General features: G+C 32.7%; 48 protein-coding genes and 2 tRNA genes (1 of these 50 running past the window's edge). 31 read left to right on the top strand and 19 right to left on the bottom strand.

The features are described 5' to 3' along the window. Positions 1 to 247 carry the 5' portion of a peptide-methionine (S)-S-oxide reductase MsrA gene (msrA, locus tag LL966_RS16805; RefSeq protein WP_229354850.1) on the bottom strand. It extends 362 nt beyond the left edge of the window, so the window shows 247 of its 609 coding nt (coding positions 1-247); the start codon lies at positions 245 to 247; the stop codon falls past the left edge of the window. A gap of 6 nt (positions 248 to 253) precedes the next feature. After that, positions 254 to 805: a peptide-methionine (R)-S-oxide reductase MsrB gene (gene msrB, locus LL966_RS16800; RefSeq protein WP_229354849.1), complete on the bottom strand. Its 552-nt coding sequence runs from the start codon at positions 803 to 805 to the stop codon at positions 254 to 256. Between the two features lie 333 nt (positions 806 to 1,138). Here msrB and idi point away from each other — a divergent pair, with 333 nt between their 5' ends. The 8 genes from idi to LL966_RS16760 all read left to right on the top strand — a co-directional run bounded on the left by idi (position 1,139) and on the right by LL966_RS16760 (position 4,883). Continuing rightward, positions 1,139 to 1,666 carry an isopentenyl-diphosphate Delta-isomerase gene (idi, locus tag LL966_RS16795; protein WP_229354848.1) on the top strand — a complete coding sequence of 176 codons (528 nt, stop codon included), beginning with the start codon at positions 1,139 to 1,141 and terminating at the stop codon, positions 1,664 to 1,666. A gap of 22 nt (positions 1,667 to 1,688) precedes the next feature. Further along, a complete protein-coding gene (locus tag LL966_RS16790; protein ID WP_066033610.1) occupies positions 1,689 to 2,099 on the top strand; it encodes a 6-carboxytetrahydropterin synthase in 411 nt (136 codons plus the stop codon). A 3-nt stretch (positions 2,100 to 2,102) separates the two neighbouring features. Further along, positions 2,103 to 2,561 (top strand): peroxiredoxin, encoded by a 459-nt coding sequence (locus tag LL966_RS16785; protein ID WP_229354847.1) that lies wholly within the window; start codon positions 2,103 to 2,105, stop codon positions 2,559 to 2,561. A gap of 55 nt (positions 2,562 to 2,616) precedes the next feature. Further along, positions 2,617 to 3,585, top strand: a complete 969-nt coding sequence (locus LL966_RS16780) for a type I phosphomannose isomerase catalytic subunit (RefSeq protein ID WP_229354845.1) — start codon at positions 2,617 to 2,619, stop codon at positions 3,583 to 3,585. 56 nt (positions 3,586 to 3,641) lie between these two features. Further along, positions 3,642 to 3,908, top strand: coding sequence for a hypothetical protein (locus tag LL966_RS16775; RefSeq protein WP_012022371.1), 267 nt, complete (start codon positions 3,642 to 3,644; stop codon positions 3,906 to 3,908). A 76-nt stretch (positions 3,909 to 3,984) separates the two neighbouring features. Further along, positions 3,985 to 4,058, top strand: a tRNA-Thr gene (locus LL966_RS16770). Positions 4,059 to 4,162: 104 nt separating this feature from the next. After that, a tRNA-Thr gene (locus LL966_RS16765) sits at positions 4,163 to 4,236 on the top strand. Between the two features lie 188 nt (positions 4,237 to 4,424). After that, the gene (locus tag LL966_RS16760; RefSeq protein WP_229354843.1) at positions 4,425 to 4,883 is read left to right on the top strand and encodes a DUF5362 family protein; all 459 of its coding nucleotides are present in this window, start codon (positions 4,425 to 4,427) and stop codon (positions 4,881 to 4,883) included. 69 nt (positions 4,884 to 4,952) lie between these two features. On the opposite strand, the gene LL966_RS16755 is transcribed toward LL966_RS16760, so the two are convergent. The 4 genes from LL966_RS16755 to htpG form a co-directional block, all read right to left on the bottom strand. Continuing rightward, the gene (locus LL966_RS16755; RefSeq protein ID WP_229354841.1) at positions 4,953 to 5,690 is read right to left on the bottom strand and encodes a DUF4369 domain-containing protein; all 738 of its coding nucleotides are present in this window, start codon (positions 5,688 to 5,690) and stop codon (positions 4,953 to 4,955) included. A gap of 130 nt (positions 5,691 to 5,820) precedes the next feature. After that, the gene (locus LL966_RS16750) at positions 5,821 to 6,657 is read right to left on the bottom strand and encodes a hypothetical protein (RefSeq protein ID WP_229354840.1); all 837 of its coding nucleotides are present in this window, start codon (positions 6,655 to 6,657) and stop codon (positions 5,821 to 5,823) included. 126 nt (positions 6,658 to 6,783) lie between these two features. After that, positions 6,784 to 8,049 carry a patatin-like phospholipase family protein gene (locus LL966_RS16745; protein WP_229354838.1) on the bottom strand — a complete coding sequence of 422 codons (1,266 nt, stop codon included), beginning with the start codon at positions 8,047 to 8,049 and terminating at the stop codon, positions 6,784 to 6,786. A 163-nt stretch (positions 8,050 to 8,212) separates the two neighbouring features. Continuing rightward, on the bottom strand, positions 8,213 to 10,096 hold the full coding sequence (htpG, locus tag LL966_RS16740) for a molecular chaperone HtpG (protein WP_229354836.1): 1,884 nt from the start codon (positions 10,094 to 10,096) through the stop codon (positions 8,213 to 8,215). A 202-nt stretch (positions 10,097 to 10,298) separates the two neighbouring features. Here htpG and LL966_RS16735 point away from each other — a divergent pair, with 202 nt between their 5' ends. The 3 genes from LL966_RS16735 (at position 10,299) to LL966_RS16725 (ending at position 12,574) form a co-directional block, all read left to right on the top strand. Continuing rightward, the gene (locus tag LL966_RS16735; RefSeq protein ID WP_229354835.1) at positions 10,299 to 10,802 is read left to right on the top strand and encodes a lipocalin family protein; all 504 of its coding nucleotides are present in this window, start codon (positions 10,299 to 10,301) and stop codon (positions 10,800 to 10,802) included. A 19-nt stretch (positions 10,803 to 10,821) separates the two neighbouring features. Then, entirely contained in the window at positions 10,822 to 11,517 is a 696-nt protein-coding gene (locus tag LL966_RS16730) for an OmpA family protein (RefSeq protein WP_229354834.1), read from the top strand. A 106-nt stretch (positions 11,518 to 11,623) separates the two neighbouring features. After that, positions 11,624 to 12,574: an ABC transporter ATP-binding protein gene (locus tag LL966_RS16725; RefSeq protein ID WP_229354833.1), complete on the top strand. Its 951-nt coding sequence runs from the start codon at positions 11,624 to 11,626 to the stop codon at positions 12,572 to 12,574. Positions 12,575 to 12,865: 291 nt separating this feature from the next. Here the strand turns inward: LL966_RS16725 and LL966_RS16720 are convergent, their stop codons facing one another. Beyond that, positions 12,866 to 15,277 (bottom strand): S9 family peptidase, encoded by a 2,412-nt coding sequence (locus LL966_RS16720; RefSeq protein WP_229354832.1) that lies wholly within the window; start codon positions 15,275 to 15,277, stop codon positions 12,866 to 12,868. Positions 15,278 to 15,538: 261 nt separating this feature from the next. Between LL966_RS16720 and LL966_RS16715 the strand changes: the two genes are divergently transcribed. The 3 genes from LL966_RS16715 to LL966_RS16705 all read left to right on the top strand — a co-directional run bounded on the left by LL966_RS16715 (position 15,539) and on the right by LL966_RS16705 (position 18,178). After that, on the top strand, positions 15,539 to 16,546 hold the full coding sequence (locus LL966_RS16715) for a 3-oxoacyl-ACP synthase III family protein (protein WP_229354831.1): 1,008 nt from the start codon (positions 15,539 to 15,541) through the stop codon (positions 16,544 to 16,546). Between the two features lie 453 nt (positions 16,547 to 16,999). Then, complete coding sequence (locus LL966_RS16710) at positions 17,000 to 17,311, top strand: GIY-YIG nuclease family protein (RefSeq protein WP_229354830.1); 312 nt, start codon at positions 17,000 to 17,002, stop codon at positions 17,309 to 17,311. A 195-nt stretch (positions 17,312 to 17,506) separates the two neighbouring features. Further along, positions 17,507 to 18,178, top strand: coding sequence for a copper homeostasis protein CutC (locus LL966_RS16705; RefSeq protein WP_229354828.1), 672 nt, complete (start codon positions 17,507 to 17,509; stop codon positions 18,176 to 18,178). Positions 18,179 to 18,436: 258 nt separating this feature from the next. Here the strand turns inward: LL966_RS16705 and LL966_RS16700 are convergent, their stop codons facing one another. Further along, positions 18,437 to 20,857 carry a TonB-dependent receptor domain-containing protein gene (locus LL966_RS16700; RefSeq protein ID WP_229354826.1) on the bottom strand — a complete coding sequence of 807 codons (2,421 nt, stop codon included), beginning with the start codon at positions 20,855 to 20,857 and terminating at the stop codon, positions 18,437 to 18,439. Between the two features lie 330 nt (positions 20,858 to 21,187). Here LL966_RS16700 and argS point away from each other — a divergent pair, with 330 nt between their 5' ends. The 3 genes from argS to LL966_RS16685 all read left to right on the top strand — a co-directional run bounded on the left by argS (position 21,188) and on the right by LL966_RS16685 (position 27,968). Next, a complete protein-coding gene (gene argS / locus LL966_RS16695; RefSeq protein ID WP_229354824.1) occupies positions 21,188 to 22,966 on the top strand; it encodes an arginine--tRNA ligase in 1,779 nt (592 codons plus the stop codon). Between the two features lie 366 nt (positions 22,967 to 23,332). Next, positions 23,333 to 26,524: a SusC/RagA family TonB-linked outer membrane protein gene (locus LL966_RS16690; protein ID WP_229354823.1), complete on the top strand. Its 3,192-nt coding sequence runs from the start codon at positions 23,333 to 23,335 to the stop codon at positions 26,522 to 26,524. A gap of 82 nt (positions 26,525 to 26,606) precedes the next feature. After that, the gene (locus tag LL966_RS16685) at positions 26,607 to 27,968 is read left to right on the top strand and encodes a SusD/RagB family nutrient-binding outer membrane lipoprotein (protein ID WP_229354822.1); all 1,362 of its coding nucleotides are present in this window, start codon (positions 26,607 to 26,609) and stop codon (positions 27,966 to 27,968) included. 135 nt (positions 27,969 to 28,103) lie between these two features. Here LL966_RS16685 and LL966_RS16680 read toward each other — a convergent pair whose 3' ends face one another. Continuing rightward, positions 28,104 to 29,006, bottom strand: a complete 903-nt coding sequence (locus tag LL966_RS16680; RefSeq protein WP_229354821.1) for a DUF6607 family protein — start codon at positions 29,004 to 29,006, stop codon at positions 28,104 to 28,106. A gap of 105 nt (positions 29,007 to 29,111) precedes the next feature. Between LL966_RS16680 and LL966_RS16675 the strand changes: the two genes are divergently transcribed. From LL966_RS16675 to LL966_RS16625, 11 genes are all read left to right on the top strand, one after another. After that, complete coding sequence (locus tag LL966_RS16675) at positions 29,112 to 31,265, top strand: TonB-dependent receptor plug domain-containing protein (RefSeq protein ID WP_229354820.1); 2,154 nt, start codon at positions 29,112 to 29,114, stop codon at positions 31,263 to 31,265. Positions 31,266 to 31,285: 20 nt separating this feature from the next. After that, positions 31,286 to 32,701, top strand: coding sequence for an HmuY family protein (locus LL966_RS16670; protein WP_229354819.1), 1,416 nt, complete (start codon positions 31,286 to 31,288; stop codon positions 32,699 to 32,701). A 277-nt stretch (positions 32,702 to 32,978) separates the two neighbouring features. Then, a complete protein-coding gene (locus LL966_RS16665; protein ID WP_229354818.1) occupies positions 32,979 to 34,457 on the top strand; it encodes an SGNH/GDSL hydrolase family protein in 1,479 nt (492 codons plus the stop codon). Beyond that, positions 34,454 to 35,875 carry a GDSL-type esterase/lipase family protein gene (locus tag LL966_RS16660; RefSeq protein ID WP_229354817.1) on the top strand — a complete coding sequence of 474 codons (1,422 nt, stop codon included), beginning with the start codon at positions 34,454 to 34,456 and terminating at the stop codon, positions 35,873 to 35,875. The genes LL966_RS16665 and LL966_RS16660 overlap by 4 nt, the downstream gene beginning before the upstream one ends. 1 nt (position 35,876) lies before the next feature. Further along, positions 35,877 to 37,559, top strand: a complete 1,683-nt coding sequence (locus tag LL966_RS16655; RefSeq protein WP_229354815.1) for an MBOAT family O-acyltransferase — start codon at positions 35,877 to 35,879, stop codon at positions 37,557 to 37,559. Positions 37,560 to 37,895: 336 nt separating this feature from the next. Beyond that, a complete protein-coding gene (ffh, locus tag LL966_RS16650; RefSeq protein WP_229354814.1) occupies positions 37,896 to 39,260 on the top strand; it encodes a signal recognition particle protein in 1,365 nt (454 codons plus the stop codon). Positions 39,261 to 39,391: 131 nt separating this feature from the next. Next, a complete protein-coding gene (locus LL966_RS16645; RefSeq protein ID WP_229354813.1) occupies positions 39,392 to 40,279 on the top strand; it encodes a bifunctional 5,10-methylenetetrahydrofolate dehydrogenase/5,10-methenyltetrahydrofolate cyclohydrolase in 888 nt (295 codons plus the stop codon). A gap of 389 nt (positions 40,280 to 40,668) precedes the next feature. Then, positions 40,669 to 41,595 carry a magnesium transporter CorA family protein gene (locus LL966_RS16640; RefSeq protein ID WP_229354812.1) on the top strand — a complete coding sequence of 309 codons (927 nt, stop codon included), beginning with the start codon at positions 40,669 to 40,671 and terminating at the stop codon, positions 41,593 to 41,595. Between the two features lie 410 nt (positions 41,596 to 42,005). Then, complete coding sequence (locus LL966_RS16635; RefSeq protein WP_229354811.1) at positions 42,006 to 42,620, top strand: hypothetical protein; 615 nt, start codon at positions 42,006 to 42,008, stop codon at positions 42,618 to 42,620. A 4-nt stretch (positions 42,621 to 42,624) separates the two neighbouring features. Then, positions 42,625 to 42,915 carry a winged helix-turn-helix domain-containing protein gene (locus LL966_RS16630; RefSeq protein WP_229354810.1) on the top strand — a complete coding sequence of 97 codons (291 nt, stop codon included), beginning with the start codon at positions 42,625 to 42,627 and terminating at the stop codon, positions 42,913 to 42,915. Between the two features lie 60 nt (positions 42,916 to 42,975). Then, positions 42,976 to 44,376, top strand: coding sequence for a DUF4153 domain-containing protein (locus LL966_RS16625; protein WP_229354809.1), 1,401 nt, complete (start codon positions 42,976 to 42,978; stop codon positions 44,374 to 44,376). Positions 44,377 to 44,415: 39 nt separating this feature from the next. Here LL966_RS16625 and rluF read toward each other — a convergent pair whose 3' ends face one another. The 5 genes from rluF to LL966_RS16600 form a co-directional block, all read right to left on the bottom strand. Then, positions 44,416 to 45,243 carry a 23S rRNA pseudouridine(2604) synthase RluF gene (gene rluF, locus LL966_RS16620; protein WP_229354808.1) on the bottom strand — a complete coding sequence of 276 codons (828 nt, stop codon included), beginning with the start codon at positions 45,241 to 45,243 and terminating at the stop codon, positions 44,416 to 44,418. 105 nt (positions 45,244 to 45,348) lie between these two features. Next, positions 45,349 to 45,696 (bottom strand): antibiotic biosynthesis monooxygenase family protein, encoded by a 348-nt coding sequence (locus LL966_RS16615; RefSeq protein ID WP_229354806.1) that lies wholly within the window; start codon positions 45,694 to 45,696, stop codon positions 45,349 to 45,351. A gap of 78 nt (positions 45,697 to 45,774) precedes the next feature. Further along, entirely contained in the window at positions 45,775 to 46,638 is an 864-nt protein-coding gene (locus tag LL966_RS16610; protein ID WP_229354804.1) for an alpha/beta fold hydrolase, read from the bottom strand. Between the two features lie 196 nt (positions 46,639 to 46,834). Further along, the gene (locus LL966_RS16605; RefSeq protein WP_229354802.1) at positions 46,835 to 47,614 is read right to left on the bottom strand and encodes a zinc ribbon domain-containing protein; all 780 of its coding nucleotides are present in this window, start codon (positions 47,612 to 47,614) and stop codon (positions 46,835 to 46,837) included. A gap of 3 nt (positions 47,615 to 47,617) precedes the next feature. After that, a complete protein-coding gene (locus tag LL966_RS16600; RefSeq protein ID WP_229354800.1) occupies positions 47,618 to 48,712 on the bottom strand; it encodes a Nif3-like dinuclear metal center hexameric protein in 1,095 nt (364 codons plus the stop codon). Between the two features lie 93 nt (positions 48,713 to 48,805). On the opposite strand from LL966_RS16600, the gene lpxK reads away from it, so the two are divergent. Continuing rightward, positions 48,806 to 49,828, top strand: a complete 1,023-nt coding sequence (gene lpxK / locus LL966_RS16595; RefSeq protein ID WP_229354799.1) for a tetraacyldisaccharide 4'-kinase — start codon at positions 48,806 to 48,808, stop codon at positions 49,826 to 49,828. A 29-nt stretch (positions 49,829 to 49,857) separates the two neighbouring features. Here the strand turns inward: lpxK and LL966_RS16590 are convergent, their stop codons facing one another. The 3 genes from LL966_RS16590 to lipA all read right to left on the bottom strand — a co-directional run bounded on the left by LL966_RS16590 (position 49,858) and on the right by lipA (position 53,995). Beyond that, the gene (locus tag LL966_RS16590) at positions 49,858 to 52,029 is read right to left on the bottom strand and encodes a tetratricopeptide repeat-containing hybrid sensor histidine kinase/response regulator (RefSeq protein ID WP_229354798.1); all 2,172 of its coding nucleotides are present in this window, start codon (positions 52,027 to 52,029) and stop codon (positions 49,858 to 49,860) included. A 26-nt stretch (positions 52,030 to 52,055) separates the two neighbouring features. Then, the gene (gap, locus tag LL966_RS16585) at positions 52,056 to 53,054 is read right to left on the bottom strand and encodes a type I glyceraldehyde-3-phosphate dehydrogenase (protein ID WP_229354797.1); all 999 of its coding nucleotides are present in this window, start codon (positions 53,052 to 53,054) and stop codon (positions 52,056 to 52,058) included. A gap of 74 nt (positions 53,055 to 53,128) precedes the next feature. Next, positions 53,129 to 53,995, bottom strand: coding sequence for a lipoyl synthase (gene lipA, locus LL966_RS16580; RefSeq protein ID WP_229354796.1), 867 nt, complete (start codon positions 53,993 to 53,995; stop codon positions 53,129 to 53,131). Positions 53,996 to 54,294: 299 nt separating this feature from the next. Between lipA and LL966_RS16575 the strand changes: the two genes are divergently transcribed. Then, the gene (locus LL966_RS16575; protein ID WP_229354795.1) at positions 54,295 to 55,158 is read left to right on the top strand and encodes a M48 family metalloprotease; all 864 of its coding nucleotides are present in this window, start codon (positions 54,295 to 54,297) and stop codon (positions 55,156 to 55,158) included. Positions 55,159 to 55,349: 191 nt separating this feature from the next. Beyond that, on the top strand, positions 55,350 to 56,219 hold the full coding sequence (locus tag LL966_RS16570; RefSeq protein ID WP_229354794.1) for a M48 family metalloprotease: 870 nt from the start codon (positions 55,350 to 55,352) through the stop codon (positions 56,217 to 56,219). A 59-nt stretch (positions 56,220 to 56,278) separates the two neighbouring features. Here LL966_RS16570 and LL966_RS16565 read toward each other — a convergent pair whose 3' ends face one another. Together LL966_RS16565 and LL966_RS16560 are read right to left on the bottom strand one after the other, a co-directional pair. Continuing rightward, entirely contained in the window at positions 56,279 to 56,659 is a 381-nt protein-coding gene (locus LL966_RS16565; RefSeq protein ID WP_229354792.1) for a PH domain-containing protein, read from the bottom strand. Between the two features lie 59 nt (positions 56,660 to 56,718). Continuing rightward, positions 56,719 to 57,456 (bottom strand): DUF4184 family protein, encoded by a 738-nt coding sequence (locus LL966_RS16560; RefSeq protein WP_229354790.1) that lies wholly within the window; start codon positions 57,454 to 57,456, stop codon positions 56,719 to 56,721. Between the last annotated feature and the right edge of the window lie 215 nt (positions 57,457 to 57,671).

Genomic DNA, 57,671 nt, shown 5'->3' with positions numbered 1-57,671 from the left:
TAATCTGAACAACTTCTGCGTGACCAGTTTCTCCAGTACAAACTTCCTCATAAGTCGGATTGGCAACCTTTCCGCCAGAAAATCCAGAAACTACAGATTTTACGCCATCCAGATTTTCATAAACTGCTTCTACGCACCAATAGCATCCTCCACCTAGCGTAATAGATTCTAGATTTGAGGCTTTTTTGTTTTGCGAAAAACCATTCAGCGAAAGCGCCAAAAAGCATATTAAAAGTATATTTTTCATTTTTTATTATTTAGTATCAGGAATAAAATCAAGAGCAATCGAATTCATACAGTACCGCTTTCCGGTTGGTTCAGGACCATCATCAAAAATATGTCCCAAATGTCCGCCGCAACGACCGCATAATGTTTCAATTCGTTCCATTCCAATTGAATTATCTTCTTTAAAAACAATGCTTTTTTTGCTTTCCTGTTCAAAAAAACTTGGCCATCCGCAGCTGCTTGAAAATTTTGCCGTAGACCTAAATAGTTTGTTGCCGCAAGAAGCACAATAATAGGTTCCTTTTTCGTCGGTATTCCAATATTTTCCTGTAAAAGGTCTTTCTGTGTCAGCCTCACGCATTACCGCGTAAACATCTGCTGGCAGAACTTTTTTCCATTCGGCATCGCTTACATGCAATTTTGTAGTATCAGTATTAGAATAATACGGATTTCCGGATTTATTGATCACATTTCCCATAGAAGTAGGTTTTACATGCTGTTTGTTGTTTTGCCCGCAAGCCTGTAAAATAAAAAGCGGCAACAAAAAGCAAAGGCTTATAAATTGAGTTTTAGATTTCATAAACAAATAATAATAGTTTAATGTAGAAAACCAGTATGATTTTAAAGGCTTTGCTAGTTTTGTAATTCAAAGATACAACTAGATTCTGCCATCAGATACTGACTTTCAAACAATTCAGATTTTTTTAAGTGTGTTTTAACTTTTTATTAGTTACGTAAAATAGGCCAATGTAGTTTTTATGTCTTAATTTTAACAGCTTTTAATTTTGAACTGAATTTATTGTATTGTAAATCAGAAAAATAGAAGACGAATTAAAGTTTTGATTTTTTGCAAATGCAATTAGGATTTTTAAGCCATTTCTTTTTTCGTATTTTTGCTTGATTAAGAAGACTTATGACAGAAGAAAACGTAATATTGGTTAACGAAAAGGATGAGCAAATTGGTTTAATGCCAAAATTGGAAGCACATGAAAAAGCTCTTCTGCATCGCGCATTTTCAGTTTTTGTTTTAAATGAACAAAATGAAATTATGCTGCAGCAGCGAGCACATCAAAAATATCATTCGCCTTTACTTTGGACAAATACTTGCTGCAGTCATCAGCGCGAAGGTGAAACGAACATCGAGGCGGGAAGCAGAAGATTGTTTGAAGAAATGGGTTTTAAAACGGAACTAAAAGAGCTGTTTCATTTTATTTATAAAGCTCCTTTTGATAACGGATTAACAGAGCATGAGTTAGATCATGTAATGATTGGGTATTACAATGAAAACCCGAACATCAACACCGAAGAAGTGGAAGCTTGGAAATGGATGAAAATTGAAGATGTAAAGGAAGATATTCAGAAACAGCCCGAAATATATACCGTTTGGTTTAAAATAATTTTTGATGAATTTTATCATTATTTAGAAGATCATAAACTTTAGTCCAGACCAACCAAAAACCTAAATGAGAGTAACCATATCAAGAAAAGCACATTTTAATGCTGCACATCGACTACATCGAAAAGATTGGTCATTTGAAAAAAACGATGCTGTTTTTGGAAAATGCAACAATCCGAACTTTCACGGTCATAATTATGGTTTAACAGTAAGCGTTACAGGAAAAATTGACCCAGAAACTGGTTTTGTTTTAGATGTGAAAGTATTAGCGGATATAATACGAGAAGAAGTAGAAATTCCGTTTGATCACAAAAATCTGAATCTGGATGTTCCAGAATTTGCAGATTTGAATCCGACTGCAGAAAATATTGCCGTTGTGATATGGAATAAAATTAGACAACGAATTCATGCTGACTTTGATTTAGAAGTGGTTTTGAACGAAACGGAACGCAATTTTGTAACTTATAAAGGAGAATAAAAAATGTCATTAAAAATAGGAGATATAGTTCCGAATTTTACTGCGAAAGACAACAATGGAGAACTTTTCGAAAGCCAAAACGTCTTAGGAAGAAAGCCATTGGTAATTTATTTTTACCCAAAAGATAATACGCCTGGCTGTACAACTGAAGCTTGCAGTTTTCGGGACCAATATGAAGATTTCAAAGATTTAGGAGCTGAGGTAATAGGTATTAGCAGTGATAGTGTAAAATCGCATCACAAGTTTGCTGCTAAACATCAATTGCCTTTTATTTTGCTTTCAGATCAAGATAAAAGATTAAGAAAGCTTTTTGGAGTCCGTAATAATTTATTCGGATTGCTTCCAGGACGCGTCACATATATTATTGACAAAAATGGTTTGGTCATTTCGATTTTTGACAGCGTAAATGCTGCAAAACACATTCCGAAAGCACTAGAAACTGTAAAAGAATTAGTTTTATAAAGTAAAAAAATAATATCGAACACAATTAATTAAACCAAATATATTAGCCTAAAACATGAGCCAAAATTTATACCCTTTACAATTTGAACCGATTTTGAAAGAAAGAATCTGGGGAGGTGAAAAACTAAAAACAATTTTAAACAAACCAATCGTTTCAAAAATTACTGGTGAAAGCTGGGAATTGTCTACCGTAGAAGGAGATGTAAGCGTGGTTGCGAATGGAGATTTAAAAGGAAAATCTTTAATGGACTTGATTAATGAAACGCCTGATGCTATTTTAGGAACTAAAGTCTATGAACGTTTCGGAAAACAATTTCCATTACTTTTTAAATACCTTGATGCAAGAGAAGATCTTTCAATTCAAGTTCATCCAAACGATAAATTAGCTAAAGAGCGTCACAATTCATTCGGAAAAACAGAAATGTGGTACGTTACACAAGCAGATGCAGACGCAAGAATTATTGTTGGTTTTAAAGAAGATTCTAATAAAGAGGAATATTTAAAACATTTACATGACAATACTTTAGTCTCAATATTAGATGATGTAAAAGCGAAGCCAGGCGATGTTTTCTTTTTAGAAACAGGAACTGTTCACGCCATTGGTGCTGGTTTAGTGGTTGCCGAAATTCAGCAAACTTCTGATATTACGTATAGATTATATGATTTTGATCGCGTAGATGCACAAGGAAACAAAAGAGAACTTCACGTAGATCTTGCTTTAGATGCGATTAATTATGATAAAGTAGATACACAGAAAAAATATGAGTCTAAAGTTAATACTTCAAACACAATTGTAGATTGTCCGTATTTTACAACTAACTTTCTTCCATTAGAAAATAAATTGGAAGTTTCTAAAACTGGAGAAACATTTACAGTTTATATGTGTATCGAAGGAGATTTCGAAATTGAATATAATGGGTTTAAACAAGCGTACAAAAAAGGTGATACCATTTTAGTTCCAGCTGCGATAAATGCATTTAATTTGAACGGAAAAGCTTCAATTTTAGAAATTTACATTTCATAGCGCTAATTATAAAGAATATATGTACTTTTGCAGACGCAAATTAAAATTATAATAAAATGGCAAACGTTAAGAATTTAAAGAAAGACATCAACTTCGTATTAGGAGATATTATTGAAGCAGTTTACTTGTTTGAGATGTCAACAACAGGAAATCCAACTCCAGAAACGAATGCTTTGATCGATGAAGCTATTGCTGCATTCGATACTTTGATTACAAAAGTGAACGCAAAGAACGTTGAAAATAAAAAAGCACACTTCAAACAAATCAATGTTGAATTAGAACAAACTGCTAATCAATTGATTGAAAAAATCAACGCTTTATAAGCAAAAAAAAGTGTAAAAAAGTGCAAAAATATTTTGGGAAAACGAAAAACCGCTTTATATTTGCACCCGTATTGAGGCCGATGTAGCTCAGCTGGCTAGAGCAGCTGATTTGTAATCAGCAGGTCGTGGGTTCGAGTCCCTCTATCGGCTCAACGGAAACCATCACAGAAATGTGATGGTTTTTTTGCTTAAAATGAGAGGCAGATTTATTTTGTAATATTAAAAAACAATTTTATATTTGCACCCGAAATAAAGCCGATGTAGCTCAGCTGGCTAGAGCAGCTGATTTGTAATCAGCAGGTCGTGGGTTCGAGTCCCTCTATCGGCTCAAAAAACCATTCACTTTGTGAGTGGTTTTTTTTTGTTCAAATTCCAAATCTCAAATCCCAAATTCCAAATTCCAAATTCTAAATTTTCAAGCTTCAAGTTGGAATTTCTTTATTGGAATTTTAATTTAATGTTTTTTTAGAAATATTTTTCCTATGTTTGTTAGATAACCTAAAAACATTAAAACTGATGGAAGAAACTTCAGCATTTGAAAAATTTGAACTGCAGTTAGACAGCGCTGCAAAAGACTTTTTAAAAGAAACAGCTAAATGGGCTTATTTCTTGTCTATCTTAGGATTTATTGGACTTGGATTTTTGGTTTTAATTGCCATTTTTGCAGGGGCGATTTTTTCTACAATAGGAAGTACAATGCCTGGAATGGGAGCATATGGTAGTTCATTCGGAGCTATTATGACTTTCATTTATTTATTAATGGCAGCTCTGTATTTCTTTCCAATTTACTATTTGTACAAGTTTAGTTCAAATACAAAAAAAGCTTTTAGAGATAATGATTCTGCAGCCCTTACAGATTCATTAGGATATTTAAAATCGCATTATAAATTCATTGGAGTTTTAATGGTTGTCTTATTAGGATTTTATGCACTCTTCTTTGTGTTTGCTATTATCGGAGGTATTATGGGAAGATAAAACTTTACGTTTTTGACATAAAAAAGGCCCTGAATTTTCAGGGCCTTTTTGTTTGCTATATATCGAATGTTATTCTGCTGCTTGTGCTGGTGTCTGCTGCTGTTGCTTTTTTAAATCATCAACATATTTTGTCAGTTTCTTTCCGTAAAGAGATTTAGCTACTTTAGGAGTCATTGATTTTTGAATAGTATCAAGGAATTTAATGTTGATATCATAAATTTCTGCTAGAGCAATATAAGGTGCTATTTCATGATCTTTATTGTTTAACGCGAAGTTTGTAGCGTATAGATATTTTCTTTTAATATTAGATTCTCCTTCTTTAGTTAAACTGTCTAATGCTTTTTGGTCTTGTCTCTTTATTGCTTTAAAACGAGGTTCTACCAAAGAAAGGTTTTCTTCTACAAAGCGTGAGTTTATTTTCTGATATTGCTCGTATAATTCTTGGTTTTTTGATCCAGTGATTTTTGCACTTGCAATGAAATTATCTAAATTGGTATCAATATTCATGTTTCCTGGTTCAGCAAAAAATAAAATATTGTTATCTAAAGAATTTGTTACACCACGATCTAAAAATAAATACAATACCTCTGGCGATTCTAATTTAATATCTCTTTCAAAAGAAGCATTTCCGTCTATTTTGATGCTGTCAATTGCAACAAGCGATGTGTCAACAAATCTTTGGATATACAAAGTTCCGTTTTTCAATCCTTTGATATTTCCTGTAAGATGTAAGCCATCAGTAGTTTCTTTTTTGCTGCAAGATGCAAGTAATGCTAGAGTAACAAAAGCAATTAGTGTTTTTTTCATTGGTTTCTTAGATTTTGGTGCAAAATAAAGAAAATAGTTTAAATGTAAAGAGACTGAAGTTTTATTTTTCTAAAAAAATAAATCCCAATCTATTTCTAAATTGGGATTTAAAATAATGTTTTAAAAGGTTTTACATAGACAATGTAAATGTACGGCCATCTTCGTGTGTGTAAGTGTATGTGGCATCGCACTCGTTATTTCCGTAATCGATAGTGCCATTTATAATTCCTCCTTGAATTTTAAGTTTTCCTTTAGAAATAAAAGTACAAGAGTATTTTTTAGTCAATGTTTCTGTTACTGATAAGGTAAGCGTAGTTCCTGCTGGTGAAGTAATCGTTTGTGTGCCTTCCGGAATTTCGTAAACGTTATCAGATAAAACTAATGGAGTATCAACACCAGCAGTTTGTTTAGTAGTGTAAATTCCAGAATTGGTGTAAACACCGCCCTGTAAATCGGTTAATTTTCCGTTGGTTACTTTTCTTGTCCATTGCGGTACGGAAGGTGTGCTTGTTGTATTAGTGTATTCAATTGTTCCTTCCAGTTTAAGATTATTGATGTAATAATCTATTCTTTCAATTGTCATTTTGCTTCCAGTTGTAGTAACTGGTGCTGTAATAGTAACTTTAAGTTTTCCTCTTCTGGTTAAATTCTCGTCTTTGCAGCCTGTCGTTCCAAAATCTAATAGAAAAACTTTAGGATAAGCTGTTCCTTCTGGTGTTGTAACAGTAATTGCGGCACAAATTCCTGGCTGGGTTTCGGCGGTTTTTGCAGTAGTCGTCGAGTTGGCAGTAACCAAAAGTCCGGTATTAAGATCCATTGCTGTCGAAGCGTCTACAGCTAATGATGCTGCAACGTTTGTCAAATCAGTTGAAGAAGTGTTGTCGTCACTTTCATCGCTACTTGAGCAAGAAACATAAAGAAATGCTGTCGCACAGATGGTTGAAAGTAAGATAGCAGTTTTTTTCATGGTGGTATTTGTTTTTAGTTAGATTAATAAGGCTATCAAATGTAATAAAAAATGAATTACAATAGAAAAATCCTGTAATGGTTAGTTACAGGATATTATAACGAATTTTTGAAGAAAAAATTATAATCAAACAGATTTATAATAATCGCTTTTGGCTTTTCTTATTTTTTTGTATTCTTCCCAATTAAAACGATTAAGAAAGTCGGCAGCATTTTGAGCTCCTCGAATAAAAAGATCAATTTTGGCATCATCGGTAAGATTAAAATTTAACCAATTATGGCTTCCGGTATCAATGTATCCTATTAAATTTTTGAAGTCTGGATTTTTTCTTAAGAATTCAGAATCGTAACCGTACCTCGCGGTATCAAACATCGAACTGATTAAATTCGAGAATTTTTCATTTTTATTGATTTCATTTTTATCGTAGCCCAATTTAATTCCGAAAGTTGGAGAAGCGGGAACGTTTAAGTTCTCATGAAAGATGTCTATTGGAAAATTAGAAATAATTCCGCCATCCATGAACATTACTTCTGAAGGTACAGAAGTTCGTAAACAGGTTGCTTCATTCCATTTGTTCCAAGATTCAACACCACCAGGAATATTTTTAATTTTAAACGGACTAAAAAATAATGGAATAGACATAGAAGCTCGAACAAAATCGGATGGATTTTGAACATTGGGATTGGCGTAAAACAAATCCATCATTTTAGGAAATACAATCTTGCTTTCAGTAGTAATATCTGCCGCAATTATTGCCATTTCGCTCCAATGGTCTACTCTGTTGTAATCTTCTTTATCTCCAGGTTTCACTCTATTAATACGGAATAATTTATTGTCGTCGGAAACTCCTTTTTCTCGTAAAGCTTTTAGGTCGGCATAATTTTTTATTCCTTTTTGAGAAAGTAAATTGGTCATCCACTGATGGAAATTATTTCCAGGATTCAATCCTAAATCGTCTTTAAAATTATCAATAACCTGAGTTCCTTTAATGATCAATTTTAGATTTCCTGCATCGCTCAATAATGCATCAATAAATTCTCTCGCATCACGATCACCATCAACAAAATCGTATAAGTTTTTGTTGCATAAACAGTCTAAAATCCATTCCGATTTTTCGATGTCGCAAGTTCCAGCAGCAGCCATCAGCATCGTATTAATACTTCCAGCAGATGTACCTGCCAAACTTAAAAATCGAATGCCCATTTTTTCTAAAACATATACATATCCGATCAGTGCAATTCCGAGTACACCGCCGCCTTCTTGCACGAGATCAACATATTGATGATTATTTTTATCCGTAATGTCTGAGAATTTTTTGCCTTTAAGCTGGTCCTTTAAATCTTTTATAATTGCTAGAACTGTTCCATTTTCTGTAAACTTTCTTTTATCCATGATTTCTAGTTTTTTGTTGTAATTGGTTGGTTTTCAAAATTATGTAAAGAGTGTTCTTGAGAAAAGGGGAGAATCGCCCTTTTTTGAAGGGTGTTTTTAGTCAAAAAAAAATCCCGCAAAACTTAATTTGCCGGATTTTAAAAAATATTATTTTTTTGAATGCTTATTTGATCATTTCAAAACTTCTTTTCACGAAAGCAGTAAGCGCTTCACCTTTTAATAGGTTTTGAGATAATTTAGCTAAATCTAAAGCTTGTTTTACCAAATGCTCTTGATGTGTTTTGTCTTCGGTATTTAAAATGTTTGAAGCCAAATCAGAATTTGTATTTACAACTAAATTGTACATTTCTGGCATATTTCCCATTCCGAACATTCCGCCTCCGCCAGTTTGGCTCATTTCTTTCATTCTTCGCATAAATTCTGGTTGCGTAATAATAAATGGAGCTGCTTGAGAATCCATAGCTTCCAATTGAACACTATACGCTTTAGGAATATAAGCTTCTAAAGAAGTTTTTAAAGTTGCTTTTTCTTCTTCAGATAATTTAGAAATCGTGTTTTCGTCTTTCTTGATTAAATTATCAATATGATCAGAATCTACACGTACAAAAGTTAATCCTGTATTATCATTTTCAATTTTCTGAATTAAATGCGAAATAATCGGAGAATCTAAAAGCAATACTTCGTAACCTTTATCTTTTGCAGCTTCAATATAAGAGTGCTGTGCATCTTTGTTTCCTGCATAAAGAACAACCAATTTACCATCTTTGTCAGTTTGGTTTTCTTTTAGTTTTTCTTTTAATTCTTCTAAAGTAAAATAAGTATTATCTACAGTTGGATACAAAACAAACGCACCTGCTTTTTCATAGAATTTATCTTCAGAAAGCATTCCGTACTCTAAAACGATTTTAATATCATTCCATTTTTCTTCAAAATCAGCGCGATTTTCGTTAAATAACGCTTTTAATTTATCTGCGACTTTACGAGTAATGTAGTTAGAAATTTTCTTAACCGCACCATCCGCTTGTAAGCCAGAACGAGAAACGTTTAATGGAATATCTGGAGAATCGATAACACCTTTTAACATTGTCAAAAATTCAGGTACAATTCCTTCTACGTTGTCTGTAACGTAAACTTGGTTTTGGTACAATTGAATTTTATCTTTTTGAATCTGCATATCACTACCCAATTTTGGGAAATACAAAATTCCAGTTAAATTGAATGGGTAATCTACATTTAAGTGAATGTGAAACAAAGGATCTTCGAATTGCATTGGATACAATTCTCTGTAGAAGTTTTTGTAATCTTCATCAGATAATTCAGAAGGTTGTTTTGTCCAAGCTGGATTTGGATTGTTGATGAAATTGTCAACTTCAAAAGTTTCATTTACATAATCTTCTGGAGCATCTTCTGGTTTTGGAAGTGTTTCTGTTCTAGTTCCGAATTTAATTGGAATAGGCATAAATTTGTTATACTTATTCAATAAACCACTGATTTTAGAATCATCTAAAAATTCTAAAGAATCTTCGGCAATGTGAAGAATAATTTCAGTTCCGCGTGAAGTTTTGTCAGCAGGTTCTAAAGTAAATTCAGGACTTCCGTCGCATGTCCAGTGTGCTGCCGGTTCGTCTTTATAAGATTTTGTGATGATTTCTACCTTTTCAGCTACCATAAAAGCAGAGTAGAAACCAAGACCAAAGTGTCCGATAATTCCAGAATCTTTTGCAGAATCTTTATACTTATCTAAAAATTCTTCAGCTCCAGAAAAAGCAACCTGATTAATGTATTTTTCAACTTCATCAGCGGTCATACCTAAACCTTGATCAATAATGTGGATTTTTTTACCTTCCTTATCTACTTTTACTTCAATAATGGGGTTTCCGTATTCTACTTTAGCCTCGCCAATGCTAATAAGATGTTTTAATTTTAAAGTAGCATCAGTACCATTAGAAACAAGCTCACGCAAGAAAATTTCATGGTCGCTGTATAAGAACTTTTTAATTAAGGGAAAAATGTTTTCTACCGAAACATTAATTTTACCTGTTGCCATATTTTTTATTTTTTTATTTAAAGTGATGATATTCATTTATTCAAATAGAATACCAATTGTTTTTTGGGTGACAAAATGTCTTAAATGTTAATTTTGAAAGAAAATAATCAGATTCTAAAACGAAACTTATCCTTTCGAATCGTATATTTGTGGTATAATAATTGTTAAATGCGTAAGTATTAACTTAAAAAAAATAAGCAAAATGAAGAAAATATTTTTTATTTGTCTGATTGCCACGATGTTTTTTGCGTGTAAATCAGCTTCGACAACAGCAGCTTCATCTGAAGCGACTACACTTTCGACTAAACTTGACAAGAAAACCCAAGTAGCTTTAAAGGGAAATTGGGTACTTAGCAACGTAACTTATCCTGGTTCAGATTATATCAAAGTAAATTCATTTGATTTGGCAGATTCAAAATGTTTTATTGGTAGTACTTGGAGTTTTATTTCAAATAATAACAAAGGAACAATGGCTTTAACAGCTCCAAGCTGTACTTCATTTTCTTCTCCAATTGTTTGGAGCATCAACAACCAAGGTTTGTTAGTGCTTAAAATTCTTGATGCAGGAGAAAAAGCAAAGAAAGTAAGAGATGGTTACTTGCTTAAAGTGGGAAGTGTGACTGAAAGTTCGTTTCAGTTAATTGATAATATAAATGTTGGTGGTCAGGTTAAAGATGTGACTTACCAATTTCAAAGAGCCAATTAATATTTAAAGATATAAAAATATGAAAAAGATAACAGTTTTAGGATTAAGTAGTTTAATGGTTATTGCTAGTTTTTTTACTAGTTGTGATTCAGTAAAAAATGCAAATAACACACAAAAAGGTGCCGGAATTGGTGCAGTTGCTGGAGGTGTTATCGGAGCTGTATTAGGAAATAATCTAGGAAAAGGCGGAAACGCTGCTTTAGGAGCTGCAATTGGAGCTGCTGTAGGTGGTGGAACAGGAGCTTTAATTGGAAACAAAATGGATAAGCAAGCTCGTGAGATCGATCAGGCTTTACCAGGAGCTTCTGTAGAAAGAGTTGGAGAAGGAATTCACTTAACTTTAAATGAAAATTCAGTTCGTTTTGATACAAACAAATCTACTTTGACTTCTACAGCAAAAGCTAATTTAGATAAATTGGTTCCAGTATTTAATGAGTACGGAGATACTGATATTCAGATTTTTGGATACACAGATAATACAGGAAAACCAGAGTACAACTTAACTCTTTCTGGACAAAGAGCTGCTTCTGTACAAGCTTATTTAGTTGCGAAAGGATTAAAATCTAGCCGTTTCAAAACTTCAGGTTTAGGAATTGCAGATCCGATTGCTACAAATGATACGCCAGATGGTAGAGCACAAAACCGTCGTGTTGAATTCTCAATTACAGCAAACGACAAAATGGTAAATGACGCTAAAGCAGAAGCTGGAAAATAATTTCAAAACAAAATAAAATATAAAAAAAGCTGTTTCATAATTGAAGCAGCTTTTTTTTGACATTAGAAATTAAACATTGTAAATTTGACCTCTCATATTACAACTCATGCTTGACATTCAAAATATATCTTTTTCGTATACCGATACACCAGTTATCAAAAACGTCTCTTTTACCATTAACAAAGGTGAAAATATTGCTATTATTGGAGAAAGTGGCTGCGGAAAGAGTACGCTTCTTAAACTTATCTATGGTTTGTATGATTTAGATGAAGGAAAAATTTTTTATGGAGATAAACCCATTTTAGGACCAAAGTTTAATTTGATTCCTGGAATGCCATATATGAAATATCTGGCTCAGGATTTTGATTTGTCTCCGTATGAAACTGTGGCAGAAAACGTTGGTAAATTTCTTTCCAATGGTTTTGCCAATATGAAAAAACTCCGCGTTCAGGAATTACTAGAAATGGTAGAGATGGAACAGTTTTCTAATGTAAAAACAAAATTTTTAAGTGGAGGACAACAGCAAAGAGTGGCGTTGGTTAGAGTCTTAGCTCTAGAACCAGAGGTGATTCTGTTAGACGAACCATTTAGCCAAATCGATGCTTTTAGAAAAAATGCTTTACGACGTAATTTATTTCGTTATTTAAAACAAAAAGGAATTACCTGTATTATTGCTACTCACGATAGTACAGATGCCTTATCTTTTGCAGATGAAGCTATTGTAATGCGTCACGGAGAAGTTCTTAAAAAAGATAATCCAACCAAGATTTACGAAGACCCGCAAGTAAAATATGTTGCTTCTCTTTTTGGTGAAGTCAATGAGGTAGCGACACATTTATTGCTTCCTTATGAAGATGAAACTCATAAAACATTAGTTTATCCGCATCAGTTTAAGATGGTTTCAGAATCAAGACTAATGGTTAAAATTAGAAGAACTTATTTTAGAGGAAGTCATTTTTTAATTGAAACTGTTCATAAAAGACAGCTGATCTTTTTTGAAAGTGAAATTGATCTGCCGCTAGAACAAGAAGTGTTTTTAGTTTTAAATTATTTATAAAAAGAAAACCTTACGGGTGTAAAAAATATTCCGTAGGAATATCTTGTGGTTAGAAAAAAATATTATACCACATTTTTTGTCCTGTAGGGACATTTGTTTTTCTAAATTAATAAAACTCTACCTCATTAATCAAACGTTCCTACGGAACGTGTATAAATTGTAATTCAAATTTAATTCTACCAACGAAACATTCCTACGGAATGATTTTTTTTCAATAGAAATATATCTCAAAAACAAACCCGACAGATTTTAGAAATTTGTCGGGTTTTATTTATATGATTTTTAAAGAAATTAGTTTTTCAAATACTTTTCTAAAAACTGATCTTGTTCCCAAAGTAAGTGAAGAATATTTTCTTTAGCCGCATAACCATGAGATTCTTTTGGCAGAATAACCATTCTCGCCGGTGCTCCTAATCCTTTTAAAGCTTGAAAATATCTTTCTGTCTGTAAAGTAAAAGTTCCTGGATTGTTGTCTGCTTCTCCATGAACTAATAAAATTGGAGTTTTCATTTTATCTGCATTCATAAATGGAGACATGGTGTTGTATACTTCTGGAACTTCCCAGTAATTTCTTTGCTCAGTTTGAAATCCGAATGGCGTTAAAGTTCTGTTGTAAGCACCACTTCTTGCAATTCCGCAGGCAAAAAGATTAGAGTGAGTTAATAAATTTGCAGTCATAAAAGCGCCATAAGAATGACCACCAACGGCTACTTTTTTGCGGTTGATATATCCTAAAGCATCTACAGCATCAATCGCAGCAGCGGCATTGTCAACCAATTGCGAAATAAAGTTGTCATTTGGTTCTGTTGTTCCTTCTCCAATAATTGGAAATGCCGCATCGTCTAAAACCACATATCCTTTTGTTACCCAATACACGAAAGACCCATAATAAGGAAACGTAAATTCGTTTGAATTTTGAGTCGATTGTGAAGCACTATTTCTGTCTTTATATTCTGCTGGATAAGCCCAAATCAATAAAGGAAGTTTTTCTTTTTTTGTTTTGTCATAACCTGCAGGAAGATATAATGTTCCTGAAAGTTCTAAACCGTCTTTACGTTTGTATTTTATAACTTCTTTGCTCACATCTTTGATGCTTTCAAACGGGTTTTTGAAATCGGTAATCGGTGTTAAGCTGTTTTGTTTTTTTATATTTCTAAAATAGTAGTTTGGATATTCGGTTTTAGATTGAATCTGCACCAAAATTTTTCCTGACTTGAAGTCTTCAATTTCGTAAATATCTTCTTTTTTGTCTTTGTAAGGAGAAGTATAAATTCGTTTTGATTTTAAAGTTTCTAGATTGAATTCATCAATAAAAGGAAACTGACCGTTTTTTGTATAACCTTCTCCAATTCTGTAAAGATTATTTTTTTCGATAGCTAAAACATATTTGTTGTAAGCATTTTTCTTTGTTTCAAAAGTTCCTGGGTCAGAGTAAACATCTTGCGAATTTCGATCTGTAATTAATTTTGAATGCTGATTTGGATTTGATGGATTTATCAAATAAGATTTGGTATTTCTAGTGTCATACCATTCGTCAGATACTACAGCCAAATTATCATTCCCCCAAAGAATATCACTGAAACGCTGTGGAAGTTTTACTAATGACGAAGCATCTTTATCAAAAGGAGCATCCCAAAGAAAAACCTCGTCTCTAAAATCTACTTTTTTAGCTGGATCACCTTCGTCTAGAGCCGCTACATACGATAATGTTGCTGGTTTGTCGTTTCTCCAAGCCATTTCTCTTTTTCCTTTTCGAACAGCCATAAAACCTTTTGGCATAATTTCGTTTAACGGAACTTCATTTACGGTTTTAATTTCTTTTCCGTTTATAGAATACACAACTGTTTTAGATGGAAATCTATTTAACGGAACAACATAAGAAAATGGTTTCTGAATTGTAGTTAGCATAATATAATTGCCATCAGGCGAAATTCTTTCTCCAGCAAACATGGCAGCTTCTTTAAATAAAACGGCATCACCATTTAATTTAACTTTATACAATTCAGAAGTTATGCTGTTTTCAAAATTAGCTTCATCATTTTTGTTTTTCAACATATCTGGATACGTTCTGTTTTGCGATTTTTCGCCAGAAGTGTTGGAGACAATTGGGCCAGTTGGCAAATCTTTCTTCGAATCTAAAAGTGCCGGTCTGTTTTTAGGAAGCATTTTCACTAAAATAGTTTCATTATCTAAAAACCAGCTGAACGGATTTCCAAGATTTGCATTTACATTGGCATCTGTAAGTTTCGTAGCCTGCGTCGATGCCACATCTAAAACCCAAAGTTCTACGCCAGAAGCGGCAGTGTGAGAAAAAAGGATTTTTTTATCGTTTGGCGACCATAGAATGTTGGCGATTTTAGGATTATCTGGAAGACCTTTTACTTGAACTTCTTCTTTACCGCTAACTTTTCTTAATTTAAGATTGGTTACATAAGTTACGGTACTAGAAATGTTGGTAACAGGATTAATTCTCAAACCTGCTAAACGAACTTCATCCTGATTTAAGTCATCGAGAGTTTTGTATGTATTTCGATAGGTTAAAAGCATATTTTCCTTTTTTGTATCCATAGATACAGAAGGAGGTCTCTGATAATCTGCTAAATCTAAAATGGACTTAGATGGTTTTTGATAAGTCAAATTCTCTTGAGCATAAGAAAAGAAGCTTATATTTAAAAATAATAACAGCGTAACCTTTAATTTCATAGTTTGAATTTTAGTGGTTTATAAATGGGATTCAAAATGTTTGACTAAGATACCTTCATCTTGTTACATTTTATATCTGATTTTTAATTTTTTTCAGTTTTTGTAACAGAAAATTGTCTTTTCAAGAAGTAAATGATTGTATCTTGCTGTATTATTAAACTATATTAAATTGTCAATTACGAAAAAAATAGTATTTTGTATACGTATATTTTAAAGTATGCGTAAATTTGCAATCCAATTTTTAATAAATAATAATAGAATATGTATCATTCAAAAATAGCTGGTTTAGGATATTATGTTCCTTCAAATGTGGTGACTAATGATGATTTGTCTAAGATAATGGATACTAATGACGAATGGATTCAGGAAAGAACTGGGATTCAGGAGAGAAGACACATTGTTCGTGGAGAAGACACTACAACTTCAATGGGAGTGAAAGCAGCTAAAATTGCAATCGAGCGTTCTGGTATTGCCAAAGAAGATATTGATTTTGTGGTTTTTGCTACATTGAGTCCAGATTATTATTTTCCAGGACCTGGAGTTTTAGTTCAGAGAGATTTGGGTCTTAGAACAGTTGGAGCTTTAGATGTTAGAAATCAATGTTCAGGATTTGTTTACGCAATTTCTGTAGCAGATCAGTATATAAAAACCGGAATGTATAAAAATATTTTGGTGATTGGTTCAGAAGTTCATTCTACAGGGTTAGACATGACAACTCGCGGGCGCGGTGTTTCGGTGATTTTTGGAGATGGAGCAGGAGCAGCAGTTTTAAGTCGTGAAGAAGATGTAACTAAAGGAATTCTTTCTACTCACCTGCATTCTGAAGGAGAACATGCAGAAGAACTAGCTTTGCAAGCACCAGGAATGGGAGCGCGTTGGGTAACAGATATTATTGCAGACAATGATCCGAATGACGAAAGTTATTATCCATATATGAATGGGCAATTTGTATTTAAAAATGCTGTTGTTCGTTTTGCAGAAGTTATCAACGAAGGGTTAGAGGCAAATGGTCTTCAAGTTTCAGATATTGATATGTTGATTCCGCATCAGGCAAATTTGAGAATTTCACAATTCATTCAAAACAAATTCAAATTAACAGACGATCAAGTTCATAATAATATTCAGAAATACGGAAATACGACAGCGGCATCTATTCCGATTGCTTTGACAGAAGCTTGGGAACAAGGAAAAATCAAATCTGGAGATACAGTAGTTTTAGCAGCCTTCGGAAGCGGATTTACTTGGGCAAGTGCTATAATTAAATGGTAAATAATTCATCTTACATTATATTTTTTTTAAAACCTGCTTCATCTTTTGAAGCAGGTTTTTTTTATCCTTCTGTTCTCGTAACTTAACTGAGCTGTCAGGCTGAGCGAAGTCGAAGCGCGCGTTTGAATTGGCACGCCCTTCGACTTCGCTCAGGGAGACAAAACTTTGACGATTATATGTTATTGATTTCTATTTGTCAGGCTGAGCGAAGTCGAAGCCCACGTTCCAATTGGGGCGACTTTTGACTTTGTTCAGGAGGACATTCAGATTTCGTATAATTTGTTTTAAGTTCTATTTGTCTTTTAGCTTTGTCAGGCTGAGCGAAGTCGAAGCCCACGTTCCAATTAGCACGTACTTCGACTTTGCTCAGGATGACAAATAGGGCTTTTTAATTCAGTGTAAAAAAAAAGAAATATTTTTCTTACTTTTAAATTTGGTTAAATTGAAAAAGAAATGAAGCAGTATTACGTTTATATTTTAAAATGCTCAGATGGTAGTTATTACACAGGAATGACGAATGATATAAATCGAAGAATAAATGAACATAATTATGGTTTAAATAAAGAGAGTTACACTTATAATAAAAAACCTTTAGAATTGGTTTTTTGTACAGAGTTTAATGAAGTTAATCAAGCTATTGCATTTGAAAAGCAAGTAAAAGGGTGGAGTAGAAAAAAGAAGGAAGCTATAATAAATGATAGATGGGAAGATTTGAAAAAACTTTCAGAATGTTTAAATAAAACAAGTCATAAAAAAATTTTATAAAAAGAACGTTTAATAGTAAATTAGCGTTCGACTTTGCTCAGTAGAACGCATATAACTTGTCAGGCTGAGCGGAGTCGAAGCCCACGTTCCAATAGGAGCGCCCTTCGACTTCGCTCAGGGTGACATAAATTGAGCAAAACTTATTTGGCTTGTTAAGAGGAATAAAATAGAAGCACTATTTAACTAAAAATACTAATGAAAAAAAATCAGCTCGAAATAGCTTGCTTTAATTATGAATCTGCGATAATTGCACAGGAAAATGGCGCAGATAGAATTGAATTATGTGAAAACATGAAATTAGGAGGAACAACGCCAAATTCTATTCTGGTGGTTAAAGTCCGTGAAAGTCTAAACATTAAAATGCATGTTATCATTAGACCTCGAGGCGGTGATTTTGTTTATTCTGATGAAGAACTTACAGAAATGAAACAAGACATTAAACAATTTAAAAAATTGGGAGTTGATGGTTTTGTTTTCGGAATCTTAAAAGAAAATGGAAAAGTAAATAAAAAGCAGAACAGAGAATTGGTGCATTTAGCACATCCGTTATCTTGTACTTTTCATCGTGCGTTCGATGTGGTTAAAAATCCGGAGAAATCACTTGAAACTATCATAGATTGTGGTTTCAAAACGATTTTGACTTCTGGTCAAGGTGTAAATGTTGAAGAAGGAATTTTAGCTTTGGAAAGACTTCAGGAATTAGCTGGAAATCGCATTGAAATTATGCCAGGCGGCGGTTTGAGATCTTCAAATGTAAAATTGCTTCAAGAAAAATTAGACTTGACTTTTTATCATTCATCAGCCATAACAAACGATACAGAAATTGCAAATCCTGAAGAAATAAAAGAAATACGTAATTTTTTATAGACTAAAATTTATTGAGATGATATCCCAAGCGACTTAAATTTAATCTGCGTAAATCTGCTTTAATCTTTTTAAATCTGCGTGAAAAATTTTCTCAAAAGTATTTCAGCAGATTAAATTAGATTTTATTTGTTGAGTAAAACTTTTTTCTACTTTTAGTAGAATTAAATAAAATAAAAAAAGTCTGGAGTTGGCATCTCCAGACTTTTTTTCTACAAAAAATATTCTAAAATTATTTAAAAAAATCTTGCAATAAGACGATTAGAACATTCCGCCTCCGTCTTTATTCGTATTATCATCTCTTTGTTTACGCTGTAAGTTTTTGATTTTTCCACCGCCAAAGTTATATGTTAAACCTACATAAACTGTCTGGCTTTCCCAAGTAAATTGACCTGCTTGAGGATAAGGATATTGTGTGTCAAAAGCATATTTCATAGTCTTGAAAACGTCATTAAAACGTACGCTGATGTTCATTTTGTTGTCTAGCAAAGTGTAGCGTGAACCAATGTCCATTTTGTACATTTCGTGACTGTTGTTTTGAAGTCCATCAACAGTGCCTCTGTAAAATCCGAATAATAAGAAGCTTAAACGTTTGTTGGCTTTGAAGTTAGAGTTCATACGTCCGTTGAAAGCAGCAACAGTAATTTTTCTTTCAATTGGATTACTGCTATTATCAGCAGCATTGTATTGAAACACAATACCTTGTTGATTGATGCTTGAAAAATCAATAGATGGTTGAATATCCCACCATTTTGTGATTTTATAGTTAAATGAAGCTTCAAATCCGTAAGCTGTATTATGATCGTAGTTAGTAAAAGACATAATCTGTTTTTCTTTGCTAGGATCTGCAGGATCTGGATATAAAATTCTGCTGATTTGATCGTTAATACTTCTCACAAAAACACCAGCTGTAAAACTTCCTTTTTCTAATGTTTTAGTGTAATTCACTTCTACAGAATTGGTAAACTGCGGTCTTAATTCAGGATTTCCTAATGAAGTTACAAGAGGAGTTGCAAACTCACGAATAGGTTTTGTCTGCTCTAAACTCGGACGGTCAACACGACGGCTGTAACTTAATTGCAAAGTGTTTTTCTCTGTTATGTTGTAAGTCAAATATGCTGAAGGATACAAAGTGACATAATCATCATCAAACATCGTTTGACCATAATTTAAATTGGCTTGAACTTTATAACTTTCAAAACGAGCTCCCACTTGGTAGCTTAGTTTTTTGAATTTCTGTCCAAATGTTACATAAGCAGAATAAATATCTGTATCATACGTGTAATGTGAAGTTCGATCTGCAACAGGAAGCAACGGGTTTCCAGTTGTATAATCATTTCCAGTTCTTGTAATTCTAGCTTCAGCACCAGCTTCAAGAGTTGTTTTTTCGTTTAACGGATTAACATAATCAACATTTAATGTCGTTAATTTTCGAGTGCCTTTTAAGAAATCATTATATAATAAATCAGCGCTTGAATTGTCTGTTTTTGTTGTTTTAGTATCAAAAGAAGCATTTTGCGATTCTTTATTGTCACTATAATTTCCTTCAAAGTCTAAAGTATGACCTTCTTTTTTAAAGATATGTTTGTACGCCAAATTGTAAGTTCCAACTCGATCTGGTCCCCAATATCTTGATTTTTGGAAAATATTAGAAATATCAGAATTCGTTACGTTATTGTAATCGATGTCTGTATCTACAAATCCTTTTCCGTTAGATTTGTTTTGATTCGTATAAATGGATAACGTATTATGGTCATCGATTAAAAAATCCATTCCAATCTTGTATAAATACGAATCATTATCATTCATTACATCAATGTTCTGAACAATATCTTGGTCAAATCTTTTAATAAATCCATCGTTGTAGTAGGTTCCAAAGTTTTGTCCCACATTACCAAAGAAATTTACTTTTCCAGTTTTATAATTTAAATCTAAAGATTGATTGTATTTTGCTGTTTTACCAAAAGTGATTCCGCCGCTGTAAGTTCCATTAAAACCAGTATTCGCATTTTTATGCAGAATGATATTGATAATTCCAGACATTCCTTCTGGGTTATATTTGGCACTTGGATTTGTAATCAACTCAATTTTTTTGATAGAAGTTGACGGAATTTGTTTCAACAATTGCGCAGGATCAATGTTAGATGGACGTCCGTCAATTAATACACGAACATTATCATTTCCGCGAAGCGAAAGTTTTCCGTCCTGATCTACATTCACAGAAGGAATATTGTTCATAATATCTGATGCCGAAGCGCCCGCTGTTGTCAAATCTTTACCAACCGTAACTACTTTTCTGTCGATTTTTTGTTCGATAGTAGAACGTTCCGCAATAATGTTAACACCTTTTAATTGTGTAGCTTCTTCTTCTAAAGAAACATTAACAGTAGCAGACTTTTTGTTTTCGCTCAAAAGAACTGAGCCAACATATTTTCTAAATCCGATATATTGGATTTCGATGGTATAACTTTTTAAAGCTATATTTTTAAAAGAAAAGTCTCCATTGTCATCTGTATTGACTCCAGAAACTACTTTTCCATTTTCTTTAAGAGAAACTGTTGCATAAGAAACAGGCATTCCGTTTGATTTCTCTGTAATTTTTCCAGATACATTTCCTGTATTCTGGGCTTGTGCTGTTGCGATTACCCCCAATAACGCAAACAGAAAGATTTTTAATTTCATGATTTTTACTGATTATTTTTGATTTGATTGATGATGATTGTGTTAGTTACTTTTTGTTTTTTCTTTTTTTTTCAACTTCAGAAATAAATTTGAAGTCTCTATTAAGACTCTTTTGTGTTTAATATGTTACAGGAAATTGTAAAAAAAAGTTTCAAAATTTTCGCATCCCTTGTTTTGTAGGAGATTAAGCTTTTGGTTTTTTAATAATTTTAACAATTTGAAAAACTCTTTTTTTATCAAATTCTGATTCTTTTAATGAATTTAATATGTTTTTGATTTTCTCTAATTGATGAATAAGCAGTATCTTTGCTCACTTTAAAATAAGTTTACATGTCATTACCACAAATTCTTACACCTTCTATACAAAAAGCAATACAAGCATTATTTGATGTTACTGTTGATAAAATCGAATTTCAAACTACAAGAAAAGAGTTTGAAGGAGATATTACAATGGTAATTTTTCCACTTCTGAAAGTGATTAAAAGCAATCCGGCTGAATTGGGAAATAAAATTGGAAATTATCTAGTTGAAAATGTTTCTGAAGTTGCACGCTTTAATGTGGTTTCAGGCTTCTTGAATATTGTAATTTCAGACAGTTATTATGTGAATTTCTTTAATGGAATTAGAGATAATAAGAAATTTGGTTATGTAGCTGCAAACCCAGATGAAAAAGCGGTAATGGTAGAATATTCTTCTCCAAATACCAATAAACCTTTACACCTAGGTCACGTTCGTAACAATCTGTTAGGGTATTCTGTTGCTGAAATTTTAAAAGCTTCTGGTAAAAAAGTGTACAAAACTCAAATTATCAACGATAGAGGAATCCATATTTGTAAATCGATGCTGGCTTGGGAAAAATTCGGAAACGGAGAAACTCCTGAAACTTCTGGTTTAAAAGGTGATAAACTAGTTGGTAAATATTATGTTGAGTTTGATAAAGCCTACAAATCTGAAATTAATGGTTTAATTGAAACTGGTAAAACAGAAGAGGAGGCAAAAAAACAAGCACCAATCATTATTGAAGCACAAGACATGCTGAAGAAATGGGAGGCTGGTGATGAAAAAGTGATCGACCTTTGGAAAAAAATGAACGAATGGGTTTATGAAGGTTTCGCCACAACTTACACCAATCTTGGAGTTAATTTTGATAAATATTACTATGAAAGCAACACGTATTTATTAGGAAAAGATGTTGTTCAAGTAGGTTTAGATAAAGGTGTTTTTGAAAAAGATCCAGACGGTTCTGTTTGGATTGATTTGACTGACGAAGGGTTAGATCGTAAAATCGTACTGCGTTCTGACGGAACTGCGGTTTATATGACACAAGATATCGGAACCGCAATTCAACGTGTAAAAGATATGCCAGATGTTGGCGGAATGGTATATACAGTTGGAAACGAACAAGATTATCACTTTAAAGTATTATTCTTGATCTTAAAAAAATTAGGTTTTGATTGGGCTTCAAGCTTATATCATTTGTCATATGGAATGGTAGATTTGCCTTCAGGAAAAATGAAAAGCCGTGAAGGAACTGTTGTAGATGCAGATGATTTGATGCAGGATATGACAGATACAGCAAAACAAATCTCAGAAGATTTAGGAAAGCTTGATTACTATTCTGATGAAGAAAAAGCAAAACTGTATAAAACAATTGGTCTTGGAGCTTTAAAATATTACATTTTAAAAGTAGATCCTAAAAAGCGTATTTTGTTTAATCCAGCGGAATCGGTTGATTTTGCAGGAAATACAGGACCTTTTATTCAGTATACTTATGCCAGAATTCAATCGATAATCCGTAAAGCCGATTTTGATTTTGCGGCTGAGATTCAAATTGAAGAATTGCACGAAAAAGAAAAAGAATTGGTAAAACAAATTGAACTTTTTCCAGAAATAATTCAGAATGCGGCACAAAATCATAGTCCAGCTTTAATTGCTAATTATACTTACGATTTAGTAAAAGAATACAATTCATTTTATCAGTCAGTTCATATTTTAGGAGAAGCTGATTTGACAAAAAAAATATTTAGAGTGCAACTTTCTCAAAAAGTAGCCGAGATAATAAAATCAGCATTCGAATTGTTAGGAATTGAAGTTCCTGAGAGAATGTAAATCTTTTTACATAATTTTTAAAAGCCAATAGTCTAAAAACTATTGGCTTTTTTTGTTGTTTTTTAAACCTGTTGGGGTTAATTATATTTCTTTTCTTAAATACTTTTGACTTCGAAACTATCGGGAGATATGATCAGCTGTTGATAGAAAAATTCTTCCTTATATCAATTTTTTATTATTTTGAATTAGTAAGCTTTTAATAAAAAATATATGAGGTCATAACAAAACCGTCTAATCTAGACGGTTTTTTGTTTCTAACTATTTGTAAGATAATTACTCTTTTTTTATTTATGTTAAAAATAAGTATATTCTTGTTAAAATTAATTTAATTTTCTAAGTTGCGCCCCTTAATTAAAAAAGCTATAAATGAAAAAGAAAATTAAAGGGTTTGCAATTCTTGTATTCTTGTTTACTGTTCAACTATTTTTTGCGCAGGAAAAAACAATTTCTGGAATTGTGTCAGATGCGAGCGGACCAATTCCGGGAGTTAATGTAATGCTAAAGGGTACTAAGTCAGGAGTGCAATCTGATCTGAATGGAAAGTATAGTATTAAAGCCAAGACTGGTGATGTACTTACTTTTTCCTACATGGGGATGAAAGATTTAAATTTGACTGTGTCTTCAGTTTCTGTTCTGAATGCTAGAATGGAAGAACAAGGTGAAGAATTGAAAGAAATAGTAGTTGTTACTGCATTAGGGGTCAAAAAAAGCACTCGCGCTATTGGATATGCTACTCAAGAGGTAAAAGCGGCAGACATTACAAGAGGAAATAATAATAATCTTTCTGGTGCTCTGCAAGGTAAATTAGCTGGAGTACAAATCACGCCTTCAAGTGGTGCTCCAGGAGCTTCTTCTCAAATAGTAATTCGTGGCGCTCGATCCTTTACAGGAAACAATAGTCCTTTATATGTAATTGATGGTATGCCTGTAGCATCGCAACCAGATTTTAGTACTGGAAACGGGGTTACAGGATCTGATATTGCTAACAGAGCTGTAGATATTGATCCAAACGAAATTGAGTCAATAAATATTTTAAAAGGACAAGCTGCATCTGCTTTGTATGGACTTAGAGCCTCAAACGGTGTAATTGTAATAACTACTAAAAGCGGAAAAAATTCTGGTCAAAAAGGGAAGCCTATTATTACTTTTAATACTTCTACAAGTTTTGAAACAATTTCAAAAAAGCCAAATACTCAAAATGAATATGCACAAGGTTCAAATGGAATATTTAATCCCAATGCTTCAACGAATTGGGGACCAAAAATTTCGGAATTACCTAATGATCCTGTGTATGGGGGGAATGTAACAAATGCACTTAATGGAGGAGTATTAAAACCAGGTAAATATTATGTGCCTCAAAGAGCAAAAGCTGGTCTAGATCCATGGGTTGCTCCTAGAGCTTATAATAATATTAGAGACTTTTTTAATACTGGAATCACGATCAATAATTCTTTAAATATTTCTCAGGCGACAGAAAAAACTAACTATTCATTTGGTATAGGTACATCAAAACAAGATGGAATTATCCCTGGAACGGGCATGAATAGATATACTGCTAAAGCCGTAGTGGATACAAAGTTAAATAATGAGTGGAAAACAGGTTTTTCATTTAATTATATTCAAACTAAAATAAATAAAAGTACATCAGCAAATGATGGCGCTATAGTTGGTGTTTTTGCGGCTCCAAGAAGCTATGATTTAAAAGGAATTGGTTATTCGAATCCAGCAAATCCGTACGATCAAATTTATTATAGACCAAGTGTTTTCAATAATCCTTACTGGGCTTCTGAGAATAACGAATTTAGTGAAAAAACAAATCGTGCTTTTGGAAATACATATATTCAATATTCTCCAGTTATAAGTTCAGATGGAAACCAAAAACTAACAGTAAAGTATCAGGTAGGTGTAGATTCTTGGACGACTAATTACAGAAATATTTTTGAATTCGGAAATAAACTTGATTTATCAGGACAAAGCAGTAGTGCAAATCTTTTCGGTACAACAAACGATGTAATTAATTCTTTATTTACAGTAAATTATAATTTAAATATAACAAAGGATTTTAATTTAAATGTTTTAGTTGGAAATGAGTATAACCATCAAAATACTAAAGAATATGACGAAATAGGAACAGCTTTTAACTTTGGTGGCTGGCCTACAATTGCCAATGCAAGAACAATAACTTCTGAAGAATATCGCAGACAAATACGTACTGTTGGTTTTTTTAGTAACATTGAATTATCATTCAAAAATATGCTTTTCTTGAGTGGTACTATTCGTAAAGATATTGCATCAAATATGCCTAGAGGAAATAGAGATTTTATTTATCCATCTGCTTCTTTAGGTTTTGTGGTGACAGAATTAGAGAGCTTGAAAGAGAATTCGTTTCTTTCATACGCAAAACTAAGAGGATCTATTGCTCAGGTAGGACAAGCTGGAAATTATATCGGTAATTATTATACTGGTCCATCTTACAGTGGCGGATTTTGGTCAGGGCAACCAATACAGTATCCATTAGGAGGTATTAGTTCGTATATTCCTAACAATGTACAATATGATCCAAATCTAAAACCACAAAACACGAAATCCTATGAGATTGGCGTAGACTTGAAATTTTTCAATAACAGAGTTGGAATTGATTATACTTTTTCTAAACAAAATTCAACAAATCAAATTTTTAGCGTTCCATTAGCTGGTTCTACAGGAGCAAGTTCAATTGTAACAAATGGAGGAAAAATGCGTAATGATGTACACGAATTGACTTTAATGTTAAATCCAGTACGAACAAAGGATTTTAATTGGACTTTAAATGCAAACTTCTCGAAAATTGACTCTTACGTTGAGGCATTAGCAAATGGTGTTGATAACATTTTTTTAGGTGGATTTGTAACTCCCCAACTTAGAGCTAGTGTGGGAGATCGTTTCCCTGTTATTTACGGTACAGGTTATGCTAGAGATGCTCAAAATAACATTATAGTAAATGCTCAAGGACTTCCTGTAGCTGATGGTGAATTAAAGGTATTGGGAGAAGTTGCACCAAAATTTACTTTAGGAGGTTCTACTCAATTTACATACAAAAGAATTTCATTGGGAGCTGTTGTCGATTGGAAAAATGGTGGAAAAATTTACAGCGGATCGAACAATTTAATGAATTACTATGGTGTAGATGCGAGAACAGCTGATAGAACTTCTGAATTTGTATTTCCAGGTGTTAAGGAAGACGGAACTCCAAATGATATTGTTAGAGGAGGTGTTTCAGATCCTAATGCACAACAACAATTGCAAGCAGCATTAAATGGTATTGCAGAATCTGCCGTTTTTGACGCAAGTTTTGTAAAATTAAGAGAAGTCACTCTAGGATACCAATTTCCTAAATTGTTAAATAACTCTGTTGATCTTAGAACTTCGGTTTTTGCAAGAAACATTTTATTGTGGTCGAAAATGCCTAATCTTGATCCAGAAGCTACACAAGGAAATAATAATTTCTCAGGTGGATTCGAACAATGGTCAATGCCTCAAACGAAGAGCATTGGTTTTGGAATGAACTTTACATTTTAATTAAAATCAAATGAAAAATATAAAAATAGCAATAACAGCTTTAGTAACTTTATTTTTATTTCAGTCTTGTTCTGAAGATAAGATGGATGAGATAAATAAGAATGTGAATAATCCAACAGATATGGCAAGCCGTTTAATAATTACTGATGTAATGGTTAATTCTGCTTTTGCTGTTACAGGCTCCGATGCCTCTTTTTATGCAGGAATATATTCTGAATTAAATGCGGGAAATCATAACCAAATGTATAATGCACAAGTTAGACGCTCCGAACCTCAATTATCTTCTACTTATAATAATGGATGGAATAATAGCTATGAACAGCTAAAAACATTACGCATTATTATTGATAAATGTACAGCAGGAGAAGAAAAAGGAAACTATCAGACATTAGGAATAGCTCAAATACTATTAGCTTATAATTTAGCTGTCCTGACAGATTTATTTGGCGATGTTCCTTATGAAGAAGCTGGAAAATCGGGAATAATTTTTCAGCCCAAGGTTGATAAACAAGAAGCAATTTATCAAGATATATTTGCTAAACTAAATGAGGGTATAGCTAATCTAAAAAAAACAACGACTTATTCAAGTTTAGGAAATCAGGACTTGATTTATGGCGGAAATTCAGCAAAATGGATAAAAGCGGCGAATGGCTTATTGGCGAGATATACTATGAGGTTATCTTTTAGAAAAGCAGATTATCAAGGTGCAATTAATTATGTTAATGCTTCTTTTGCTAGTGCTGATGATGAATTGAAATTTGTAAATGCTGGTGTGCCTAATCCTTATGCGAGATTTCAGTTAGACAGAGGTGCTGTATGCGTGAGTAAAAGCTTTTATAATACTATGGTTTCTAATGGACCGACTGACGCTCGTACTAATGCATTCTTTACAAAAATAGGGGGAGCAGTTGTAGCCTTTGATAATTCAAAAGAGGATTTAGAGGGACAAGGTATTTATTCTATCTCAGCGCTTATGAGTGAGAAAAATCCAATTTATTTATTAAGTTACCATGAATTATTATTCTTGAAAGCTGAAGCTGAAGCTAGGTTAGGTTTGTCTCAAGCACAAATTACCATGAATGCAGCGATAAAAGCATCTTATACAAAAAAACAAGTAGTAACATTTACTGAAGTTCAAGCAGATGCTTATATAGCTTCCATTGGAACACTGACTGGCGACGCATTATTGAAAAAGATTATGCTTGAAAAGCATATCTCTTTTTACGAAAATGAAGGTATTGAATCTTATAATGATATTAGGCGTTTGCGAGCGATGGGAAATGGAAATCTGATTCCGATGGTAAATCCAAAGCCTAATTTATTTCCTTTAAGATTTGCTTACGGTCAATCCGATGTTGCCTCGAATTCCAATATAAAAGATTTATATGGAGACGGATCCTATGTCTATAAAGAAAATGTTTGGTGGGCAGGTGGTACTAGATAATCGTAACATCAAATTATTACATGTAGTATAAAAGGAATTTCCCTTAAAAACTTATTTGATGATTTTTTTAAAATAATAACAAAAAGCCGGAAGTCTATAAGTAACTTCCGGCTTTTTTATAACAATTAATTCTAATTACTTAACAAATTTGTCAATGATTTTATCCGTTTCTGCTTTTGCAGTATCTGGTTTCAAATCAAATAATAGAGAGTAAAGCGCTTTTCTGTCAACTTTAGCTTCTAAGTTTAAGTCTTTATGTCTGTCAAAAAGAGTTTGCCATTTGTCACGAACATTTTTCCAAATTGCGTTGTTTGCTACCCACCATTTTTGAGCTGCGATACATTTAATATCTGGAACTTTAGTGTAAACATCAAATCCTTTTTCTTGTGCTAACAAAACATCTTTTCCAGCGTCATCACGAACCAATTTGTCGTTGTCTTGCTCATGATTCCATCCTGTCGCAGTGATTTCGTGAATGTTTCTTCTTTTTAAAACATTATAATCGTTACGTTTTGTTTGCTCTCTTCTAGGAAGTGGTGCATCAGCAACGTTTGCCCAATAATCTTTTCCGTCAACGTGAACCCAAGTCGAAGATCCTTCATATCTCGGACTGTCATCTACTTGATACACTTTTTGAGTCCACTGACCTTTAACCGCTTTTTTGTCTAATTTTTTGTATTTCCAAGAATTTCCTTTGTCAAAAGAATATAAGTCTGTGTTTTCGTATAGCCAATCTTGTCTCCAGTGTTTGATAATCATATCATCACTTACAATAAGTAAATGTTGCATTACAATTTTGTTTGAAGTGTCTTCTAATAATTCAACCCATTCTAAAGCCGATTCATGTTTTGTTTCAGATGGTTTATAAGTAAGAGAATCTTTTGGGTATGAGAATGTTTCAGTGAAATTAAATTTCACTTCGTAACATCCACACATTGATTTAATTGACTTAATATCTTGTTGTTTCTTGTCCTGACTAAAACCAAGACTGCATGTTAAAGCCACAGCGGCTGACATTAAAAGGCTTTTTGAAATCATAACTTATTGTTTTGTTTTTAAATTTTTTGCAAATATATAAATTTAATTTAGAACAATTAAAAATAGTTATATATTTGCATTGATTATTAAGACTGAATTAAAATAATGAAAATAAAATTTACCCTTTTTGCTGTATTATTAGTTGGCACTTTTTCTTTTGCTCAGCAAAAAGATACTATAAACTCGCAGGAAAAACTATCAGAAGTTGTTGTTACTGGACAGTTAGAACCTCAATCAATTAAAAAGTCAGTTTTTAATGTTCGTGTAATTTCAAAAGAGAATATTAAACAGCTTGCAGCAAATAATCTTGCAGATGTTTTAAATCAATATTTGAACATTAATGTAACATCAAGCGGTCAGGACGGAAGATCAAAAGTTTCAATGTTTGGATTAGATGCACAGTATTTTAAGATTTTGGTTGATAATATTCCATTAGTAAGTGATACAGGTATGGGAACAAATGTTGATTTGACTCAGGTAAATCTTGATGATGTAGAACGAATCGAAATTATCGAGGGTTCTATGGGAGTAACGCATGGAGCAAATGCTGTAACTGGTATCTTAAATATTATTACAAAAAAGGGAGGCGGATATAAATGGCAGATAGGCGCAACTATTCAAGAAGAAACAGTTGGTAAAGAATTTGGATTTTTTGATAAAGGCCGTCATATCCAATCGGCTAAAATTGCTCATAATTTTAATGATAATTGGTTTATAAACATTGGTGGAAATCGCAATGCAATGGCTGGTTTTTATGATAACAAACAAGGAAAAGATTATGATGTTAATGATGGACTAAGGGGGTATACGCAATTGCCAAAAGAGCAATTGGTTGGAAATGCAATTCTTGGCTACCAAAAAGATGCTTTTAGAATTTTTTACAAGTTTGACTATTACGGAGAAGATGTACATTTTTACAACTCGATCGTAAATATACAAGACAATTATCCATTTCCAGACACCTATTTTTCTAGAGATAAAAGATACATTACCAATCGTTATTACCATCACTTAAATGCGAGTGGAAACCTTTTTTCGAAGTTAAAATACAATGTTTCGGTTTCTCAGCAAAAACAAGAACGTGATTTAGAAAACTTCGTTTATCACATGGATACAAAACAAGAAGTTGATAATAAAAGAGAAACCTATCAATCAAAAGAGGTGTTTTATTCAACAGGTACATTGAGTAATTTCTTTGATAATAAAAAGGTAGATTTTCAGCTTGGTTATGAAATTACAAATGAGAATGGTTTTTATGATTCTTCAGTTGGTCAATTTAGAGATGATAGTCAGCAAGGTGTAGATATTAGAAAAAGATTGGAGAATTATGATATTTTTTCAGTTGCCGAAATCGGTTTAACGGATAAATTCTCTATTCGTCCAGGACTTCGATTTTCATTTCAAACTGCTTTTGAAAATCAATATGCAAGTTCTCTAGGTCTGAGATATCTTTTTGATAAAGGACTAGAAGTAAGAGGATCTTTTGGAAAAGCATATCGTACTCCAAATTTTGATGAGTTGTACACTTATTTTGTGGACTCAAATCATAATATGCAGGGAAATCCTGATTTAATTCCTGAAACAAGCACATCTTATGAAGTTAGCTTTAAAAGAGCTTGCACTTTTGATTCTGGTGCTCAGATTTCAAACAACTTAGCTGTTACTTATTTAGATGTTAATGATAGAATTGATTTAGTTACAACGAGACTAACTCCTTTAAGTTATCAATATCTTAATATCAACAAATATAAGATGTGGAACATTTCAACAGTAGAGCAATATACTTATAAAAATTGGAATGTAATGGTAGGGGCAGCTGTAGTAGGAATTTCCAGAAAACTTGATCTAGCGGCTGAAAATTTAGTGTCTGATGATAAATTTTTCTACTCGTTTAGATTAAACTCTAGTCTTTCTTATAACATTCCTAAATGGAATACTTTGATGGCAGTTTTCTATAAATATAATGGAAAACAACAGCAATATGTTGCAGGAACTGGAACCGATGGAAAGGCTGGTTTCTTTTTAAATGAGCTTGAACCTTTTAGCTACATGGATGCTTCAATTCGAAAAACATTCTTTAAAAATCAATTTGAAGTTACAGTTGGAGCTAGAAACATATTTGATATTACTAATGTGCAATCTGTGCAAAATGGCGGTGGAGGCGGCGCACATGGAGACGGAGGAACAACTAGTAACATGATGATGGGTTATGGTAGATCGTACTTCTTAAAGTTATCATATAATTTAAATTTTAATTAATAAATCAATAAATCAATAACATGAAAAAGAACTTTATTCTAATACTATCGTTTGTATTACTTGCCATTGGAGCTTGTAGTAGTGATGATGAAGTGGCTCAGGCAAATGCCGTAGCTTTTGCTTCTACGTCGTTAAATTTATCGGCAGAATCGACTCCGATTGAGATTAAATTTGCATCTCCAACTGCATCTGCAGGATCGCTAACTTTAACAGTTACTGAAACTGCGGTAGCGAATGGTACAGATTTCAGCACTACTCCGGCAATAGTAGCTAACACTGTTGTGGTACCTTTTGATAAAAATGTTTCTTCTGTAAGTTTTACTTTCAAAAAATTAAAAGAAGCTATCGAAGGTGAAGTTAAAAATGTGGTTTTCACTATTTCTAGTGTATCTATCAATTCTGTAATCTCTGAAAATAAATCAATTCAAGTTAACTTTAACGAAACTGCTTCTTTAGGAAATGCATTAGCTCCAGGAGTTGGTGGGCCAACTCAGCCAAATCAGGTTTTTGTTGATTTGAGCAGCGGAAAAATGACTGCCGTTCCTAGAGTTTCTTGGGATTTAGGATTTGCTTCTGGAACAGATTTTAGAGTGATAATAAACCATACTGTAAAAATGTCTGCTAAACAAACAACTAGTACAAATATTGATGAAGTTCAGGCAGAAGATGCAACTATGATTTTCAACCAAGGAACTGGTAGTATAACTCAAGTAGATGATCCAGCAGGCGATATTACTAAAACGGCTATTGCATCTATTTCGGCTACAGACAGTGAAAATAAAGTTTATGTGATTAATATGGGAAGTAACCCAGCGACTGTTGCTCCTGCAATCGGAAATGAAGGTACTGCTAATGGGTCTTCAAGAGGATGGAAAAAAGTTAGAATATTAAGAAGCGGAAATGATTATAAAGTACAATATGCTGATATTGCTGCGACTACTCATGATGAAATTACTATTACTAAAAATGCTGCTTACAACTTTACATTCTTAAGTTTGTTAGATAAGAAAACAGTTAGCGTTGAGCCTCAAAAAGCACAATGGGATATCAGCTTTACAAGTTTTACCAATACAACTAATTTTGGAACAGGTTTAGTTCCTTATAATTTTGCAGATTTCGTTTTAAATAACGTTAAAGGTGGATCAAAAACTTATCAAGTGCTTACAACATCATTTACTTATGATGCTTTCACGTTGGCAAATGTTGACAATACTAAATTTACTGACGATCAAAGAAATATTGGTTCAAACTGGAGAGGAACTACAGGAGGAACTGATGCAAACGGTAATCCAGTTTCTTTATTTGTAGCAAGAACAGATCGTTTCTTTGTAGTTAAAGATCCAGCAGGAAATGTTTATAAAGTAAGATTTACGGCAGGTGTAAACGCAGCAGGAGAAAGAGGTAATCCTACTTTCCAATATGCTATCTTGAAATAATTTTAAAATGAAAATCTAAAAAATATAAAGATTGTTCATTCTAATATATAATGCAATGCATTAAAATTTAGTTAATCATTAGCTTTGTTTTTTTTATTTTTTTTTGATTTAGAGGTTAGATTTATCTAACCTCTTTTTTTTGTTCTACTTTCTTACTAAATTGAATTAGAAACAAAATGTTATTCTATCTTTGCACAAATTTTTTCTGCAATAAGTTAACAATTATTTAATTGGTTTAATTTTTGAATGCAGACCTTTATACTTTTATAATAATTAAGTGAATACAAAATCTTATTTCTTTCAGTCTTTTGCAATTGTTGCGTTAGCGCTTGTTGCTTTTATTGGGTTCAAACAAATCCTTCCAGATAAAATATTTTCAGACAGTAAATTAGATTCTAAAAACATATTAATAGATAGTCTGCTTTTAGAGTCTGTGGCTAAAGATTCACTTGCTTTAGACGATGATAGTATTGCCGAAAGCGAAAGAGAATTAAAAAATCAGAAAATTGTTTTTGATCAGACAGAAGGAATTGAATTTCCTGCCGAAACTTTTGAGAATTATAAAGGTTATCAATACTTGATTTCTTTTTATGAGAAACTGTATCAGCTAGAAAAAAATCCGCAGAACAAAGTTCGAATTGCTTATTACGGAGATTCTATGACCGATGGAGATTTAATCGTTCAAGACGTTCGTACCAATTACCAAGAACGTTTTGGAGGAAATGGAGTTGGTTTTGTTTCTATCACTTCAGAATCTGCAGCTTCTAGAGGTTCTGTAAAATCAACTTATTCTAAAAACTGGAAAACACAATCGTATCTAAATGTAAAAAGACCAACGAGTCCTTTTGGAGTAAACGGTCATGTGTTTTTTGCAAATGATAAATCGAACCCAACTTGGGTTCAGTATGAAGCAGGTCTTAGCAAATATTCTACTTCTTTAGATAATGCCACTTTATTTTACGGACGCGCTTCTAAAACAGGAAAAGTCAATTTTATTATCGGAAAAGATACAATCAGAAAAAGCCTTTCGCCAAATAATTTAGTGAATACATTAAAAGTTTCTTCTGGAAATTTAAAAGCATTTAAAGCTAATTTCATTCAGGCAGATTCTATCCCGATTTACGGATTTAATTTTGATAACGGAGCAGGAGTTCATGTTGATAATTTCTCTCAGAGAGGAAATTCAGGTCTTCCAATTTCAATGTTCAATGCCGATGTTATGAGAGCTTTTAATAACAATCTGAAATACGATTTGATTATTCTTCATTACGGAACAAACGTTTTAAATTACGGAACAAAAAATTATTCTTGGTATGAAAAAGGAATGACTAAAACCGTAAATAAAATAAAAGAGTCTTTTCCAGGAGTTTCGATTTTAATTGTTTCTACAGCAGATAAATCGACTAAATATGACATGGAAATGAAAACCGATTCTGCCGTAGTTCCTTTAATGAAAGCACAGAAGCATTATGCACTAGAAACTCAGGCAGGATTTGTAAATTTATATACCTTAATGGGTGGAGATGGTTCTATGATAAAATGGGTTGATGAAGCACCGGCAAAAGCCAATAAGGATTACACGCACTTTAACCAGCGTGGAGCAAAAGCAATTGGTAATTTATTGTACGGACAATTGAATAAAGGATACGAAGAATATAAAGTTCTCAGACAAAAAAGAGACGCTGAAGGGACTAAGCCAAAACCAGTAAAAAGAGCCAAATCCGATTCCGTTTCCATAACAAAAGACAGCTTATGATTAATAAACTAATGATTTTCTTTTGTTGTCTTTTTTTTGCAACAAATGAAAAATCTCCAAAAACAGATGTACATCCAATACCTAAAAGTATGATTCAAAAAGTGGATACCGTTGCGATTGAAGCTCCTTCTGATGGTCAAATTTATAATGCGACAGTATTAAAAGATTTCTTTAAGAAATTAGAAGAAAATGAAAATCAGAAAAACCAAAAAATCAATATTGTTCATATTGGAGATTCTCATATTCAAGGTGATTTAATGACCAATGAAGTCAGAAAAAATCTGCAGCAAAAGTTTGGAAATGCAGGACGCGGTTTAGTATTTCCCTATCAATTGGCAAAAACAAACGGATCTTACAACGAACGTTTCAAATCGAATAGAGTTTGGACAAGCTATAGAAATATTCTTCCATTTAAAAGTAATCCAGTTGGTTTAAGCGGAATTGGACTTTGGAGAGATTCTGGAGGATTTGTAATGGAGATGAATGTAAAAGATCCTGCGTATAAATTCAATACCATAAAAATTATTACACCACAGAATCAGAATATGTTTGATTTGGCTGTTTCCTCTAAAATTAATTCAATTCAGACAACAGAGCGAAAAGTCATTACCCATAAAATTAAAAAAGGAGAAGTTCTAGGAAGCATCGCAGATAAATACAATGTTTCGATTGCAGAAATTAAGAGAGACAATCATTTAAAAGGAAATAATATCCGTGCAGGCAGAACTTTAAAAATTGCTACAAACGAAACAAGAGCAAAAACAGTTTCAATGTCTGAATTTGTTCCTTTAACAATAGAATCAGATTCTTATACTCATTATTACAATTCAGAAAATCCTTTAAGCCGCATTTTTCTTATTCCAAATAAAGAAGCTTCTGATTATGAATTGAACGGAATTGTTTTAGAAAAAGATACTTCAGGAATTCTCTACAGCGGAATAGGAGTAAACGGAGCTAAATTTTCAGATTATAATAAGTATCCGTTATTCTTTGAGCAATTAAAAGCATTGCATCCAGATTTGCTCGTATTTTCTTTAGGAACAAATGAAAGTTATGATCATTTGGATTCGGGAAATTATATAAAAGAACTTCGTGAGTTTATCAGTAATATCAAAGCACAAAAAATTGATGCACCAATAATTGTGATTACACCACCGCCTTCATTATTGAGAAGAAAACCGAATACTTATATCGATGATTATACAAAACAAATTATCGATACGGCTCAAAAAGACGGTTTTGCCGTTTGGGATTTGTACAATGAATTTGGTGGTATGAGTGGGATCAAACAATTAAAAGTTCAAGGATTAATAGGTCCAGATTGGGTTCATTATTCCAAAAAAGGATATGAGAAACAAGGTAATCTGTTTACTCAGGCGTTTTTAAAAGCATACGATAATTTTAAATTAAAGAATTAAGTTGACAACAATAGATAGCATTAATAATTGGTTCATTCAAAATTTTGGTGCAATTACAACAGAACAAGTTGAAAGCTGGTTTGTTTACAATCCAGACGAAAAACTTTTATTCAATACCGGTTTATTCTTAGGCCTATTTTTGGTTTTCTATTTTGTGTATGGTTTTTTACGCAAAACATTTTATTTGAGATTAACATATGTTATTCTCTTCTCGCTATTCTTTTACTATAAATCAAGCGGAATTTATTTTCTATTATTACTGCTTTCGTCAGTTGTAGATTATGGTTTGAGCCAGATTATTTATAGAGAAAGCCGCGATAATGTCAAGAAATTATATTTGGTAATCAGTGTTATTTTGAATTTAGCGCTTTTGGGTTATTTCAAATACATGAACTTTCTGATTGTGACTTACAATGATATGTTTCATGGTAATTTTGCACTTCATAATGTTTTTCTTCCCGTTGGAATTTCATTCTATACTTTTCAATCAATGAGTTATATTATTGAGATTTATAGAGAAGAAATCAAACCAACTAAAAATTATATCGAATATTTATTTTTCGTGTCGTTTTTCCCGCAATTAGTTGCCGGACCAATTGTGCGTGCAAAAGATTTTCTACCACAGATTTATCAAAAATTAAACCTTACGAGACAAGATGTAAACAATGCTTTATTCTTAATTATTGGAGGTTTAATAAAGAAAACAGTAATTTCGAATTACATTTCGGTAAACTTTGTAGATCGTGTTTTTGATACGCCTTTGAGTTATACTTCGTTCGAAAATTTAATGGCATCTTACGGATATGCCATTCAGATTTATTGCGATTTCTCAGGATATTCAGATATGGCAATTGGTATCGCATTATTACTTGGATTTAAATTGCCAGAAAACTTTAGAACGCCATATAAATCGACTTCGATTACCGATTTCTGGAGAAGATGGCACATCTCGCTTTCAACTTGGTTGAAAGACTTTTTATATATTTCGATTGGAGGAAACCGTCAAGGTTCTTTCGCTGGATATTTATTTCCAAGTTTATTTTTCTTCGGATTATTACTTTGGGGAATTTCCAATTTTAATGAAAGTATAATTCCGCTTATTATTGCAGGAAGCAGTATTTTGATTTTCTGTTTGTCATTTTTACTTTCAAGCAAAATAAAACAAACATTAGTAACCAATTTCAATTTGTTTACTACGATGCTTTTAGGAGGTTTGTGGCACGGAGCAGGAGCGCAGTTTATTGTGTGGGGAGCGCTTCACGGATTAGCTTTGGCTGTTCACAAAATCTTTATGGAATTTTTTCCTTCCAAAAAAGACAAAAGTCCAAATTTCTTGTGGAGATTTTTCTCGATCTTAATTACATTCCATTTCGTGGTTTTCTGCTGGATCTTCTTCCGTGCAAGAGATTTCGAAACAGCCTTGCAAGTAATTAATAATATCGGACAATTGACATTCGAACCAGAACTTTGGAAAACAATTGTATTAGGCTACAAAAACGTATTTGGATTAATGTTATTTGGTTATGTTTGGCATTTCTTACCAGAATCATTCACCAAAGGAATGAAATCGATTTTTGACAAAACGCCAATCTTGGTAAAAGCAATAATTTTAGGATTTGTTTATTGGATTGTTTACGCGACTGCAGTTGCGGGTTCACAACCGTTCATTTACTTTCAATTCTAAAATAAAGGTTCAAAGGGACAAAGTTACAAAGGCGCAGAGGTTTTCTTCTTGTGTCTTTTTTCTTTTTGCCACCGATTAGAAGGATTAAAATGATTTTTTTTCACTCAGATTTTGCAGATTTTTGCAGATTTTATTTTTTAGATTTTAAATTATAATCTATATGAATCTGCTTAAATCTTTTTAAATCTGCGTGAAAAAACTTTGCGATCTTGCAAGAAAAAAAACATAGCGTTCTTTGCGTAAACCTTCGCGAACTTTGCGGTTAAATGCAGCTAAATAAAAATTGCCTGAAATATCTAATTAGATTATCTTTGCACTTCAAATAAAGAAAATAATATGTTTGATAATTTAAGTGATAAGTTAGATAAAGCGTTCCATATATTAAAAGGGCACGGTAAAATTACAGAAGTAAACGTAGCCGATACCTTAAAAGAAGTTCGTCGTGCCTTACTTGATGCCGATGTTAACTTTAAAATTGCTAAAGATTTTACCGCTAGAGTAAAAGACAAAGCAATTGGTCAGGACGTATTGACAACCTTACAGCCAGGACAATTATTAGTTAAACTGGTAAAAGATGAGTTGACAGAATTAATGGGTGGAGATGTTGCTGGTGTTAACTTATCAGGAAATCCAACTGTTATTTTAATGTCAGGACTTCAAGGTTCTGGTAAAACAACTTTCTCTGGAAAATTAGCGAACTTCTTAAAAACGAAGAAAAATAAAAAACCACTTCTTGTAGCTTGTGATATCTACCGTCCAGCGGCGATCAATCAGTTGCATGTTGTAGGAGATCAAATAGGTGTTGAGGTATATTCAGAACCAGAAAATAAAAATCCTGTAGAAATTGCTCAAAATGCAATCAAACACGCTAAAGCAAACGGATTCAATGTTGTTATCGTCGATACAGCAGGACGTTTAGCAGTAGATCAGGAAATGATGGACGAAATTGCACGTGTACACAAAGCAATTCAGCCACAAGAAACATTGTTCGTTGTAGACTCTATGACAGGACAAGATGCTGTAAATACAGCAAAAGCTTTCAACGATATCTTAAACTTTGATGGAGTTATCTTAACGAAATTAGATGGTGATACTCGTGGTGGAGCGGCGCTTTCAATCAAATCGATTGTAAACAAGCCAATCAAATTTGTTGGTACTGGAGAAAAAATGGAAGCAATTGACGTTTTCTATCCAGAACGTATGGCAGAGCGTATCTTAGGAATGGGAGACGTTGTGTCTCTTGTTGAAAGAGCTCAAGAACAATTTGATGAAGAAGAAGCAAGAAAACTTCAAAAGAAAATCGCTAAAAACGAATTTGGTTTTGATGATTTCTTAACACAGATTCAGCAAGTGAAAAAAATGGGTAATATGAAAGACTTGGTTGGAATGATACCAGGTGCTTCAAAAGCCATGAAAGATGTAGAAATCGAAGATGATGCTTTCAAACACATTGAAGCAATTATCTACTCGATGACGCCAATTGAAAGAACAAAACCTTCTATAATCGACGTAAAAAGAAAAGCCAGAATCGCTAAAGGTTCTGGAACTAAAGTCGAGCAAGTAAATCAGTTAATGAAGCAATTCGACCAAATGAGCAAAATGATGAAGATGATGCAAGGTCCAGGCGGAAAAAACCTGATGAAGATGATGGGAGGTATGAAAGGAATGCCGGGCGGTATGCCAGGAGGAATGCCAAAATAATAAAAAGAGTTTCAAGTTTAAGGTTTCAAGTTTTGAAACCAAAACTTGAAACTTTTTTCGATAAATAAATACAAGTTTCACCTACAACATGAAACTTGAAACCTGAAACAAATTAAACCTGAAACAACACAATGCAACTACTAGACGGTAAAAAAACATCTAACGACATTAAAAACGAAATTGCAGCCGAAGTTCAAGCTATAAAAGACGCTGGAGGAAAAGTACCTCATTTAGCGGCCGTTTTAGTTGGAAATAATGGAGCAAGTTTAACTTACGTAGGAAGTAAAGTAAAATCATGTCAGGAAATTGGATTCGATTCAACTTTAGTTGCTTTGCCGGAAACAATTACCGAAGAAGAGCTTCTTGCAAAAATTGCAGAATTAAACGAAGATGATAATCTAGATGGATATATCGTTCAGTTGCCTTTGCCAAAGCATATCAATGAAGAAAAAATTCTTTTAGCAATTGATCCAGACAAAGATGTTGACGGATTTCACCCGACAAACTTTGGTAGAATGGCCTTAGAAATGGAAACATTCATTCCTGCAACTCCATTCGGAATCATGCAGCTGTTAGAACGTTACAAAGTAGAAACTGCAGGAAAACATACCGTAGTTATTGGAAGAAGCCATATTGTAGGTCGTCCAATGAGTATTTTAATGAGCCGTAAAGGAAATCCAGGAGATTCGACAGTTACATTAACTCACAGCCGTACTAAAAACTTAGCAGATTTTACTAAAAATGCCGATATAATTATTACAGCTTTAGGTGTTCCTGAATTTTTAAAGGCAGATATGGTAAAGGAAGGTGTAACCATCATTGACGTTGGAATTACTCGCGTAGATGATGCCTCAAACCCAAAAGGATATGTTATAAAAGGTGACGTTGATTTTGACGGCGTAAGCAAAAAAGCAGCTTTCATTACACCAGTTCCAGGTGGAGTAGGACCAATGACAATTGCAATGTTGCTTAAAAATACACTTTTAGCAAGAAAAATGAGAAGCGCAAGAAACCAATAATTTCTTTTCAAAATACGACAAAAGCCTGTTCAATTGAGCAGGCTTTCTTGTATAATACAACTAAAAAAAACACATAGAACAAGAGTGACTCTGGCTATGATTGATTTAAGTCGAAGCTCTGCGAACTCAAAACATGTAAAGAATCAAAGAAGGCCTTGCGTTCTTTGCGGTTGAAAAATTGGAATTTGGAATTTTAAAATTGGAATTTAAAAATATCATTTTAATATATAATTAATAGTTTAAAGTTTCGGTTCTTAAAAATAAAGGATACTTTTGCAGCACTTTAAAAAATAACACTTCTCCAAATGGACGATTATTATTATTCGTTAGTATTAAATTAAGCAGCTTTTGAAACTTCAAAATGCTGCGATAAAATCCTGTATTTTGAAATGAAAGCCTTTTACACAAACAACAACGGATTAATTGAAATCCAAAAATGGACTTCTAACTGCTGGATTCACATCGAATCTCCAACAGAATCAGAAAAAGAATATTTACTCGAAGAACTTCAGATTCCCGAAGCTTTCTATAATGACATCGAAGATATCGACGAAAGACCTCGTATCGAAATTGAAGACGGCTGGACTTTGATTATTATGCGCATTCCCATTAAAAGCGGCGATGTCAAAATACCTTTTCACACCGTTCCGCTCGGAATCATTTTTAAAGACGATATCTGTGTTACAATCAGTTTTTATAAAACAGAAATAATCAAAGATTTTGTTGCCTATTCACAACGCAAAAACATCGAAATAGAAGACAATTTCAATTTGGTGTTGCGATTGCTTTTGTCATCAAGCGTTTGGTATTTAAAATATCTGAAACAAATCAATCATAAAATAAAACTCGCAGAAGATAATTTAGAGAAATCAATCAAAAATGAAGAATTACAGGCATTGCTTCAAATCGAAAAATGCTTCGTATTCTTTATAACTTCTCTAAAAGCAAATGATGTGCTGTTTCAAAGAATCAAAAATTTAAAAGCCCATAAAGCCAATTATGATTCAGAATTATTGGAAGATGTCGAAATCGAATTAAATCAGGCACAAGATACGGCCAATATTTACAACAATATCTTGACCGGAATGATGGATGCCTACGCTTCTGTAATCTCAAATAATATGAATAATATTATGAAACAGATGACTTCGATCTCAATCATATTAATGATTCCAACCTTAATCGCCAGTTTATACGGAATGAACGTGCCAAACGGTTTAGAAGAAAGCAAATACGGAATATGGATTCTGCTTTTTGTTTCCGTAATCTTATCCACTTTTGGAGTCTTTTTATTCAAAAGAAGAAGATGGTTTTAATTTAAAACTTAAAAATGCTATAAGCCTGTTCGTTAAGAATAGGCTTTTTTGTTTCTGATAATTTGGGCGTGACCATTTTTGCAAAAAGGCGCACCAATCTTTGTGCGTATGTGCGCCTTTTCGCAAAAAAGGTCGGGCTATCCGCGCTACTTCGGTAGCCAGCTTCTATCCCTCACGCAGCTCATTGTAATAAGAAAGTCTCTTTCCTGCAAGGTTTCCAAAACCTTGTAGGTATTATATTTTAAGGTCTAAAATGTTTTTTTTGGATATTTTTTAGAAATCAATTAAGGCTTAAAACCCACAAGGTTTGCAAAACCTTGTGGGAAACTAGATTATTTCGAAAATAATTGTAAATTTTTATTTGCCAATTCAAAATAAATAATAACTTTGTATTGCAAAGTACTTTAATTATGAATCAAAAGCACCAAGAAGATTTAGCACATATTCGTTCCATGATGGAGCGTTCTTCAAGATTTATATCATTAAGCGGACTTTCGGGAGTCTTCGCTGGACTTTCAGCTTTAATTGGCGGAATCTATGTTTACCAATTATTCAAAGCAAACGGAATGGATTATCTTAGTGATGACCATAAACTATATTCGACCAATCTTGTTTCAGAATTATTTTGGATAGGATTTACAATTCTAATTTGCGCATTAGTATTTGGAACTTTTTTTACAGTTAGAAAAAGCAAAAAATGCAATTTGCCAATTTGGACTTCGGCAACAAAGAAAATGTTGTTTAATCTAGCGGTACCGCTTGCAGCAGGAGGAATATTCTGTTTGGCTTTAATCTATCACGGACATTTTGGTTTAGTGGCACCAGCAACTTTAATATTTTACGGACTAGCAGTTATAAATGCTGAAAAATATACTTTTTCTGATATAAAATATCTTGGCTTTTCTGAACTGATTTTAGGATGTATTTCACTTTTTTATATCGGATATGGCTTAATTTTTTGGATCTTAGGATTTGGAATATTACATATTTTGTATGGTTTAGTGATGTTCAAAAAATACAAATAACCCAATGGGAATTATTGATAAACTAAATAAAGATTTTGAAAGCCGTGTCAGATTGGGTATTATGTCAGTCCTGATGGTTAACGACTGGGTAGATTTTACCGAGATGAAGACGCTTTTGAATATCACCGATGGGAATTTAGCAAGTCATTCTTCTGCGCTTGAAAAAGCCGCATACATTGAAGTGAAGAAAGAATTCGTAGGCAAAAAGCCCAAAACCTCTTATCAGGTTACAGATTTGGGGCGTGCGGCTTTTAAAGAGCACTTATCGTACCTTGAAAAATTAATGAAATCATAAATAACACTATTTTTTTATCTAAAAACTTTGAAACACAAAGTACTTTTAAATTTATCAATCATGAAAAAACATCAAATTATCTTAGCTTGTACAGCAGTTTTTGCCCTGCTCTTTTACAATGAAGCTCCTGGAATCAATGTTTCAATCTTTGGAGTGGTTTTGACACTATTAATTAGTTATTTCTTTCAAGAAAAATTGGTTGACAGATCCCATCTTATTTTGGTAATGACTTCTATTTTATCTTGTTTTGCCTTTGCGTGGTATGGAGATGCAGCTTCCTTTTTTGCTTTAGCTCTATCGATTTTAATTTTACAATTCAAAACACAAGACGGAGAATTAAAAACCATACAGGTTTTTCCTTTAGTATTTTTAAACGGAATTACTTCTTTAGGACGTATTTTTATATTCAGTCAATGGCTTCCAGAACGAAAAATTCATAATGATTTTGCCAAGAAATTAGTAGCTTTCGTGGTAATTCCTGTACTGTTTGTAGGATTGTTTTTTATCGTTTATTCTTTCGGAAGTAATCATTTCTCTTCATTATTTACAGATTATACTTTAGATATCGATATTTTTCAGCTGGTCTTAATCAGTATACTTGGGTTTTATATTTCATTTAGCTTTTGGAATTACTGGGTTCCAGATGTTTGTTACGAATACAATTCAAAATTGAATAATAATTTTACTAATGTTTCTGAAGTAAAAAATCAAAGCACCTTTTCGTTTCTAGATCTTGACTTCGAAAGAAAAAGCGGTGTAATAACTTTATTTCTGCTAAATATTATGCTCTTAGTTTTTATTGGAACTTACAATTATGAACAGTTTTTTGAAGTTTTAGAAAAAAACAATTTAAGTTCAGATACACATGAACGCGTAAACGCAGTGATCTTCTCAATTCTGATGGCTGTTGGTGTGATTATGTTTTATTTTAAAGGCGATTTCAATTTTGATGAAGAAGCATCTTCTTTGAAGAAATTGGCTAAAATCTGGCTTGGACTAAACGTCGTTCTGATTATAAGTGCCATTATTAAAAACTCAGAATATGTTTCTTTCTTTGGCTTAACCTATAAAAGACTTGGAGTTTATGCTTTTTTAATTCTAGCAATTATTGGTTTGGTGGTTTCGTTTCAAAAAATCAGTAAACAGAAAACGAATGCTTTTCTTTTTAATCAGATGATTTGGTATTTCTACGGAACAATTCTTTTGTGCAGTTATGTTAACTGGGGAAGTTTAATTACTAATTATAATATTTCGGTAAATAAAGGAGTAGAGCCCGTATTTTTAAGCGGATTGAATTTTAATGATGATGCGCGACGACAATATTTACAAAAGAATAATTTAGACGGAAAGGAATCTGAACGCGTAAGAGAAGAGTTGATTTCGTATTATCAAAATGAAAAGTTTTTAGGTAAAGCACTTTACTATGAGTTTTTAAGTAAAAATGAAAATAAAGAAAAATAAAGAAAAATCCCATTCATTTTTTAGTGAATGGGATTTTTTTTATTTGTTATCGCCCCTTTTTTTAAATCGAGGATCATGTTTAGAAATATATGTTTTTCTTCTGGTAGGAGTAGAAGCTGGACTTTCAATTTTAGGGAAACTCGCTTCTTCAGTCTTACTCGAAGGTTCAATCAGCTGATTCAATTCTTTTATTTCAGCATCAGTCAAATCGCGGTATCTTCCAACTGGAACATCCAAAGAAATATTGATAATTCGGATACGTTTAAGCGCTGTAACTTCATAACCTAGATATTCAGACATTCTTCTAATTTGTCGGTTCAATCCCTGTGTTAGAATGATCTTAAAAGTATATTTACTAATTTGTTCTACTTTACATTTTTTAGTAACGGTATCCAAAATCGGAACTCCATTTCCCATTCTCTGAATAAAACGGTCTGTAATGGGTCTGTCGACTGTAACGGTATATTCTTTTTCGTGGTTGTTTCTAGCGCGTAAAATCTTGTTTACAATATCGCCATCATTCGTCATAAAAATCAATCCTTCACTCGCTTTATCCAATCTTCCAATTGGAAAAATACGTTTTGGGTAATTGATATAATCTACAATGTTATTTTGAACTTCTAAATTGGTCGTACATTCAATTCCAACTGGTTTGTTAAATGCCAGATAAATTGGTTTTTCGTTTTTCTCAACTATTAATTTTCCGTCTATTCGCACTTCATCATTAGGCGAAACTTTAGTTCCCATTTCTGGTACAGCGCCATTTATGGTTACGCGTCCTTCTTCGATAAGTTTATCGGCTTCACGACGTGAACAATAACCAGTTTCTCCTATAAATTTATTAAGACGTTTAAGATTTTCTTCCATACTGCAAAAATAGGCAAAAAAATGATTTTAGATTTCAGAATTCAGATTTTAGATTTTTGTGAAGAAAACTTAGAACCTTAGCAACTCAGAACCTCAGAACCTTTTCTAAGAATCATGAAAAATCGAACTATCTTCAGGAGTTTCTTTTCTTTCAAACATGCCATAATCTCGAACCACGGTTGCAATTCTTAGATGATAATCTTTAAAAACTTCATTTCTGCCTTTTGCTTGTGCGTGACGATGCATTTCTAGGTTTCTCCATTGCTGAATGCTTTCTTCATCTCTCCAAAATGATAAAGACAGGATTTTTCTAGGATCTGCTAAACTTTGAAATCTTTCTATAGAAATAAATCCATCGATATGGCTTAATTCCGGTTTTAGATTGGCGGCAATATCTAGATATTCTTCTTTTTTTCCTTCGTTCGGAATGACTTCAAAAATTACAGCTATCATTTTAATTTTAGATTTTAGAATTCAGATTTTAGTAAAAATTAGAACCTTAGTACCTCAGAATCTCAGTATCTTAAAAAGTTACTTTGAACCTTCAGAAGAAAAAAGAAACTCAATTACTTTGTCATACAAGTCATCGTCGTGCATTCCGTGGCCTAAACCGCTGGTTTCAATAAACTGGCTATTTTTCCAATTGCTCGCTATTTTTTGTCCTTCGGCGAAAGCCACAATTTTATCTGAAGTATCGTGCGCAATCAATCCTGGAATATTAAATTGTGAGGCAAATTTTTGACCTGAAAAATCTTCCAGTTTAAAATTGAATCGATTGATGAATTTGTTTTCTAAAAGTAGAAGCATTTTCCTGTTCAAACTCAGCATTGAGATATAATTATCAATCAAAGTCTTCAAGTCTGAAGGCGCTCCAAGAATGACCATTTTGGTAATACTCGTATTTGGGAATAAATATTGATGATATACACAAGCGGCACCTCCAATAGAATGTCCGATTATAATGGTGGGCTGATATTTTTCTACCGCTTTATTGATGAATTCTGCATAAAGTGGCACATTAAATTCTTTACCACTGCTTTGCCCGTGAGCCGGCGCATCGATGGCAATTATAGTGCTTCCAGATTTCTGAAGATGTGGTAAAGTCTTTTTCCAGCGTGATGCATTGCTTTCCCAACCGTGAACTAATAAAATTTTGGTTTCATTTCCTTTCCAAATGTAAGTTTGAAAATGATGATCATTGTGATGAAATATTTCGGTTTCGGTATTTTTTAGAACCTTTGGAAGTGTTTCTTTTTGTAATCTGCCAATTCTAGGCTGGCTAAAAAGTGCATACGAAAGTTCCATCGCTTTTTGCGGACGAACATAACTCAAGAAGTTTATATACGATCCAACGGACTTTAATGTGATGAAACGAATTCCTTTTTTAATTTTCAAAACTTAAATTTTATTTTAGTAAAGGTAAAAAAGGTCTGCCACGAATTACACAAATTAGCACGAATTTTTTATTCACATTATTATATGTTAAAAATAATTAGTGAAAATTTGTGCAATTGCTTCGCCTGTTCACTATCGCTCGAGTCGTGGCAAAAAAAATGTAAAAAAAAGTCCCGATTAAATCGGGACTTGTTATTTAGAATTTTGAGAACAATTGTTCCATTTTTTCTTTTTCTTCATCTGCTAATGCAGTATCAACTAAGATTCTTCCAGAGTGCTCATCAGTAATGATTTTCTTTCTTGAAGCAATTTCAACTTGAGTTTGTGGTGGAATTGTAAAGAAAGATCCAGCAGAAGCTCCTCTTTCGATAGAAACTACAGCCAATCCATTACGAACACTGCTTCTGATTCTGTTATAAGCAGCTAATAATCTGTCTTCGATTTGAGCAGAAAATTCAGCAGACTTTTCAGTTAAGAAAGTTTCTTCTTTCTGAGTTTCAGCCATGATAGCATCTAATTCAGATTTTTTATGTTTTAAATGAGAGCTTTTAGCATCAAGTTTTTCTTTTAAATTAGAAATAACTTCTTTTTTATGCTCGATAGAAGCTTTCATTTCTTTGATTTGCTTTTCAGCCAATTGAATTTCTAATTCTTGAAATTCAACTTCTTTTGTCAAAGAATTAAATTCTCTGTTATTACGTACTGATTCTTGTTGTTTTGTGTACTTTTTAATCACTTCTTTATGCTCCTCAATAGCAATTTTCTTTGCTTTGATTTGCTCTTCAATCACTTCAAGTTCACCTTTCAGTTTCTCTGAACGAGTGCTCAAACCTGCAACTTCATCTTCTAAATCTTCAACCTCTAAAGGAAGTTCTCCTCTAACGTTTCTGATTTCGTCAATTCTAGAGTCAATAAGCTGTAAATCGTATATTGCTCTTAACTTGTCCTCAACACTTAATTCTTTCGTATTCGTCATATTCTATAAGTACTTAACTGGATTTGTATTTTCTTCCGATAAAATGATTGCAAAATTAAGAATTTTTTTTCGAAGAAAATCAACAATATAGTTTTTTGTATAGCGTTCGCTCTCAAAATGACCAATATCGGCCAAAAGAAGCTGATTTTCTGCTTCATAAAACTGGTGATATTTCAAATCGGCAGTCAAAAAAGCATCGGCTCCAGCCTGAATTGCATTCTTTATAGCAAAACTTCCAGAACCACCTAAAACGGCTACTTTTTTTATTTTTTTACCTAAAAAAGCAGAGTGTCTAATTCCGTCGGCAATCATTTTTTCTTTTACCGAAAGAAGAAAATCTTTTTCGTCCATTTCGCTTTCTAATTCGCCAATCATTCCTAAACCAATATTTTGGTGCGAATTTTTTAGATCATAAATCTCATAAGCAACTTCTTCATAAATATGGTTTGCAAAAAGTGCTTTTAAAATGCGTGATTGCAAGTGTTTTTCAAAAACAACTTCAATTTTAATTTCTTCTCCGGTATGTAATTTTTCTTTTTCTCCAATTACAGGATTGCTTTCTTCGTTTCCTTGAAAAGTAAAAAATCCTTGTGTATTAAAACTGCAGTTGTCATAATTGCCAATTTTTCCTGCTCCAGCTTCAAATAAAGCATTTCTAACTTTGTCTGCATTTTCAGGAACAGTAAATGTGACTAGTTTTTGAATGAAATTATTTTTAGGAACCAATATTTTTGTGTTTTTTAATCCTAGGGCATCACAGAAAATTTTATTTACACCTTGCGAATGATTATCAAGTGCTGTATGAACTGCAAAAATGGCAATGTCATTTTTAATTGCTTTTAGAATAGCACGCTCCACATAATTTTTGCCTGTAATTTTCTTAATTCCAGAAAATAATATGGGATGAAAGCAAACTACAAGATTGCAATTTTTTGTAATGGCTTCGTCGATTACGCTTTCTAAAGCGTCATGGCAAACTAAAACGCCAGTGCTTTCGGCTTCAGAATTTCCAACTAAAAGGCCGACATTGTCAAAATCTTCAGCATAAGCCAAAGGAGCCATCTCTTCTAGAACTGATATGATATCTTTAATTTTCATTTTAAATTTGTTTCAAGTTTGAAGTTTTAGGTTTGATTTACCTAGAGATTGAAACGCTAAACAAATTAACGAAAAAAATTATACTTTCGTAAAATGAACTTACTTCGAAAAATACTTTTTCCTTTCGCTATTTTATACGGATTCATTACTTCAATTCGTAATTTTCTTTTTGATAAAGGAATTCTGAAATCGACTTCATTTGAAGTTCCAGTAATTGCTGTTGGAAATTTGAGTGTTGGCGGAACTGGTAAAACGCCACAGATAGAATATTTAATACGATTATTGTCGGATAAATTTCAAATTGCCACTTTAAGCCGTGGTTACAAAAGAAAATCAGAAGGCTTTTTGCTGGCAGATGAAAATGCTAATGCGGAAATTTTGGGAGACGAACCATTTCAATTCTATCAAAAATTTCCATTTGTGATGGTTGCGGTTGATGCCAATAGAACAAACGGAATTAAACAATTGCTTTCGCAACAAATTTCTCCAGAAGTTATTCTGCTGGATGATGCTTATCAGCACAGAAAAGTAAAAGCGGGTTTTTATATTTTACTGACTTCTTATGATGATTTATATGCAGACGATTTTATGCTTCCTACAGGAAATTTGAGAGAAAGCAGAAGTGGTGCAGCAAGAGCAAATATTGTTGTTGTGACCAAATGTCCTAAAAAATTATCGGAAGAAAAGCAAGCTGAAATTAGATTGAAGTTGAAATTAAATTGCTCACAGCAGCTCTTTTTTACTTTTATAGATTATGATGAAGTAATTTTTGGCAAAGAAGAAAAAATTGCCGTTACAGCAATCAAATCAGAATCAAAACTTCTTTTGGCTGGAATTGCAAAACCGAAACCATTTTTTGATTATTTAAAAAATGAAAATGACGAATGTTTGACTTTTCCAGATCATCATCATTTTTCTGATACAGATTTAGATGCTATTTTGAATAAAGCAAATGGAAGAAAAATAATTACAACCGAAAAAGATTATGTGCGTTTAAAAGATTCAAAACTGGTTTCTCAATTGTATTATCTTCCAATTAAAAGTTCTTTCATCAATCAGCAACAAAATTTTGATACGACAATTTTAGAATATGTCAAGAAAAACTTAGCGTCTTAGTCACTCAGAACCTCAGAACCTAAAAAAAATTAATCAAAAAACTTAGCGATCGTGCTGTAGAATTCGTCTGGAACAAAAGGTTTTGTTATAACATCGTTCATTCCAAAAGAAAGCAGCATATCTCTATTTTCGTCAAGCGAAATTGCAGTTAATGCAATAACTGGAGTTGTTTTGTCAAATTCACGAATCAATTTCGTAGCCGTCGTTCCATTAATACCAGGAAGATGCACATCCATTAAAATCAGATCAAAACGTTTGATTTTTAAAAGCTCGACAGCATCCTCACCGTTGTCTACGATTTCGCAGGTAATGTTTTTGTTTTCAAGCATTTTTCGAGTTATCATTTGATTGATTTTATTATCTTCAATCAATAAAATAGACTTGTCCATCAATTGTTTATCGTCGTATGGTTTTACTTCCTCAATTGCTTCCAAAGGTTCATTGTTAATTTTGAAATTTAGTTTGAAGGTAAAAGTAGAACCTTTACCAACTTCACTTTTTAATTTTATTTCCCCTCCTAATAGTTCAATTAGTTTTTTTACGATGGTAAGTCCTAGGCCAGTTCCTCCGTATTTTCTATTCACTTCTATAGATCCTTGTGAGAAACTTTCAAAAACAGTTTGAAGTTTATCTTCTGGAATTCCAATTCCGGTATCTACTATTTCAAAATAAACAGTAGCATATTCATCTTCTTGCGAATATAACTTTGCAATCACATTTACGTGTCCGTTTTGAGTAAACTTTAACGCATTGTTGATTAGGTTCAGTATGATTTGAGATAATTTGGTAGGATCTCCCATTAAATTATCTGGTATAGAATTATCAATCTCTAAATTGAAATAATTTCTATTGGCTGTTGCTAACTCTTTTAAAGAACTTTGAATATTAAAAAGTAGTTCTTTCAGATTAAAACTGATATTTTCTACTTCAACTTTAGTCGAATCAATTTTATTAACTTCTAAAATTTCATTGATAAAAGTGGTTAGATAATTTCCAGAAAACTTTAAAGATTCTAAATATTTTAACTGTTTTTTCTTCGGATTATCTTCTAGTAAAATATGAGTAATTCCGTTAATAGCATTTAGAGGCGTACGTAATTCATGACTTACAGTAGACAAAAATTCAGATCGGGCTTTTGATGCTTTTTCGGCTTTGTTTTTTGCCAGAATTAATTCTTTGTTTTTTTCGCGAAGTAGTAAATTATTCTGATTTCTAATAATATTGTTCTTGTATAAGGCTAAACTCAAAAGCGATAAAATAGAAATCAATGCAATTGCCAAAATACTCACCAGTTTCGAATAACGATAGGTTTTTAATTGAAATTTTTCTTCGCTTTCCTTTTTTATCGAATTATTTAAAGATTGGTTTTTCTTGAATTTCTCAAATTCATTCAAATCAACTTTAGCATTTTTTAGTTTTAAAAGATAATTTTCCAGCTGATAATGTTCGTCTAGATAAGAGTAAGCTAAATCATAATTTTTGTTTTGTTTATAATATTGGCTTATCGCTAAAACTATTTTAGATTTTTTTACAAAATCATTGTTTTTAGCATTGTATTCTAGTGCATTATCGAAATAAATAATAGCAGAATCATTTCTTTTGAGCTGTGTTTCTATTAAACCTAATTGATAATAAGAATCTGTTTTGGTTTTTATCAGTGCACTATTATCAGGTTTTTTTGTGATTTTTTGAAATGTTTTTGCCGCTAAAGGAAGATTCTTGTTGGTTTTTAAAGCCATCGCAATCTGATAGTTCAAAACATCAGCATGATCTTCTATATTTAACTCTTTTAGGAGTTGTTGCGCTTTTTCATAATAAACAGTAGCTGTCTTATATTCGCCTTTTGCCGTATTGGTTAAACCAATGTAATGCAATGCCAAAACTTTTGTACAGCTAGGTTTTAAAGTGTCAAATAAAGAAACAGTTTTGTGGAAATTCTTTAAAGCTTCTTCAAACTTTTTTTGATTGTAATAGATTTTTCCAAGCTTTAAAGTCTGAACGGCTAAATTTTCTCTTTTGCCATTTATTTCACAAAAATTAATCGATTTTTGAGTGTAAAAAACGGCTTGGCTAAACTTCTTATTGTTGAGATTGTAATTGGCAAGCTTGTTATAATAGATAACACTGTCTGCATTCCTTTTGATTTGAGAATACAAAAACGAGTTAAAAAAACAAACAACAATAAAAAGATAGTATTTCATGTATGGCAATGCTTTTACAATGAACCTTATTTTTTGCTTATTAGTAAAATTAAATCAATCAATCTAGATGAATAGCCAATTTCGTTATCGTACCAGCCTACTACTTTTACCATTTTATCGATAACCGAAGTTAGCTGAGCATCAAATAAACAAGAATGTCTGTTGCCGATTACATCAACCGAAACTATAGGGTCTTCTGTGTAATCTAATATTCCTTTTAAATTTGTTTTGGAAGCTTCTTTAAATGCTTTATTTATTTCTTCAATAGTAACAGCTCGTTTTACATTGAAGGTAATATCTGTTAATGAACCATCTGGAACTGGAACACGAATACCGCATCCGCCCATTTTGTTGTGCAATTTAGGAAAAATTTTTGTTAAAGCCTTAGCCGCACCAGTAGTTGTTGGAACAATTGACTGACTTGCGCCTCTTGCACGTCTTAAATCCTTATGAGGTTGGTCATGAAGACTTTGATCTGTTGTGTAAGAATGGATAGTTGTAATGTAAGCTTGTTCGATTCCACACAATTCCTCGATTATTTTTATCATCGGGGCAGCATTATTTGTCGTACAGCTTGCATTAGAAACTATATCTTCGTTTCCGTCCAAAATATTTTCATTAACTCCAAGAACGACAGTTTTTATGGTATCAACTTCTGAAGGTGCTGAAAGAATGACTTTTTTTGCCCCAGCTTCAAGATGTTCGTTTAATTCTTCGTGAGTTTTATATTTTCCCGTTGATTCGATAACTATATCAATCGAATGCGATTTCCAGTCTAAGTTAGAAATGCTCTTTTCGTGAAAAAAGAAAAAATGCCTTCCATCTACAATAATGCTATTTTCGTCATGACTGACTTCAAATGGCAAAACACCGTGAATACTGTCATATTTAATTAAATGCGACATGGTTTTATTGTCAGCAATGTCGTTTATAGCAACAACTTCGATTTCAGGATGATTTAAAAGAAGTCGAAAAAGATTCCTTCCGATTCTTCCAAATCCATTAATGGCAATTCTTGTTTTCAATTTTTTGTTTATTCGATTAACTGTTTAATCGTTTAATCGGTTTGACAATTAAACGATTAAACAATTAAACTTTTTTATAAAATGTGTTTTTGTGCTTTATATGAAGAACGAACAAGTGGTCCGCTTTCAACGTGTCTGAACCCTAATTCAAGTCCAAATTTTTCATATCTGGCAAATTGTTCAGGTGTAATAAATTCTTTTACAGGAAGGTGCTTTTTACTTGGCTGTAAATATTGTCCAATGGTAACTACATCTACATTGGCATTTCTTAAATCTGTCATGGTTTGGAAAACTTCTTCCTCTGTTTCTCCAAGACCTAACATAATTCCAGATTTAGTTCTGTTAATACCTTTTTCTTTTAAGTAACGCAGCACTTCTAAACTTCTGTCGTATTTCGCTTGTATACGAACTTCGCGAGTTAAACGGCGCACTGTTTCCATATTGTGAGAAACAACTTCTGGATTTGCCTCAACAATACGATCTAGATTTCTTTCCATTCCTTGAAAATCAGGAATTAGAGTTTCAAGAGTAGTCTGAGGATTCATTCTTCGAATAGCTCTAACGGTTTCCATCCAAATAATTGAACCTCCATCTTTCAAATCATCTCTGTCTACGCTAGTAACTACAGCGTGTTTGATATTCATGATTTTAATAGAACGAGCCACTTTTTCAGGTTCGTCCCAATCTACCGTTTCTGGCCTACCAGTTTTTACACCGCAGAATCCGCAAGAACGGGTACAGACATTTCCTAAAATCATAAAAGTTGCTGTTCCTTCACCCCAGCATTCTCCCATATTTGGGCAGCTTCCTGAAGTACAAATGGTATTTAAACTGTATTTATCAACTAAACCTCTAAGTTCAGTATATTTTTGACCGATCGGTAATTTTACTTTTAACCACTTTGGTTTTGTGGTTGGTATGTTTTCAGCGACTGTTTCCATATATCAATATTCAAAGCACAAAGATACGGAATGTAGTTTATTTAGAGCTGTTTATTTGCTTTTCGTTTGCTTTTCTTGCGTACTAAAATTATTTGATATTTTGAAGGCTAAATGTTAATACTCTATTTTTTAATGCATGTTGTGTTTTGTTTTTTAAATATTGTTTAAGGTTTTGAGGATCAGTCTGATTTTTTTGAAATTTAAAATTATAACCTTAATCTATTACAAAATTGACTTCTGTGGATCCTTCAGAATTTATGAGCTCTTAATTTTGTTGTTAATTTTTAAGATTTTAAAACATGAAAAAGAGAATTATTGCATTAGGAATTTTATTTGCAGCTTTAAGTTTTACTAATATGAATGCTCAAATACTTTCAGATAAAGCAATGGGCGCTTTAGGTAAAGGTATTTCGGGATTTACTTTTAGTGATGCAGATGCGGCAGCATTAGCCAAACAGTCTATTGATGAGATGGATGCAAATAATCCCGTTGCAGCGGCTACAGATGGTTACGCTATTCGTTTAAATCGTGTATTTGGTAAACATACTTCTAGTGAAGGAGTTACTCTGAATTATAAAGTCTACTTAGTAAAAGATATTAATGCTTTTGCTTGCGCAGATGGAAGCGTTAGAGTATTTGCTGGTTTAATGGATATTATGGATGATAACGAATTGCTGGCTGTCATTGGTCATGAGATTGGACACGTTGTTAATCATGATACAAGAGATGCTATTAAGGCAGCTTACAAAAAAGAAGCATTACTAGATGCGGCTTCATCGCAATCAGGTAAATTTGAAACCATTTCAAAATCTCAATTAGGCACATTAGGAAGCGCAATGATTGATAGTAAACACAGCAGAAAACAAGAATCTGAAGCAGATTTATTTTCATACAATTTCATGAAAAAAAATGGTTATGATGTTAATGCTGTAGAATCGGCTTTTAGAATTTTGCAAAAATTAAGTGAAGGTGCAGATTCATCTTTTATTACTAAGATGATGAGCTCGCACCCTGATTCTGGTAAAAGAGCCGATGATGCTAAAAAAAGAGCAACAAAAGATGGTTTGTATAAGGTTTATGTACAGCAAAAAATTGTAAATACAGCGCCAGTCAAAACAACAGCTAAAGCGCCTGTTAAAAACACTGCAACTAAGAAAAAGTAATTTTATAGAAAGTAATTGTAAAAAACTCATCGGTTTTTTTATAAATTATCTTTGGAATAATAGTTGCAAGTAGTTAACATATAGATTGTTAAAAATTCATATCTTTAATTTGTTGAAAAAACAAGTTTTTTAGGAAATGAAATAGCATTTTCTTGTGCTAGATTTGTTGTTAAATTGTAATTATAAAAAATATGAAAAAGAAATTTATAATAGTTGGAGCTTTATTTGCTGCATTTGGTATATCGAAAATGAATGCGCAGATTAATTTTGGAGAGAAAGCTATTGGAGCTGTTCAAAAAGGAGTTACTGGTTTTACTTTTAGTAACGCAGACGCAGCAAAATTGTCTAAAGAAGCTGTAGATAAATTAGATGCAGAACATGAAATAGCTGGACCAACTGATGGTTATACTTTAAGATTAAATCGAGTTTTTGGAAAACATGCTTCTGGAGACGGATTTACCTTAAATTATAAAGTTTACAAATTAAAAGAAGTAAATGCTTTTGCAACTGCAGACGGAAGTGTTCGTGTTTATTCCGGTTTGATGGACATTATGGATGACAATGAACTAATTGCTGTAATTGGACATGAAATAGGTCACGTTGCAAACAACGATTCTAGAGATGCTGTTCGCGCAGCTTATCAAAAAGAAGCTTTAATGGATGGAGTTGCTTCTCAATCGGCAACGGTGGCGACAGTTACAGATAGTCAGCTTGGGAAAATTGGAAGTGCAATAATTGATAGCAAATACAGTCGAAAACAAGAATCTGAAGCAGATTTATTTGCTTACAATTTTATGAAAAAGAATGGTTATGATGTAAATGCCGAAGAATCTGCCTTTAGAATTTTAGCGAAAATGAGCGAAGGATCTCAAGCTTCATTTATAGATCAAATGATGAGTTCGCATCCTGATTCTAAGAAAAGAGCAGACGATGCTAAAAAGAGAGCTGAAAAAGATGGCGTTTATAAGGCTTATGTACAGCAGAAAATTGTAAATACTGTTCCTGTAACTACAACAAAAAAAGCTACAACGACAAAGAAAACCACAACAAAAAAGAAATAATAGTTGTTATTTAAAATTAATAAAACCCGACAAATTTTTAGTTTGCCGGGTTTGTTTTTTTATCCCAATACGTGAAAAGCTAGAATCTTCTGTACTTCATAAACATTAACCGATTTGTTGAATTGTTTTACAATGCTCGGCTGCTGTTCGCTAGAAATCCAAATTTTTAGTTCCGCATCAAGATCGAAAGTTCCTGCAGTTTCTACGCTAAATCTTGTAATGTTTTTGTAAGCGATAGATTTGTACTCTGTTCTGCTTCCGGTCAATCCTTGTACATCAACCAAGATTAATCTTTTGTTGGTAAAAATAAACGTATCACGAATAAGTTTAAAACCCATTTCAATCTCTTCGTTGGTTGTCAAAAGCTGTCCGTACTTTTTAATTAAATCTTCTTGGCTTACAGATCCTGCATTGCCAAGAATTGCTGAAAATATTCCCATTATTTTTTTATTAGTTAAAATGAATTCTTCTTTTTGAAGGAGTAAAAGTAATGATTTTACTAATTTTTAACGCTTGATTTTATTTTAATTAGAAGTGGAGTCAGAATTGTTGAAATTAAAAAAGAGGCAATAAGAGTTACGGTCAAATTTCCAATATTTAAATCTTCAATATGTATTGCAAATCGTAGAGATAAAATACCCAAAGTGCATAAAATAATAATTTTCCAATAGAATTCTTTAGCAAGATTTTTATAGCTGAAATCTTGAGGAAGCTTTAGAAAGACAATTAGAAGAGCAATGCCGCCGATAAATGTGCTTCCATGTTGAGCAATTTTCCATAACGGAATTTCATTATTAAAAATAAAAATGGTATGCTTAAAAACATCAAATTCATTTGCAAAATAGCCGTTCTTATGAGTAAAAGCATCCCAAAAAAGATGAGAAATTATCCCAATCAATAGAGATGCAACAACGATGTGCCAGTTTTTTTTGAAATGCAAATTCCAATTGAAATCTGTGTAAACTAGAATTCTAGTCTTTGCAAAAAAAGGAAGATTTTGAAACAAAAGATTTCGGACTACATTATGAAAAACAAATGCCAGTAAAATTGCGAGAGGCAAATCAAACCAAATAATGCCCGCTAAAGTATGACTGTAATCGCTTTTTACTTTCATTCTCAGAAAATATTCAAAATCGGGAGTCAAACTGCCAATAACAAGAGCAGTGAGTGAAAACCATGATTTTGGTAAATATCTTAATGGGAGAATTATGGCGGGATGCGAAAAAGTAAAAGGCATTAAATCAGTTTTGAATTTATAGATAGATTAAAAATCATTTTAAAGTTATTATGAAATTGAAAATAAAAGTAAACAAAAAAGCAGAACCGAAGTGAACTGCCCCCAAAAAGTTAGACACTATTTGGGGGCATTTTTATGGAAAGAAAAATCAAGTACAATTATGAGTTTAAACTTCTGTGCGTAAATGAAGTTTTAAATAGACATCGTTCAGTTAA

The organism is Flavobacterium chungbukense (genome assembly GCF_020805785.1).
Lineage (GTDB): Bacteria > Bacteroidota > Bacteroidia > Flavobacteriales > Flavobacteriaceae > Flavobacterium > Flavobacterium chungbukense.
Note: the sequence above shows the minus strand (reverse complement) of the source record. Positions and strands in the feature narration are given on the sequence as shown.

Bases quoted from the DNA above. Each gene is read 5' to 3' on its own strand.
- msrB (WP_229354849.1), bottom strand. From the start codon at position 805: ATGAAATCTAAAACTCAATTTATAAGCCTTTGCTTTTTGTTGCCGCTT.
- idi (WP_229354848.1), top strand. From the start codon at position 1,139: ATGACAGAAGAAAACGTAATATTGGTTAACGAAAAGGATGAGCAAATT.
- LL966_RS16790 (WP_066033610.1), top strand. From the start codon at position 1,689: ATGAGAGTAACCATATCAAGAAAAGCACATTTTAATGCTGCACATCGA.
- LL966_RS16785 (WP_229354847.1), top strand. From the start codon at position 2,103: ATGTCATTAAAAATAGGAGATATAGTTCCGAATTTTACTGCGAAAGAC.
- LL966_RS16780 (WP_229354845.1), top strand. From the start codon at position 2,617: ATGAGCCAAAATTTATACCCTTTACAATTTGAACCGATTTTGAAAGAA.
- LL966_RS16775 (WP_012022371.1), top strand. From the start codon at position 3,642: ATGGCAAACGTTAAGAATTTAAAGAAAGACATCAACTTCGTATTAGGA.
- LL966_RS16760 (WP_229354843.1), top strand. From the start codon at position 4,425: ATGGAAGAAACTTCAGCATTTGAAAAATTTGAACTGCAGTTAGACAGC.
- LL966_RS16755 (WP_229354841.1), bottom strand. From the start codon at position 5,690: ATGAAAAAAACACTAATTGCTTTTGTTACTCTAGCATTACTTGCATCT.
- LL966_RS16750 (WP_229354840.1), bottom strand. From the start codon at position 6,657: ATGAAAAAAACTGCTATCTTACTTTCAACCATCTGTGCGACAGCATTT.
- LL966_RS16745 (WP_229354838.1), bottom strand. From the start codon at position 8,049: ATGGATAAAAGAAAGTTTACAGAAAATGGAACAGTTCTAGCAATTATA.
- htpG (WP_229354836.1), bottom strand. From the start codon at position 10,096: ATGGCAACAGGTAAAATTAATGTTTCGGTAGAAAACATTTTTCCCTTA.
- LL966_RS16735 (WP_229354835.1), top strand. From the start codon at position 10,299: ATGAAGAAAATATTTTTTATTTGTCTGATTGCCACGATGTTTTTTGCG.
- LL966_RS16730 (WP_229354834.1), top strand. From the start codon at position 10,822: ATGAAAAAGATAACAGTTTTAGGATTAAGTAGTTTAATGGTTATTGCT.
- LL966_RS16725 (WP_229354833.1), top strand. From the start codon at position 11,624: ATGCTTGACATTCAAAATATATCTTTTTCGTATACCGATACACCAGTT.
- LL966_RS16720 (WP_229354832.1), bottom strand. From the start codon at position 15,277: ATGAAATTAAAGGTTACGCTGTTATTATTTTTAAATATAAGCTTCTTT.
- LL966_RS16715 (WP_229354831.1), top strand. From the start codon at position 15,539: ATGTATCATTCAAAAATAGCTGGTTTAGGATATTATGTTCCTTCAAAT.
- LL966_RS16710 (WP_229354830.1), top strand. From the start codon at position 17,000: ATGAAGCAGTATTACGTTTATATTTTAAAATGCTCAGATGGTAGTTAT.
- LL966_RS16705 (WP_229354828.1), top strand. From the start codon at position 17,507: ATGAAAAAAAATCAGCTCGAAATAGCTTGCTTTAATTATGAATCTGCG.
- LL966_RS16700 (WP_229354826.1), bottom strand. From the start codon at position 20,857: ATGAAATTAAAAATCTTTCTGTTTGCGTTATTGGGGGTAATCGCAACA.
- argS (WP_229354824.1), top strand. From the start codon at position 21,188: ATGTCATTACCACAAATTCTTACACCTTCTATACAAAAAGCAATACAA.
- LL966_RS16690 (WP_229354823.1), top strand. From the start codon at position 23,333: ATGAAAAAGAAAATTAAAGGGTTTGCAATTCTTGTATTCTTGTTTACT.
- LL966_RS16685 (WP_229354822.1), top strand. From the start codon at position 26,607: ATGGATGAGATAAATAAGAATGTGAATAATCCAACAGATATGGCAAGC.
- LL966_RS16680 (WP_229354821.1), bottom strand. From the start codon at position 29,006: ATGATTTCAAAAAGCCTTTTAATGTCAGCCGCTGTGGCTTTAACATGC.
- LL966_RS16675 (WP_229354820.1), top strand. From the start codon at position 29,112: ATGAAAATAAAATTTACCCTTTTTGCTGTATTATTAGTTGGCACTTTT.
- LL966_RS16670 (WP_229354819.1), top strand. From the start codon at position 31,286: ATGAAAAAGAACTTTATTCTAATACTATCGTTTGTATTACTTGCCATT.
- LL966_RS16660 (WP_229354817.1), top strand. From the start codon at position 34,454: ATGATTAATAAACTAATGATTTTCTTTTGTTGTCTTTTTTTTGCAACA.
- ffh (WP_229354814.1), top strand. From the start codon at position 37,896: ATGTTTGATAATTTAAGTGATAAGTTAGATAAAGCGTTCCATATATTA.
- LL966_RS16645 (WP_229354813.1), top strand. From the start codon at position 39,392: ATGCAACTACTAGACGGTAAAAAAACATCTAACGACATTAAAAACGAA.
- LL966_RS16640 (WP_229354812.1), top strand. From the start codon at position 40,669: ATGAAAGCCTTTTACACAAACAACAACGGATTAATTGAAATCCAAAAA.
- LL966_RS16635 (WP_229354811.1), top strand. From the start codon at position 42,006: ATGAATCAAAAGCACCAAGAAGATTTAGCACATATTCGTTCCATGATG.
- LL966_RS16630 (WP_229354810.1), top strand. From the start codon at position 42,625: ATGGGAATTATTGATAAACTAAATAAAGATTTTGAAAGCCGTGTCAGA.
- LL966_RS16625 (WP_229354809.1), top strand. From the start codon at position 42,976: ATGAAAAAACATCAAATTATCTTAGCTTGTACAGCAGTTTTTGCCCTG.
- rluF (WP_229354808.1), bottom strand. From the start codon at position 45,243: ATGGAAGAAAATCTTAAACGTCTTAATAAATTTATAGGAGAAACTGGT.
- LL966_RS16615 (WP_229354806.1), bottom strand. From the start codon at position 45,696: ATGATAGCTGTAATTTTTGAAGTCATTCCGAACGAAGGAAAAAAAGAA.
- LL966_RS16605 (WP_229354802.1), bottom strand. From the start codon at position 47,614: ATGACGAATACGAAAGAATTAAGTGTTGAGGACAAGTTAAGAGCAATA.
- LL966_RS16600 (WP_229354800.1), bottom strand. From the start codon at position 48,712: ATGAAAATTAAAGATATCATATCAGTTCTAGAAGAGATGGCTCCTTTG.
- lpxK (WP_229354799.1), top strand. From the start codon at position 48,806: ATGAACTTACTTCGAAAAATACTTTTTCCTTTCGCTATTTTATACGGA.
- LL966_RS16590 (WP_229354798.1), bottom strand. From the start codon at position 52,029: ATGAAATACTATCTTTTTATTGTTGTTTGTTTTTTTAACTCGTTTTTG.
- lipA (WP_229354796.1), bottom strand. From the start codon at position 53,995: ATGGAAACAGTCGCTGAAAACATACCAACCACAAAACCAAAGTGGTTA.
- LL966_RS16575 (WP_229354795.1), top strand. From the start codon at position 54,295: ATGAAAAAGAGAATTATTGCATTAGGAATTTTATTTGCAGCTTTAAGT.
- LL966_RS16570 (WP_229354794.1), top strand. From the start codon at position 55,350: ATGAAAAAGAAATTTATAATAGTTGGAGCTTTATTTGCTGCATTTGGT.
- LL966_RS16565 (WP_229354792.1), bottom strand. From the start codon at position 56,659: ATGGGAATATTTTCAGCAATTCTTGGCAATGCAGGATCTGTAAGCCAA.
- LL966_RS16560 (WP_229354790.1), bottom strand. From the start codon at position 57,456: ATGCCTTTTACTTTTTCGCATCCCGCCATAATTCTCCCATTAAGATAT.